The sequence below is a fragment of the Arthrobacter sp. B0490 genome, assembly GCF_002929355.1.
Classification (GTDB): domain Bacteria; phylum Actinomycetota; class Actinomycetes; order Actinomycetales; family Micrococcaceae; genus Arthrobacter_D.
Genome location: NZ_PJIR01000001.1, coordinates 225,409 through 283,079 on the forward strand (window position 1 = coordinate 225,409; position 57,671 = coordinate 283,079).

Below are 57,671 nucleotides of genomic sequence, written 5' to 3' on the forward strand. Positions count from 1 at the left end.
GATGCACGGGGTGATCCCGTCCATCGGGCACACGGACAGCTCCACCGAGGAGACCGGTGCGGCGCTGGACCTCATCAACGAGGAGCTCGCCTCCACGGGCTTCGAGGGCTTCAGCGGCAGGCCCATGGCCACGCACCTGTTCAACGCGATGCCCGCCATCCACCACCGGTCCCCCGGCCCCGTGCCGCTGCTCCTGCAGCGCGCCCGTGCGGGTGAGATCGCCGTCGAGCTCCTGGCGGACAACGTGCACCTCCACCCGGAGACGGTCCGCATGGCCTTCACCATCGCCGGCGCCGAGAACGTCTGCCTCGTCAGCGACTCGACGGCCGCGGCGGGCTGCGCCTCCGGGACGTACCGGCTCGGCCGCAGCGAGATCGCCATCGTGGACGACGCGGCGATCCTCATCGCGACGGGGGCGCTGGCGGGCGGCGCCGGGAGCCTCCTCGACGTCGTGCGCTGCACCGTGGGCGCGGGGGTGGGCCTCGTGGACGCCGTCGGTTCGGCCACCTCGGTCCCGGCGGCGGTGCTGGGACTGGCCGACGAGGTGGGCAGCCTCCGCAGCGGGCTCCGCGCCGATGCGCTGGTCCTCTCCCCCGACCTCGAGCTGAAGGGCGTGCTCCGCGCGGGGGCCTGGGTCAGGCCGCTCGAGGTCGGCTAGGCCGGATCGCCCGGCGAGACGCCCGTATCAGCGCCAGGTGCCGATGCCGATGACCGGCCCGGCCTCGATCCAGGAGGAGAGGCCGGCGTAGACGTCGTACTTCATCGCGAGGTCGAAGGCCTCGCCCTCGTAGGTCAGGTGGACGATGATCGCGCCGGGCTGGATGCTGACGCGCTCCACCTCGGTGGCGGCCCGCCAGCCCGTCACCTCGAGGGAGCTGCGGAGGAAACGGAAGCGCGGGATGGGGCTGAGCGAGAGGAGGCTGAGCCACTCGAGGTGTTTGTCCGTGTAACGACAAACCCCCACCCGCCATCCCCGGGGAGGGAGGCGGATGGAGGCGTCGAAGGTGCCGAGCGCTCGGCCCAGCTGGTAGCGGCGGAGGAGGAAGGCGGCGATCACGAGCACGAGCAGGCCGAAGACGACCGCAAGGCAGATGAACGTCACACCGAGTGCCTCCACGCCGGGAATCCTAGACGGATTCCGGAGTTCCCGAACCGCCGACCTTGGCGTTGTCCGCCACGATCACGACGCGGTTCGAGTCGACCGAGAAGAAACCACCGTCCACACCCACGACCAGGCGTTCACCGTTGACCGGTTCCACCGAGAGCTCCCCCGCTTCGAGGATGGCCAGGATGGGGGCGTGCCCGGGAAGGATCCCGATCTGCCCGTTGCTGGTGCGTGCGTTGACCTGGCGTGCCGCGCCCGACCACACGAAGTGGTCGGCCGCGACGATTTCGACTTCGAGTTCGCCGTTCGATGCCATCTGCGCTACTTACCGGTCTGCTCTTGGATCTTGGCCCACTGGCGCTCGACGTCGTCGAGTCCGCCGATGTTGAAGAACGCCTGCTCCGCGATGTGGTCGAGATCGCCGTTGCAGATCGCCGAGAAGCCCTCGATGGTGTCCTTGATGGACACCGTCGAACCCTCGACACCGGTGAACTGCTTGGCGGTGTAGGTGTTCTGCGAGAGGAACTGCTGGATACGGCGTGCGCGGGCGACGACGACCTTGTCCTCTTCGCTGAGCTCGTCGATACCGAGGATCGCGATGATGTCCTGCAGTTCCTTGTTCTTCTGCAGGATCTGCTTGACGCGCACGGCCGTGTTGTAGTGGTCGTGGCCGATGTACTGGGGGTCCAGGATGCGCGAGGTCGACGCGAGCGGGTCGACGGCCGGGTAGAGGCCGCGCGACGCGATCTCGCGGGAGAGCTCGGTGGTCGCATCCAGGTGCGCGAAGGTGGTCGCCGGGGCCGGGTCGGTGTAGTCGTCCGCGGGGACGTAGATCGCCTGCATCGACGTGATCGAGTGGCCCTTGGTGGAGGTGATGCGCTCCTGCAGGAGGCCCATCTCGTCCGCCAGGTTCGGCTGGTAACCCACGGCGGACGGCATGCGACCGAGGAGGGTCGACACCTCCGAGCCGGCCTGGGTGAACCGGAAGATGTTGTCGATGAAGAGCAGCACGTCCTGGTTCTGCACATCGCGGAAGTACTCCGCCATGGTCAGGGCCGAGAGGGCCACGCGCAGGCGCGTTCCCGGCGGCTCGTCCATCTGGCCGAACACGAGGGCGGTGTCCTTCAGGACGCCCGCCTCCTCCATCTCGACCCAGAGGTCGTTGCCCTCACGGGTGCGCTCACCGACACCGGCGAACACCGAGGTGCCGCCGAAGTTGCGGGCGACACGCGTGATCATCTCCTGGATGAGGACGGTCTTGCCGACACCGGCGCCGCCGAACAGGCCGATCTTCCCACCCTTGATGTACGGGGTCAGCAGGTCGATGACCTTGATGCCGGTCTCGAGCATCTCCGTGGAGCCCTCGAGCGAGGCGAAGCTGGGAGCCGCACGGTGGATCGGCCAGCGCTCGGTGATCTCGAGTGCGGACTCCTCGACGTCGAGGGGCTTGCCGAGGACGTTGAAGATGTGGCCCTTCACGCCGTCGCCGACGGGAACGGTGATCGGGGATCCGGTGTCCTGCACGACGGTGCCGCGGACGAGTCCGTCGGTCGCCTGCAGCGAGATCGCCCGGACGAGGTTGTCGCCCAGGTGCTGCGAGGTCTCGAAGGTGATAAGGCGCGTCACACCGTTGAGGGTGATCTCGGTGGTCAGCGCGCTGTACATGGCGGGGATTGCGTCGGCCGGGAACTCGACGTCGACAACCGGGCCGATGACACGTGCAATACGGCCGGTGGCGCCGGGGGCAACTGAGTCCGTACCGTGCTCAACAGTCTGGGCAGTCATCTCTCTCACTTCATTTACGTAGATGGCGTGGAACTAAGTCTAAGCTGCCCGGAATCCGCGAGGACCCGGGCGGGCGGGGCGTCAGGAGGCGTTCAGCGCGTCCGCGCCGGCCACGATCTCCGAGAGCTCCTGGGTGATCTCCGCCTGGCGGGCGGTGTTGCGGAGACGCGTGTACTTCTTGATGAGCTCCGTCGCATTGTCACCGGCGGACTTCATGGCCCGCTGACGCGCGGCGAGCTCGCTGGCAGATGCCTGCAGCATCGCCGCGAAGATGCGCGACTCGATGTACCTGGGGAGCAGTGCGTCGAGGACCTGTTCGGGCTCCGGCTCGTACTCGTACAGGGGCAGCAGTTCGCCGTCCTGGGGTACCTGCTCGTCGACGACTTCCAGCGGCAGCAGTCGGAGGACGGCCGGCTCCTGGACCACCATGGAGCGGAACTTCGTGTAGACGATGTGGATCTCGTCCACGCCGCCGTCCTCGTGGTCCTTGAGGAAGGTCTCGAGGAGGGCCTCGCCGACCTCGCGCGCGGTCTCGAACTCGGGAGCGTCGGTGTTGCCCGTCCAGACCCTCTCGTAGTCGCGCTGGCGGAAGTCGAAGTACGACTGCCCCTTGCGGCCGACCAGGTACGCCTGGATCTCCTTGCCCTCGGAGCGGAGCGCCTCGAAGAGACCCTCGGCCTTCTTGAGTGCGCTGGCCGAGTACGAGCCTGCGAGGCCGCGATCGGAGGTCATCACCAGCACGGCGGCACGCCGCACCTCACCGTGTTCGGTGGTGAGCGGGTGGTCGATCTCCGACTGCGACGACACGGCCGAGACGGCCCGGGTGATCGCGTTGGCGTACGGCTGGGCCGCAGCGACACGCGTGCGTGCCTTGCCGATGCGCGACGTCGCGATCAGCTCCATCGCCTTGAAGATCTTCCGCGTCGACGTGGTCGAGGCGATCTTCTGGCGGTAGACCCGGATCTGGGCTCCCATTCTTGTCCTTTCCTCCGCCCCCGCGTCGGGGAGCGATCAGGCCAGGGCCCTGCGAGCCGGGAGGGGCGGGGCCCCTCCCGGCAACAGGTCCTCTAGCGCTTCTGTCGAACGATCTTTTCGTGCTCGACCGACTCGGCGTCGATGGCCTGGTACTCCTCGTGGCCCGCGCCGAAACCGTCGGCACCGACCCCGAAGAAGCCCTGCTTGAAGTCCGTGATCTGGGTCTTCAGTTCCTCGGCCGTCGAGTCCTCGAGCTTGCCCGTCTGGGCGAGGGTGTTGAGGATCTGCGACTTGTGGCCGAGGTGCTCCAGGAACTCGGACTCGAAGCGGCGGATGTCCTCCACCGGCACGTCGTCCAGGTAGCCGTTCGTCCCTGCCCAGATGGACACGACCTGCTGCTCCACCGGCATCGGGGAGTACTGGCCCTGCTTGAGCAGTTCCATCAGGCGAGCACCACGGGTCAGCTGCTGGCGTGATGCCGCATCCAGGTCGGAGGCGAACATCGCGAAGGCCTGCATGTCGCGGTACTGGGCGAGGTCGAGCTTCAAGGTGCCCGAGACCTTCTTCATCGACTTCACCTGGGCAGCGCCACCCACGCGGGAGACGGACACGCCGACGTCCACTGCGGGACGCTGGTTGGCGTTGAAGAGGTCCGACTGCAGGAAGATCTGGCCGTCGGTGATGGAGATGACGTTCGTCGGGATGTACGCCGAGACGTCGTTCGCCTTGGTCTCGATGAGGGGCAGACCCGTCATCGAGCCGGCACCGAGCTCGTCGGAGAGCTTCGCGCAACGCTCCAGCAGGCGGGAGTGCAGGTAGAACACGTCACCGGGGTAGGCTTCGCGTCCCGGCGGGCGGCGGAGCAGCAGCGACACCGCACGGTAGGCCTCGGCCTGCTTCGACAGGTCGTCGAACACGATGAGGACGTGCTTGCCGCCGTACATCCAGTGCTGGCCGATGGCCGAACCGGCGTAGGGGGCGAGGTACTTGAAGCCGGCGGGGTCGGAGGCGGGAGACGCGACGATGGTCGTGTACTCCAGCGCACCCTTGTCCTCGAGGGTCTGGCGCACGGCGGCGATCGTCGACGCCTTCTGGCCGATCGCGACGTAGATGCAGCGGACCTGCTTGGTCACGTCACCCGACGCCCAGTTGTCCCGCTGGTTGATGATGGTGTCCACGGCGATGGCGGTCTTGCCCGTCTGCCGGTCACCGATGATCAGCTGGCGCTGGCCGCGGCCGATGGGGATCATCGCGTCGATCGCCTTGAGGCCGGTCTGCATCGGCTCGTGCACCGACTTGCGCTGCGTGACGCCGGGGGCCTGGGTCTCGAGCGCACGGCGGCCTTCGGCGACGATCTCGCCGAGGTCGTCGATGGGCTGGCCCAGGGGGTCGACCACGCGGCCGAGGAAGGCGTCGCCCACTGGGACCGAGAGGATCTCGCCCGTGCGGTGCACTTCCTGGCCTTCTTCGATGCCGGTGTAGTCACCGAGGACGACGACACCGATCTCACGCGTGTCGAGGTTCTGGGCGAGTCCGAGCGTGCCGTCCTCGAACCGCAGCAGCTCGTTGGCCATGACGGAGGGGAGACCCTCCACACGGGCAATGCCGTCGCTCGCGGTGGAGACGCGGCCTACTTCGACGCGCTCCGCATTTCCGGGCTCGTAGGACGCCGCAAAGTCGTTCAACGCACTGCGTACGTCTTCGGCGTTGATGGTCAATTCGGCCATCTCAGTCCCTGCTCTCCTGTGTTGTTGGTCCCCATAAGGTGCGTGGCGACCGGTGTGTGATTCAGTGGGTGGAACTCCGGCGGAACTCGGGTGGGGCAGGCGCGGACGCCTATCCCACCAGGGTCCGGCGGAGTTCGGACAGACGCGTGATGACGGTCGAGTCGACCATCTCGTCCCCGACGCTGACGCGGACGCCACCGAGGAGTGAGGGGTCGACCTTCACGTTGACCTTGAGCTCGCGCCCGTACATCGCGTTCAGGCCCGACTCCAGGCGAGCGAGCTGGCTTGCCGTCAGCGGACGGGTGACGCTGACATTGGCGATCCAGCGCTGCTGGCGCACAGCGACGAGTTCGAGGAACCGCTGGACGAGGGCGGCGGGTTTCAGCCCGCGCGGCGCCCGCACGGCCTGCGAGATGAGGAGCCTGCCTGCTGCACCCGCGCGGGGTACGAGCTTCAGGGCGAGGGTGACCTTCGACTCCGGCGTGGCCTGGGCTTCCGACAGCGCCCTCTGCAGGGCGTGGCTCGAAGCGACCACCTGGGTGAAGGAGAACAGCTCGTTCTCGAGCTGGTCCAGGCCCTCCGCGCCGCTGCCCTGCTCGGCCACGGCGATGACGACGGTTGCGGCGAGGGTCTCCAGGGCGTCACCGATGTCGCGGGCGTTGGCCCAGCGCTCGCTGACGAGGTCCCTGACCACTCCGGCCGCTTCCGGCGACACCCGACCGGCGATGAGCTGGTCCACGAGCACGGCCTTGTCCCTGCCGGTGCGTGACGGGTCCGTCAGCGCACGCCGGAGACCGGCGTTGCTGTCCAGGATCGCCAGCACGCCGAACAGGTCCTCGGCCAGCGCAAGGGTCGCGCCCTGCAGCCGGGGCTCCAGTCCTTCACGGACTGTCGCCAGGGAGACGCTCGATACACCTGCCATTACTTCGCCGCACCTGCCCTATGGGAGACTGCACCGTTCGACGAGGTCTCGAGGTCCGCGAGGAACCGGTCGACGACGCGTGACGAGCGGGCGTCGTCGGCGAGGGATTCCCCGACGATGCGGCTGGCGAGATCCGTGGCGAGGGTCCCGACCTCGGCGCGGAGCGAGACCACTGCGGCCTGGCGCTCGGCCTCGATCTGGACGTGGGCCTGCTCGGAGATGCGTGCCGACTCGGCGGCCGCCCTCTCCTTGAGCTCCGCGAGGATCTGGGCGCCTTCGGCGCGTGCTTCCTCGCGGATGCGGTTCGCCTCGGTGCGGGCGTCGACAAGCTGCTGCTTGTACTCGGCCAGCGCCGCGTTGGCTTCCGCCTGCGCGGCCTCCGCCTTAGCGATGCCGCCTTCGATCGCGGCGGTGCGCTCTGCGAAGGTCCGCTCGAATGCCGGCATGACGAACTTGATGACGATGAACATCAGCACGGCGAAGCCGACCAGCGTTACGAGGAACTCCCACCAGTTCGGTGCGAGCGGGCTAGAGCCCTCCTCCGCCGCCATGATTGCTGCGTTAAGCATTTTTCACCCGTCTTTCTTCAACTTGTCTTCGGTCGATCAGGACGGCGGTGTCAGGCGCCGATGACGAAGGCGAAGACGAGGCCCAGGATCGCGAGGGCCTCGGTCAGTGCCAGACCGAGGAAGGCGATGGGCTGGAGGACACGCTGTGCCTCAGGCTGGCGAGCGACGCCGTTGATGTAGGCCGCGAAGACGAGACCCACACCGATACCACCGCCGATTGCGGAGAGACCGTATCCAACGAGGTTGAGGCTACCCTGTACTTCCATTGTGTTCCTTTCAAGATGCCGCTCGAGGGCGACAGGTTGTTTGGGATCATCCCCGACGGGGAAGACGTGTGTGAATCAGTGGGCGTCGGCGTGCAGTGCGCCTTCGATGTAGATCGCGGCGAGCAGCGTGAAGACGTAGGCCTGGAGGACCATGATCAGCGCCTCGAGCATGTACATCGCGACGGCGCCGACGAGGACCAGGACGCTGGTGCCCTGGAGCAGGATGTTGCCCGTCATGACCATGTACTCGATGGCGGAGCCGGCGAGGGTCACGATGAGGTGGCCGGCCAGCATGGTCGCGAAGAGTCGCAGCGAGTGGGTCACCGGGCGGACGATGAAGTTCGAGATGATCTCGATCGGCACGACGATCGGCAGGATGTACCAGGGGACGCCCGACGGGACGACGGCCAGCTTGAAGTAGCGCAGGCCGTGCTTCTTGATGCCGATGCCGACCCAGAGGAGGTAGAAGATCGCCGCGATGGCGTAGGCACTGCCCGGGTGCGAGAAGCTCGGCAGCTGCAGGAACGGGATCGCCCCGAAGATGTTGTTCACCAGCACGAAGAAGAAGGCGGTGAAGAGCCAGGGCACGTACTTCAGGAAGTCGTTGCCGCCGATGATGTCCTTGCCGATGGAGTTGCGGACGAATCCGTACGCCGACTCACCGAGGAACTGCATCTTGCCGGGGACGAGCTGACGGCGCCGGGAGGCGACGAGGAAGAAGGTGGCGATGAGGACCACGGACAGGATGACCATGAGCATCTGCTTGCCGAAGCCGGGGTCGAACCAGACTCCGTAGGCGTCACCCCAGGGAAGGATGTCCCGGTAGTGGGTGTCCTCGATAGTCGGGGCTACGAATCCCTCTTCGGTAGTTGCGGCCGGGAGCGCAAGCGCGATCAACGCGTTTCCTCTCTGCAGTGTCCATCGTTGGGCAAGATCTGTTCGGCCGCAGCGTGACTGGTCCGACTCGTTAAGTTATGGGGATTCACTCGGGTCCGTCCTCGGCACCGGGCGTCGCCCGGGATCCGCTGTGCGGACTCGGGGTGTGGTTCCGGGTGAGGTTGTGCGTGTGGGAGAGATAGAAACCCCCTGCTGCACCTAAGAACGCTCCCGCCAGCACCAACCAGCGCGTGTCGAGGAGATTATCCAGCCCCCAGCCTATCAAACTCCACACTGCGATCCCGCCAATGATGTAGCTGAAGACGGCGATGCCGGCGTTGTAGCCGCCGTTCGCGAGGCGGGCTTCCTCGTTGCGCGCCGCCGCTCCGCCGGCCTCGTCCGGCCCGCCCGGAGGAGTCGCCACGTCAGGGACCTTCCGGGGGGCGGGTCGACGGCGGGACCCCGTCCGCCGGCGCCGCATCCCCGTACAGGGGCGTGCGCAGGCGCGAGAAGGCGAACACCTCGGCGATCTGCCAGGCGAGGACGGTCGCCAGCGCTCCCGCGAAGAACCACGTGCGGTCCAGCCAGTCGGGCGTGCCGAGGAGGAACAGGACGGCGGCGAAGCCGACGACCTTGATGGCGTACGTGACGATGAACAGCCCGAGGGCGCCCGAGGGGTTGGTTCTCCCCGTGAAGTGGCCGATCAGGAGGCTGATCCCGAAGAACGCCATCACGAGGACGGCGGCGAGGAGAACGCTCAGGCCGGCTGCGGGCGAGGTGGCGATGGCTGCCGCCGCGGCGAGCACGAGCGCCAGGCCGCCGGCCGCGGCGGCACTCCTGGCCAGGATGCCCAGCCAGGGCGACTCCGTCGCGCCGGACTCCCGCACGAGGGTGGGGGAATCGGGTCCGTTCGCCGGATGCTCCGGTCGTGGCACGCGCTGTCCGCTCTGTCGGCTGCGCCCGATGGCGCCCTGCTGGTCCTCCGGCGACGGCGTCGCGGGCCTGGTGCCGGGTCGGCGCGACTCTGTGTCGTCGCGCCCGGCGCCTGAAATCCTACCGCATGGCGGCGGCGGACACGGGCTCGCTCACGCGTCCGCCGGCGTCCGGCGACGGGCCAGGGCACGGAAGATCCGCGGCGAGTAGAGGTACAGCGCGACGACGGCGGCGGCGAACACCGACGCGGACACGGCCAGGGGCGCGGGCGTCGTGGCGAGCACGAATCCGGCGGCACCGGTGAGTGCCGACAGGACGGTGACGAGGAGCGAGACCTGGACGTGGCTGAGGCCCGTGTCGGTGAGCCGCTGGTACACGTGCTGCCGGTGCGCGGTGTAGAGGGGCTCACCCCGCCGGGCGCGCCGGACGAAGGTGGTGAACGTGTCCGCGAGGTAGATCAGGACCGGGGAGAGCAGGTATTCGAGGTAGACCCCCGCGAGCAGGCCCGTGACCGCGATGGCGGCGATCGATGCGCCGAGCAGGTAGCTGCCCACGTCCCCGAGGAACACGAACCCGCGGCCGAGGTTCCAGGGCAGGAATCCCGCGAAGGCCGCCGCGAGCACCAGGCCCGCGACCGTCAGCCAGAACTGATCGCTGAGGACGCCGGCGGCCGAGTAGAAGAGGCCCACGACCACCCCGTGCATCCCGGAGATGCCGTTGATCCCGTCCATGAAGTTGGCGGCGTTGATGTACGTGGCGACCGCGACGGCGCCGAGGGGCACCCACCAGTAGCTGCTGTCGTCGATGGTCGTCGCGAGGGCGACGGTCCCGACGGCGCCGACGAGGAGCTGCGCGGAGGCGCGGACCCGGATGGAGAGGCCGCGGAAGTCCTCGATCCAGCCGAGGACCGAGGCGGCGGCGACCATGCAGAGGATGATCCCGATGAGCGACCGGTCGACCGAGACGAGGCCCGTGGCGAGGGAGAGGACCAGGGCGGCGAGGATCGCCACGGCGACGGCCACCCCCATTCCGCGGATGACGACGGTGGAGTGGGAGGACCGGTCGTTGGGGATGTCGACGACGCCGAGCCGCTTCAGCAGGGGCTTGACGACGACGGGCAGGGCGAGCGACAGCGCGAGGGCGGCGAGCCCGACGACGGCGAGGAGCGGGCTCATGACGACCGTCCGCCCACGCCCGACGGCGGGACGCTGGCCGCGGACCGTCGACCCGGATGTCCGTCGGGGGCCGGTCCCGACCCGATCCCGCGCGGGCCCCGGCCGAAGCCGCCCTCGGCCTGCCACTGCTGGAGGCTCAGCTGCTGCGGATCGAGCGGCGCGACCGACGTGTGCGAGATCTTGGGGTGCAGGGGGCGGGAGTCGTCCTCCCCCACGCCCATGAGGTCCTCGTGCATCTTCTCGCCCGGCCGCAGGCCGGTGAAGACGATGTCGATGTCCTTGCCGGACATCGCGATCATGCGCTGTGCCACGTCCAGGATGCGCACGGGCTCACCCATGTCGAGGATCAGCACCTCCCCTCCCCTGCCGATCGCACCCGCCTGCACGACGAGCTGGCAGGCCTCGGGGATGGTCATGAAGAAGCGCGTGACCTCGGGGTCCGTGACGGTGATGGGGCCGCCGTTGCGGATCTGCTCGGTGAAGAGGGGCAGCATGGAGCCGCGGCTCCCGATCACGTTGCCGAACCGCACCGACACGTACTTCTGCCCGGTGCGCTCCGCGTGCCAGGACGTCAGTTTCTCCGCCACGCGCTTGGAGTGGCCGAGGACGCTCGTGGGGTCCGCCGCCTTGTCCGTCGAGATGTTCACGAAGTTCGTGACGCCGACGGCGCCGGAAGCCCGCAGGACGTTGAGGGAGCCCTGCACGTTCGTCTTCCAGGCCTCCTCCGGGTACTGCTCGAGCAGCGAGACGTGCTTGAGCGCCGCCGCATGGAAGACGACCTGCGGTCTGCGGTCCTCGAAGATGTCGAGCAGCGCGTCGGCGTCCCGGATGTCGGCGAGGACCGTGTCGCGGCCGGTCAGCAGGCCGCGACCGGTGAGGGAGATCTGGGTGGACTGGAGGCCGGTCTCGTCGCGGTCCAGCATGATGAGCTCGGCCGGGGCGAAGGTGGCGAGCTGGCGGCAGAGCTCCGAGCCGATGGATCCCCCGGCCCCGGTCACGAGCACCCGCTTGCCGGTCACGTAGCCGGCCACCTCGTCGGGGTGGATGTCCACGGGGCGCCGGCCGATCAGGTCCTCCACCGCGACCTCGCGGAAGTCGGCGATCGCGGCCCCTGCCGCGCCGAGCATGTCGCGCAGCGGCGGCAGGACCAGCACCTTGATGCCGAGGCCCGCCACGAGGTCCGAGACACGGCGGACCTGCGAGGCCTCGATCTCCGCGAACGCGATGACGAGGATCTGGGCCTGCGTCCGGACGGCGATGTCCCGGAGGTCGTCGATGCGTCCGAGGACGGGCACGGCGGACAGCCGGAGGTGCTTCTTGGCGGGGTCGTCGTCGATCAGGCCCACGGGGAAGTAGGGGGACCCGGGGTCCTGCATCATGCGGCCCACGAGCGAGTTGCCGAGGAAGCCGGCGCCGTAGATGAGGGTCCGCTGCGCGTCCTCCCCCGGCTTGGCCTTGCTCTCCACGTACATGCGCTTGAGGTAGCGCGTCGCGGCGAGGAACATGCACGCGAAGGGGAACGCGATGATCCCGATGCTGCGGGGCACCTCGATGACCCTGAAGAAGGCGACGCTCGCGAGGACGAGGATCACCGCGACGAGCACCGCGACGATGACCAGCAGCTTGGCCTCGTGGAAGCTCCCGAAACTGTACCGCCCGCGGTACAGCGCGAAGCTCAGTCCCACCACGAGCTGGGCGAGGACGGCCAGCGCGCAGAACGCGGCGATGCCCGGGACGTTGATCTCCTTCACGAGGAGCTCGTAGCGCAGGATCAGCGCGAGGAGGATGGCCACGATCCAGGCGACGGCGTCGAGCAGGTACTGCGACCAGAGCCAGATGGCAGGCTTGTCGCCGGACGGTGCTGCGGCGGTCGAGTCTGGTGTCCGGGCGGTGGAGCCCGGTGTCCGGCCTTCGTAGAGTCCCATGATTCCTAACGGTGTCAGGCAGCCACCGCGTTCAGCACCGGGCGTGCTGCTGCCGGGCCGCACCGGCAGGGCCGGGACGGTCCGGCGGGGGCTGGAACACGGTGTAATAGACTGCTGTTACCCGAGAATACTAGCCGTCCCGCCCGTGCCAGGCCCGTTGCGCACCGCGCTGGCGCGGCCCGGAAGGACCACGTTGCACGTCCCCGACGCCCACAGTCCGCGCGTGTTCATCGTCATCACCACCTTCAACCGGGCGGCCCATCTGCAGGACCTCCTCGACTCCATCGACACCCTCGATCCGGCGCCGTCGGGCGTGGTCGTCGTCGACAATGCCAGCACCGACGGCACGGCGGACGTCCTGGCTGCACGGGAGACGCGCGTGCCCGTCCTCGTGCACCGCCTCCCCGTGAACGCCGGCGGCTCCGGCGGCTTCGCGGCCGGTGTGTCCCGTGCGCTCGGGGAGGGTGCCGAGTGGCTGTGGCTCATGGACGACGACGTCGTCGTGCTGCCCGACGCCCTCGCGTCCTTCGGGCCCTGGATGGCCCGCTACTCCTGCATCCACGGGCGCCGGTACGACCACGCGGGCGAGCCGTTCTTCTGGCAGCACCTCCTCGACGAGTTCCTCGGCGTCCATCTGCCGGTGCGCGGGGACGTCTTCGCCCGGTCCCCGGTGTTCCACACCAACGTGGGCTGCTTCGAGGGCATGCTGGTGGCCGCGGAGGTGGTCCGGGAGATCGGGCTGCCCGACGCGCGCTTCTTCCTGAACGGCGACGACCTCACCTACGGGTGGCTCATCTCGCGGCGGTACCCGGTGGCGTACGTCGACGCGTTCGTGCTGCGCAAGACCCGCGCCCAGCGGCAGGTCGACCTCGGTGTCCGCCACCTCAACGACTCCAGCGACCTCTCCCGGTTCTGCGGCATGCGCAACCGCGGGTACCTCGCCCGGTATCTGCGCCTGCACGGCCGGTTCCACCCCGTGGGATTCGGCCTCGGGACGGCACTGTCCGCCGGGAAGGAACTGGTACGCCTCGTGGCCGTCGAACGGTCCCTCTCCGGCGTGCCGTCCCTCTGGCGGGGCTGGCGGGCCGCCCGCGTGATCCTCCGCGACGCCGGCTGGCAGCCCGAACCGCCCCTGACCGCAGCGGCGGGGACCGCCCGGCCCACCGGTGGTACGCGATGACCTGGCTGGTGCTCGGCGGGTCCGGGTTCGTCGGCTCGTCGGTCCTGCGCGCGCTGCACGCCGCGGGGATCGACGCCCGCCCGCTGTCCGCGCCGCGCCTGACAACCTCCGCCCGGACGCCGGACGCCCTCCTGGAGGAGGCCGGGCACACCGACGTCTCCGGCCTCGTGGCCGCGATCGGGAGGCAGGACGTCGTCGTGAACGCCGCGGGACTCGCCACTCCCTCCGCTCCCGAGGACGGGGACCTGTCCGGGGCGAACGCCCTGCTTCCGGCCGTCCTCGCACGCGCCGCCGCGGCTGCCGGGGCTGCCCGCCTGATCCACCTGAGCAGCGCTGCCGTGCAGGGCAGGACGGATTGGCTCGACGAGACGGACACGGTGCGCCCGTTCTCCGCGTACTCGCGGAGCAAGGCACTCGGCGAGCAGGCACTTGCGCTCGCGGCGGCGCGGGAACCCGCGCTGTCCGTGGTGACCGTCCGTGCGACCTCGGTGCAGGGCCCCGGACGCCCGACGACGGCGGCCCTCGTGCGGCTCGCACGGTCCCCGCTCGCCTCGGTGGCGTCTCCCGGTACCGCGCCGTCGCCGATCACCTCGGTGGACGCCCTCGCGGAGCTCGTCCTCGCCGTCGGACGCCGCGAGGGCGACGTCCCGCCGATCGTCCTGCAGCCGTGGGAGGGCCTCAGCGTCCGCACGGTCCTCGAGGCGGCGGGCGGACGTCCGCGGCTGCTGCCCGCGGCGGCCTGCCGCTTGGCCGTGGCGGGCGGCTACGCGCTGTCGGCGCTCCTGCGGGGGCGCCTCGACGGACAGGTGCGCCGGGTGGAGCTCCTGTGGTTCGGGCAGGACCAGGTGCCCGGGTGGGCCGTGGAGCAGGACCTCGCACCGGTGCACGGGGTGCGCGGCGTGCTGGCGCGACAGGGGCGAGCGAGCGGGCGCGCCCCCGCCTGACGGCCGTCAGGCGGAGGCGGCTCCGGCGTCGTGGTCCGCCCGGGTGTCGCCGTCCGCCGGGGCTTCGTCGAGGCCGAGGATGCCCGGCACCACCTCGCGCAGGCGCTCGAGGGGGATGGTGCCCTGGCGGACGACGGTGAGCGTCGCGCCCGTGGCGTCGATGATGGTCGACCCTGTCCCGTCGGCCGCGGTCCGCGGTCCTGCGTCGAGGTAGACGGCCACCGATTCGGCGAGCTGCCGGGCGGCGTCGGCCGCGGTGGTCGCCGCCGGCTGGCCCGTCCTGTTCGCCGAGGACACCGCGAGCGGCCCGGTCACCCTGAGCAGCTCGAGCGCGACCTCGTCGTCGGGCATACGGAGGGCCACGGTGCCGAGGGTGTCGCCGAGGTCCCACGTCAGGGAGGGCTGCGCGTGGCAGATCAGGGTGAGCCCGCCGGGCCAGAACGCCTCGGCGAGGGCCCTGGCGTCCGGGTGCACGTCGGTCGCGAGCCCGTCGAGCGTCTGGATCCGCGGGATGAGGACGGGCGGCGGCATGTTCCGGCCGCGGCCCTTGGAGGCGAGCAGGGTCGCGACGGCCTGGGGCGAGAAGGCGTCCGCGCCGATGCCGTAGACGGTGTCGGTCGGCAGGACGACGCACTGCTTGAGCGAGACGGCGCGCTGCGCGGCGGTGAGGCCCTCGCGTCGCTGGGCGGGGTCGGAGCAGTCGTAGCTGGTGGTCACCGGTTCATCCTTCCACTGCGACCCGGGCCTCCGCACATCGGCGGGATCCCCGGCACGGTCAGGACGACGGCGGCGGACCGAAGCCCGTGCCGCGCAGCCCCGCGGAGTACGCCGCGAACCACGCGCGCAGACCCCGGAGGTCGCGCTGCGTGAGGAAGTAGTACGGGAAGCCGATGACGTCCGCACCGAACCAGCGCAGGTTGCGGTACTTCCGAGCGTTGTACGCACGGTTGCGGAAGTAGGAGAACCGCTTGAAGTCCCCCTCCGGGATGACCGGGGTGATGAACCCGCCGAAGATCGGCTTCATCTCCGACCACGTGGCCGGGTGCCGGACGGCCACGGTCGCGAGGGTGCCGTACTTCAGGCCCGCCTTCTGTACCCGCGCGAGGAAGTCCACCTCATCGCCGCGGATGAAGTACTTCATGTCCGGCAGCCCGATCTTCGAGAAGACGTCAGAGCGGATGAGGGCGCCGTTGAAGAAGTGCACCATGCCGGGCAGGTAGCCGAGGGGTTCGAGGGTCGCGCGGTCGTTCGTGAGCAGTCCGTTGATGCGGAAGTTGAAGGACAGCCGCGTGGGGTCGTCCGTCGCCGCGACGAGCGGACTCACGATGTCGAGGTCGTGCTCGTGCGCCGCACGGAGCAGTTCGGCGAGGCAGCGTTCGTCCTCGGGGTGCCCGTCGTCGTCCATGAGCCAGATCCAGCGGGCGCCGCTCGCGAGGGCCGCGAGGATGGCGAAGGCGAACCCGCCGGCCCCGCCGAGGTTCGCTTCGGAACGGAGGTAGTGGATGGTGCCGCCCGCGGCGGTGGCCGCGTCGACGACGGCGGTGGCGGGCCTCGTCCCCGAGTCCACGAGCGCCACACGGGCGATGGGCGCGCTCTGGACCGCGAGCGACCTCAGCAGCTGGGCGAGCTCCTCGTGCCGGTCGTAGGTCACGGCCGCGACGGCGACGGTGTCCGTCTCGGCACCCGCGTCCGTGTGCGTGTGCGTGTCCGTGTCCGTGTCCGTGTCCGTGTCCGTGTCCGCGTCCGTGTCCGTGTCCGTCTGCATGCTGTGCTCCGTCATCGTGGTGCCTCTCCCGTCGTCGTCGGCTCCCCGCCTGCGAGGACCGCGCTCGTCGAGCGATCGCGGCCGCTGAGGTCCTGATGGGTCGTCACCGTGGTCCACCGACCCATCTGCTCGAGGAACCCGGCGATCCAGGGCGCCTGCACCTCCGCGTGCTCCATCACGAAGTAGCCGCCGGGCGCGAGCAGGCGCGCCGCGGTGAGGGCCGCGGCGCGTGGCAGCTCCATGCCGTCCGCTCCCCCGCCGTACAGCGCCATCCGCGGGTCGTGTTCCGCCACCTCGGGTTCGAGGGGCACGGCGTCGGCGGGGATGTAGGGCGGGTTGGACACGACGACGTCGAACGAGCCGTCGTGCTCGGGCAGGGCCGTCGCGAGATCGCCCTGCACGATGTGGACCCCGAAGGGCGCGAGGTTGGGCCCGGCCCACGCGAGGGCGAGGTCGCTGAGTTCGACGGCGTACACCTCCGCGCCGGGCACCTCGTCGGCCACGGCCGCGGCGATCGCGCCGCTGCCGGTGCCGAGGTCCACGATCTTCGGGGTGTCCAGGCCCGCGGCGCGGTCGATCACGAGCTGGGCCACGGTCTCGGTCTCGGGACGCGGCACGAAGACGCCGGGCCCGACGGACAGTACGACGCGGCGGAAGGACGCCGTGCCGGTGAGGTGCTGCAGGGGGACGCGGCGGGCACGCTCGTCGACGAGCGCCGCGTACCCGTCGGGGGCAGCCGCGCCGGTCAGGGCCAGGGCGCGCAGCCGTCCTCGGGACACGCCCAGCAGGTGCGCGGCCAGGAGTTCGGCGTCGACGCGGGGGCTGGGCACGCCGGCGTCCCGGAGCTGCCGTTCGGCCGCCCGCAGGGCTTCCTCCACGCCTACTCGTCCGCGCCGATGGCGTCGAGGCGGGCCTGCTCGTCCATCTCGATGGCGGACTGCACCACGGGTTCGAGATCGCCGTTCATGACGGCGTCCAGGTTGTACGCCTTGTAGCCCGTGCGGTGGTCCGCGATCCGGTTCTCCGGGTAGTTGTAGGTGCGGATGCGTTCGGAACGGTCCATGGTACGGATCTGCGACTTCCGGATGTCGGAGTTCGCGGCGTCGATCTTCTCCTGCTCGTGGGCGAGGATGCGGGAGCGCAGCACGCGCATCGCGGCCTCGCGGTTCTGCAGCTGCGACTTCTCGTTCTGCATGGCGACCACGATGCCGGTGGGGAGGTGCGTGATGCGGACGGCGGAGTCGGTGGTGTTGACGGACTGCCCGCCGGGGCCGGAGGACCGGTACACGTCGATCTTCAGGTCGTTCTGGCTGATCTCGACCTCCTCGGGCTCGTCGACCTCGGGCAGCACGAGGACGCCGGCGGCGGAAGTGTGGATACGGCCCTGTGACTCGGTGACGGGCACGCGCTGCACGCGGTGCACGCCGCCCTCGAACTTGAGCCGGGCGTAGACGCCCTCGGCGGGATCGTTCGAGGATCCCTTGATGGCCATCTGCACGTCCTTGTACCCGCCGAGGTCGGACTCGTTGGCCGAGAGGAGTTCGGTCTTCCAGCCGCGGGACTCGGCATACCGGGCGTACATCCGGAGCAGGTCGCCGGCGAACAGTGCTGCCTCGTCGCCGCCCTCGCCGCCCTTGACCTCGATGATGACGTTGCGGCTGTCGTTGGGGTCCCGGGGGATCAGCAGCCGGCGCAGGCGCTCCTGCGCCGTGGCGAGCTGCTCCTCGAGGACGGGCACCTCGGCGGCGAACTCGGGGTCCTCGGACGCCATCTCGCGTGCCGCCTGCAGGTCGTCGTCGAGTGCACTCCAGCGGTTGTGGGCATCGACGATGCGCCCGAGCTCCGCGTACCGGCGGCCGAGCCTCCGCGCCAGCGCCTGGTCGGCGTGGACGGCGGGGTCGGCGAGCTGGTCCTGCAGCTCGGAGTGTTCGTCGAGCAGTCCCTGGATGGACTCAAACATCGGTGTACCTCTTTCGGCTTTGTGCAGCCAGTCTACGAAGATCGGGAGGGCGGGAAGAACCGCGTCGCCGGGCGACGCCCGGTTCTCCCCGCCGCCCGGCACCGGGTGCCGGTTAACGGACGAAGCCGCCCGGGACGACCGGGCCACGAAGTGGCCGGCCCGTCCCGGACGGCTGCCCGGTGCTAGTCGGAGTCCTTGGAGCCCAGCGTGGTCTTCTGGACCTGCATGAGGAACTCGACGTTGGACTGCGTCTCCCGGATCTTGTTGGTGAGCAGCTCGAGTGCCTGCTGGGTCTCCAGACCCGACAGCACGCGGCGCAGCTTCCACATGATCTTGACCTCGTCGGGCGAGAGCAGGTTCTCCTCGCGCCGGGTACCGGACGCGTTGACGTCCACGGCGGGGAAGATGCGCTTGTCGGCGAGGTTGCGCGAGAGGCGGAGCTCCATGTTGCCGGTGCCCTTGAACTCCTCGAAGATGACCTCGTCCATCTTGGACCCGGTCTCGACGAGCGCGGTGGCGAGGATCGTGAGCGAGCCGCCGTTCTCGATGTTGCGGGCCGCACCGAAGAAGCGCTTCGGCGGGTACAGCGCCGCCGAGTCGACGCCACCGGAGAGGATCCGCCCGGACGCCGGGGCGGCCAGGTTGTAGGCGCGTCCGAGACGGGTCATCGAGTCGAGGAGTACGACGACGTCCATGCCCATCTCGACGAGGCGCTTGGCACGCTCGATCGAGAGTTCGGCGACCGTGGTGTGGTCGTCGGCGGGACGGTCGAAGGTCGAGGCGATGACCTCGCCCTTGACGGTCCGCTGCATGTCGGTGACTTCTTCGGGACGCTCGTCGACCAGGACCATCATGAGGTGGACCTCAGGATTGTTGATCGTGATGGCGTTCGCGATCGCCTGGAGGATGAGTGTCTTGCCGGCCTTCGGCGGCGAGACGATCAGGCCACGCTGGCCCTTGCCGATCGGGGCCACGAGGTCGATGACGCGGGGGCCGATCTTCTTCGGGTCCGTCTCGAGGCGCAGGCGGTCCGAGGGGTAGAGCGGGACGAGCTTCGCGAACTCGACGCGGTCCTTCAGGTCCTCGGCAGGCTTGCCGTTCACCGAGGTGACGCGCACCAGGGCGTTGAACTTCTGGCGTGCCGCGGCCTGGGTCTCACCCTCGCGGGGTGCGCGGATGGCGCCCACCACGGCGTCGCCCTTGCGCAGGTTGTGCTTCTTGACCTGGGCGAGCGAGACGTAGACGTCGTTCGGGCCCGGCAGGTAGCCGGAGGTGCGGACGAATGCGTAGTTCTCGAGGACGTCGAGGATGCCGGCGACCGGCAGCAGGACGTCGTCGTCGGTGACCTCGACGTCGTCGACGTCGGGCTGGTTGCGTCCGCGGCGGCGCTCGTTGCGGTCGTTGCGGTCGTTGCGGTCGCGGAACCGGCTGTTGCGGTCCTCGGGCCCGTTGCTCCCCGTGCCGCCGTTGCGGTTCGCGCGGTTGCGGCGGTTGCGTCCGCGGCCGTCGTCGTCGTTCGCGCCGTTCGCACCGTTGCCGCGGTTGTCGCTGCGCTCGCTGCCGTTGCGGCCGCTGTCGAACTGGGTGTCGCCCGGGCCGTTGCCGGAACCGTTCGACGTGTTGCCGGACCCGTTCGAGCCGTTGCCCGAGCCGTTGCCGGAACCGTTCGAGGTGCCGTTGGAGTTGTTCGAGCTGTCGTCACGGCCGTTGCGTGACCGGGTGCGGCGCTCGTTGCGGCCCTCACCCTGCTGTCCGGGCTGCGTGTCGGCCGCGGAGTCGCCCTGGCCGGCGGTCTGCGCATCGCCCTGCGAGCCGTTCTGCGCCTCGGCCTGGCCCGACTGCACCTCGGAGCGGTCCTCGCCGCGGCGGTTGCGGCGGTTGCGCTGGCTGCGTCCCCCGTTGTCACGGTCGCCGCGGTCCTGCTGCTCGTCCGTGGAGGTGTCCGCGTCGCGGGACGGGGCTTCGGCCTGCTCGGCGGGAACGACGGCGTCCGGGGCGGGCGTGGAGACGACACCGTCGCTGCCTGCGCGGCGGTTGCGGTTGCGGGTGCGCGGCTGGCGCTCGGCCGGGGCGGACTGCTCGTCCTGCACCCGGGTCTCGGCCGCGGCGGGGGCACCGGCGACGGCAGGACGCTCTGCGTCGGCGCTGTGCTCGCTGCGGACGGCGGGGGTCTTCCGGTCGGCGACGGCGGAGCCGCGCTGGTGGTCGGAGATCGCGGACACGAGGTCGCTCTTGCGCATCCTCGATCCGCCGGTGATCCCCAGCTGGCCGGCGAGCGCCTGCAGCTGGGCGAGCTTCAGGCCTGCGAGGCCGCTGCTCTTGGAAGTTGTTGCGCCGGTTGCTTCAGCGTCTTGGGTGGCCACACCTGGTAACAGGTCAGTGGTTTCAGTCACGAAGGATCCTTCCCCCTCGTCGGGCGGCCACCTGATCGATGGTCCGCGGTGGTTTGCCCCGTGCCGCATGGGAAGCGGGCGGGTTTCAGTCGGGCCGGAAACGATCCGGCCCGGGCTGGGTGTGCTGAAAGCCTGAGGATGTCGTTGTGCGGGAGGTGGGACCGCACGCACAAAGATAAGGTCGGAGGCTACACCGGAGGATGTGCTACTGCTGGTCGTATCTGCAGCTTCGCGGCGGTCTGGAGAAGAGGACGGCCCGTTCAACAGCACGCGGTGCCTGGTATGGGACACGGTGTCTGCTGGACGACACGGTCATTGCTTGAAGACACGCTGGTCCCGATGGGCGCATGATGCGCCCGGCGGTTCCTACCCTTGGTGCACTCCCACTTTAGCACCTTCGCGCTGCACCGCGAGCCTGAGGACCCGCCAGTTCCCCGGCGTGTCGCCCTGCCCGAGCAGGTCGTGCAGCGCCTCCTCGGCAGCACGCGCACCGGCCTCCCCGACGGCGAGGGTCAGGACACTGGGACCGGCGCCGGAGATGGTGCTCGCGAAACCGGCCGCGCGGAGGCTCCGCAGCAGCGTGGCGCTCGGCAGCATGGCCTGCGCACGGTAGTCCTGGTGCAGCGCGTCCTGCGTGGCGGCGAAGAGCAGGGACGGATCGGCTCCGAGCGCGTGGACGAGGAGCGCGGCGCGCCCCGCGTTCGCGGCGGCGCTCCGATGGGACACGGACGCCGGCAGGAGCGCGCGGGCGCTGTCCGTGGACAGTGCGAGATCGGGGACGGCCAGGACGGGGACCACATCCGGCCGTACCTCCACGCGCGTGCTGTGGAAGGCATGTCCGCTCTCCCAGGAGATGGCGAGCGATCCCCCGAGCGCCGGCGCCACGTTGTCCGGGTGGCCCTCGATGGAGGCCGCCCACTGCAGCAGGTGCGCGGCGTCGAACTGCTCGCCGACGGGCAGCAGGGCGTTCGCGGCGAGGACCCCGGCGACGATCGCGGCCGCGGAGGAGCCCATGCCCCGGCCGTGCGGGATCACGTTCGTCGTGTCGAGCTCGAGGCCGGGCGCCCGGTGTCCGGCGTGGTGCAGGGTGCTGATCAGCGACTTCGCCACGAGGTGGCTCTCGTCGGTCGGCAGCCCGTCCACGCCCTCCCCCGATGCCCGCACGACGGTGGTGCCCGACGTCGTGGTGCGCACGCGCACGGTGTCCTGCAGCGTCAGCGCGAGGCCGAGGGAGTCGAAGCCGGGCCCGAGGTTCGCGCTCGTGGCGGGGACGGTGACCCGGACGTCCTGCCCGGCGTCGACGGTCGGCAGGTCGAGCACCTCCGAGGACGCCGGCGCGGCATGCAGCCCGGCCATGTCAGTCCTCGAGTCCGAGCGCGGCGGCCACGCTGACGACGTCGAACTCCACCTTGGTGGGCTCCACGTCCGAGCCGTCCGCCAGGCGCAACGCCCACTGCGGGTCCTTCAGGCCGTGCCCGGTGACGGTGATGACGATCGTCTTGCCCGTGGGCACGAGCCCCTCCGCGTGCTTCTTGATGAGGCCCGCGACGCCGGCCGCGGAAGCGGGCTCCACGAAGACGCCCTCGCGGGAGGACAGCCAGCGGTGCGCGTCGAGGATCTCCTCGTCCGTCACGGCCTCGATGATCCCGCCGGACTCGTCCCGTGCGGCGACGGCGAAGTCCCAGGACGCGGGGTTGCCGATGCGGATGGCGGTCGCGATGGTGTCCGGCTCGGTGATCGGGTGGCCCTTGACCAGCGGGGAGGCGCCCTCGGCCTGGAAACCCCACATGATCGGCGTGCGCGTGGCGACGGCGGGCAGCTCGCCGGAGTGCATCGAGGCGTAGGGCGCCGCGTACTCCTTGTAGCCCTTCCAGTACGCGCTGATGTTCCCGGCGTTGCCCACCGGCATGAGGTGGTAGTCGGGGGCGTCGCCCAGGGTGTCGACGACCTCGAAGGCCGCCGTCTTCTGCCCCTCGAGGCGCGCCGGGTTCACCGAGTTCACGAGGAACACGGGGTAGGCCTCGGAGAGTTTCCGGGCGACGTCGAGGCAGTTGTCGAAGTTCCCGTTCACCTGCAGGAGCTGCGCCCCGTGGGCGATGGCCTGGCTCAGCTTGCCCATGGAGATCTTGCCGTCCGGCACGAGGACGGCGCACGTGATGCCGGCCTGGGTGGCGTAGGCCGCGGCCGACGCGGAGGTGTTGCCCGTCGACGCGCAGACCACGGCCTTGGCCCCGGCCGCCACGGCCGCGGTCATCGCCATGGTCATGCCCCGGTCCTTGAAGGACCCCGTGGGATTCATGCCCTCGACCTTGAGATACACGGCGGACCCGGTCAGCTCGGACAGGTGCCGGGCATGGACCAGGGGCGTGCCCCCCTCACCGAGGGTGATGACCTCGGTGGCGTCGGTGACAGGCAGGCGGTCGGCGTATTCGCGGATGACTCCGCGCCACTGGTGGGCCACTTAGATTCCCTCTACTCGGAGCACGGACGAGACGGCGGTGATGACGTCGAGCGCGGCGACCTGCTCGACGGTGGCGGCGAGCGATGCCTCCGGCGCGCGGTGGGTGACGATCCGCAGCTCGGCGGTGGTGCCGCCGTCGGGCCCGCCCTGGTGGATGCGCTGGCGCATGGTCTCGATGGAGACGCCGTTCTCGGCGAAGATCTGCGCGATGCGGGCGAGGACGCCGGGCTGGTCGGCGACCTCGAGGCCGATGCAGTAGCTGGTGCGGACGACGTCGATGCTCAGCGGCGGCACGTGGCCGGTGGTGGTCTCCGTCCGGCCGGGGCCGCCGAGCACCATCCGCCGGGCGGCGCTGACGACATCGCCCAGGACGGCCGACGCGGTCGGGGTGCCGCCCGCGCCCTGCCCGTAGAACATGAGCTCGCCGGCGTTCTCCGCCTCGATGAAGACGGCGTTGAACGCGCCCCGGACCGCCGCCAGCGGGTGGGAGCGCGGCAGCAGCGTCGGGTGCACACGCACGCCCACGCCCGCGGCGCCCGACTCGTCGGTCAGCATCTCCGCGATGGCCAGCAGCTTGATGACGTAGCCGTCCTCGGCGGCGGCCGCGATGTCGTCGGCCGTGACCGACGTGATGCCCTCGCAGTGGACGTCCTCCAGCGCGAACCGGGTGTGGAAGGACAGGGAGGCGAGGATGGCGGCCTTCGCGGCGGCGTCGTGGCCCTCGACGTCCGCCGTGGGGTCCGCCTCCGCGTAGCCGAGGTCCTGGGCAGCCTTCAGCGCGTCGGCGAAGGAGGCGCCCGTGGAGTCCATCTGGTCGAGGATGTAGTTGGTGGTGCCGTTCACGATGCCGAGCACGCGCGTGATGCGGTCGCCGGAGAGGCTGTCCCGGATGGGGCGGAGGATCGGGATCGCGCCCGCCACCGCGGCCTCGTAGGACAGCTGCACGCCCGCGGCGTCCGCCTGCTCGTAGAGTTCCGGGCCGTCCTGCGCGAAGAGCGCCTTGTTGCCGCTGACGACCGTGGCGCCGTGCCCGATGGCCCGCAGGATGAGCGACTTGGCCGGCTCGATCCCGCCCATCAACTCGATCACGATGTCGGCGTCCTCGACGAGCGCCTCGGCGTCGGTCGTGAGGAGCCCGGCCGGCAGGTCCACGTCGCGTCGGGCGTCGAGGCTGCGGACGGCGATGCCCGTCAGTTCGAGGGGGGCGCCGGCGCGGCGGCCCAGGTTCTCCGCGTCCTCGAGGAGGATGCGGGCTACCTGCGAGCCGACGTTGCCGCAGCCGAGCAGGGCTACGCGCAGGGCTCGCGCGGGGGGTGTGGCTGGTGAGTTCATGCTGTCCGTGATGCTCCTGAATCCGTGGGGTGCACTGCTTTCCCTGGCGAGGCGGGCTCGCGCTGGACGTCCCTGCGGAACAGGTCCTCCTCGGTCTCGCCGCGCACGATCAGCCGCGCGACGCCGTCGACGACCGCCACGACCGGCGGACGCGTCAGGTAGTTGTAGTTGCTCGAGAGCACCCAGCAGTAGGCTCCGGTGCCCGGAACGGCGAGGAGGTCACCGGCTCCGGTGTCCTCGGGGAGGTAGACGTCCCGCACCACGATGTCACCGCTCTCGCAGTGTTTGCCAACCACACGGGAGAGCACCGGGGGCGCCCCGGGTGTCCTGGACGCCAGGACGGCCGAGTAATCCGCGCCGTAGAGCACCGGACGGGGGTTGTCGCTCATGCCGCCGTCCACCGACACATAGCGCCGCGGGTGCGTAACGGAGGTGTCCTGGGCCGCCTCGGCTCCGGCGTCCGCGGCGTCCACGCGCACGGTCTTCGTCGTCCCGGCGGTGTAGAGGGTGAACGTGCTGGGGCCCACGATGGCCCGGCCGGGCTCGATCGAGATGCGGGGCACGGTCAGCCCGAGCTCCCGGCAGGTCGACCCGACGACGGCGGCCATGGCCCCTGCGATCTCCCGCGCGGGGCGTGGTTCGTCGGCCTCCGTGTAGGCGATGCCGTAGCCGCCGCCCAGGTCGAGTTCGGGCAGTTCGACGCCGTGCCGGTCGCGGACGTCCGCGAGGAAGCGGAGCAGACGCTGCGCGGCGAGCTCGAAACCCTCGGGCTCGAAGATCTGCGACCCGATGTGGCAGTGCACGCCGAGGAGGTTGATGCCGGGGTGGGCCAGGGCGTCCGCGACGGCGCGGGCCGCCGGGGAGGCGCCGCCCCCCTCTCCTTCGTCCTGACCCTCGTCCTGGCCCGGACCCTGGTCGGTGGTCAGGGAGAGACCGAACTTCTGGTCCTCGTGGGCCGTGGCGATGAACTCGTGCGTGTGCGCGTGGACCCCGGGCGTGAGGCGGAGCATGACGTTGGCGGTGCGGCCGCGCTGCACCGCCAGGTCGCCGACGAGGGCGACCTCCTGGATGCTGTCGACGACGATCCGGCCGAGGTCCGCGTCGATGGCCCGGGTGATCTCGGCCGCCGACTTGTTGTTGCCGTGCAGTCCCAGCCGGGAGCCGGGAAGGCCGGCGCGCAGCGCGACGGCGAGTTCCCCGCCCGAGCAGGTGTCGAGCCCGAGGCCCTCCTCCCGGACCCAGTGGGCCACCTCGGTGCAGAGGAAGGATTTCCCGGCGTAGAACACGTCCACTCCCCCGCAGAGGTCGGCGAACGCCTCGTCGAAGGCATCCCTGAACGTCGCCGCGCGGGTGCGGAAATCCTGCTCGGACACCACGAACAGCGGGGTCCCGTACTGCTCGGCGAGGTCGGCGACGGACACGCCGTCGACCCGCAGGACGCCGTCGGCTCCGCGGTCGACGTCCTCGGCCCACAGCTTCGCGTCGAGCCGGGCCGGATCGGCGGGAAGGGACAGCCACTCAGGGGCGAGCGGTGATGCCTGGATGGACCCCACGACTACATCCTCTCCGGCGCGGAGACGCCGAGGAGGTCGAGTCCGTTCGCCAGGACCTGCTGCGTGGCGTTGTTCAGCCAGAGGCGCGAACGGTGGACGTCCTCGACCGGCGCATCGCCGAGCGGCGCGACCCGGCAGGCGTCGTACCACCGGTGGTAGGTACCGGCGATGACCTCGAGATGCCGGGCCACGCGGTGCGGCTCGCGGAAGGTCGCGGACTGCGCGACGACGCCGGGGAACTGGCCGAGGGCCGCCAGCAGCTCCCCCTCGGTGGGATGACCCAGTGAGGCGGCGTCGAAGGCGCCCGTGTCGACACCGGCGGAGACGGCGTTGCGCCCCACGGCATGAGTCCTCGCGTGCGCGTACTGGACGTAGAACACGGGGTTCTCGTTCGTGTTCTTCCGCAGCAGCTCGGGGTCGATGGACATGGCCGAATCGGCCGGCGAGCGTCCCAGCGAGTATCGCAGCGCATCCTTGCCGAGCCAGTCGAGCAGGTCCCGCAGCTCGATGATGTTGCCGGCCCGCTTGGAGAGCCGCGCGCCGTTCACGGACACCATCTGTCCGATGAGGACCTGGATGTTCTGCTCCATGTCGTCCCCGGCACACGCCGCGATGGCCTTGAGGCGACCGATGTAGCCGTGGTGGTCGGCGCCGAGGAGGTAGATCTTCTCGGGGAAGCCGCGGTCCTTCTTCGAGAGGTAGTAGGCGGCATCGGAGGCGAAGTACGTGGGCTCACCGTTGGCCCGGATGAGGACGCGGTCCTTGTCGTCGCCGAAGTCGGTCGTGCGGAGCCAGACGGCACCGCCCTCGTCGAAGACGTGGCCCTGCTCCCGCAGGCGGTCCACGGCCTGCTCGACGGCGCCGCCGTCGTGCAGCGCCGACTCGGAGAAGAACACGTCGAAGTGCACCCCGAAGTCGGCCAGGGTCTCCTCGATGTCGGCCATCTGCGCCTCGTAGGCGAGGGCCCGCACGATCGGCAGCGCCGCGTCGTCGTCGAGGTCCGCGACGTCGGGGCGGGCGGCGAGCACCGTGCGGCCGAGGTCGGCGATGTACTCCCCGGGGTACCCGCCCTCCGGCGTCGGGCGGCCCGTGATGGTCGCGTGGACGGAGGCCGCGAAGTTGTTCATCTGCGTGCCGGCGTCGTTGATGTAGTACTCGGTCGTCACCTGTGCGCCGCTCGCCCGGAGGACGCGGGCGATGGAATCGCCGAGCGCCGCCCAGCGCGTGTGCGCCAGGTGCAGCGGACCCGTGGGGTTGGCCGAGACGAATTCCATGTTGATGGTGTGGCCGGCGAGCGCCTCGTTGGTGCCGTAGGCCGGGCCGGCCTCGACGATGGTGCGGGCCAGCTCTCCGGCCGCTCCCGCGTCGAGCGTGATGTTGAGGAAGCCGGGACCGGCGATGTCGACACTCTTGACGCCGTCGATGCCCGCGAGCCGGTCGCTGAGCAGCTGGGCGAACTCGCGCGGGTTCATCCCGGCCTTCTTGCCGAGCTGGAGGGCGATGTTCGTGGCCCAGTCCCCGTGGTCCCGGTTCTTCGGTCGCTCGACGCGCACCTCCGAGGGGAGGTCGATGGCGAGGTCGCCGGCCTCGACGGCGGCCTTCAGGCAGGCGGAAATAGCGGCGGAGAGTTCTTCGGGAGTCACCCGTCCAGCATAGCGGCGCGGACCTCGGCACCCGATTCGGGGGACGGGGCCGAGGCCCGACGCGATCCGGGCCGGGAACCCCGCACCTCCGCGGTTCCGGCCGGGGAGGTCTCCTAGACTCCGTGCAACAGTCCGGAGGACCGGAGGAAACGAATGCAGTGGTAGAACGTTGGACGGAGCAGGCACGTTAGTTCGATCTTCAACCTTCACTTCGGGGCCGGGCCATCCCGCCCGGCCCGACCCGGCGACCACAGGAGCACCCAGTGACCGAACGCCCGACCCGCACCCTTCCCGACACCCTCCCCGCTGCGCGGACCGACGTACGGACCGGGCAGGCAGGCGTCCGGCTCTCCCGGCGCGTCCTGACGGCGCTGGCCGCGGTCTCGATCCTCGGTGCTGCGGGTTGCGCCGGCGCCGAGGCCGAACCTCCCGCCCCCGAGGCCCCGACAGGAGAGGGCGCGTCGCAGGAGGCGGCACCGGCGGAGTCGACGACGGAAGCGGGCAGCGCCCCGGACACCGGAGCGGCCGCCGGGCAGGCGTACGAGGACGGCACCTACACCGAGACCGGCTCCTACCAGTCCCCGGCCGGACCGGAGGAGGTGGGCGTGACGATCACCCTCGAGGCCGACGTCGTCACCGCCGTCGAGGTGGAGCCCATGCCCGACAACCCCACCACCACGATGTACCAGGAGCGGTTCGCGGGCGGGATCTCGGACGCGATCGTGGGCAAGAAGCTCGACGAGCTCGCCGTCGACAAGGTCGCCGGCTCCTCGCTCACCAGCGGCGGGTTCAACGAGGCGACCGGCAAGATCAAGAGCGAAGCACAGCTCTAGGGCACCGGCGTGACGGACTCCTTCAGCTTCGAGGCGATCGGCACCCGCTGGCGCGTCGACACCGGCGCGCCGCTGGTGGCGGAGCAGCGGGCGGACGTCCTGCGCCTCGCCGAGGAGTACGACGCCCTCTACTCCCGCTTCCGCGAGGACTCCGGCGTCTCGGCCCTCGCCGCCTCCGGAGGTTTCCTGCCGCTGCCCGCCCACGGCGCGGACCTCGGCCGGCTCCTGCGCACCCTGCACGACGTGACCGGCGGCGGGGTCTCGCCGCTGGTCGGCGAGCGCCTCGCCGCCCTCGGGTACGACGCCGCGTACTCGTTCGTGCCCACGGCGGGGCCCGAACCCTCCCGCACCTGGGACGGCCTCCTGACGTGGACGGACGACGGCGTCGCCCTGGGCGCGCCCGCCCTCCTCGACGTCGGGGCCGCCGGGAAGGGCCAGCTCGTGGACCTGATGCTGGAGTACCTGGTGGCCGCCGGCCACTCCGACGTGATCGTCGATGCCAGCGGGGACATGAGACGGGCCGCCACAGGAACGATCACGATCGGCCTGGAGCACCCGTACGACGCGTCCTCGGCCATCGGCACGGTGGACCTCGGTTCCGCGGCGCTGTGCGCGTCCGCGTCCAATCGCCGGGTCTGGGGCGACGGGCTCCACCACGTCCTGGACGCGCGGACGGGCCGCTGCGTCGACACGGTCGTCGCCACATGGGTCCTCGCCGACGACGCCATGACCGCCGACGGCCTGTGCACGGCCCTCTTCGTCGCCGACCCCGCAGACCTCGCCCGAGTCTTCGACTTCGACTACGTCCTCGTGTACTCGGACGGTCGCGCCCGCACGTCCGCCGCCCTCCAAGGAGCCCTGTTCACATGACCGCAGTACTCGACGGCCTGCTGGGCCGCATCACCCTGTACCGGCTCACCCTGACCCTGCTCCTGGTCCTGGCCGCCGAGGCCCTCGTGCTGTCGGTGGCCGGGCTTCTCGCCTATACGCCGGCCGAGCTCGGCGGCACGCTCGTCGCCGCCGTCGGAGGGACCATCATCGGCACCCGCCTGATGGCCCTGATCCTGCGGCTGCGGCCGCACGGCGAGTCCTCGCTCATCACGGGGCTGATCGTCTTCCTCATCATGTTCCCGTCGAGCACCGCTGCGGGACTCGGCGGGATCCTCGTGGCCGGTCTCGCCGCGGGCGCGTCGAAGTTCCTCCTGGCCTTCCGCGGGCGCCACATCTTCAACCCGGCCGCGGCCGGCGCGGTGGTCGCCACGCTGCTCGGGGTCGGGGCGGCGGCCTGGTGGGTCGCGAACGCCTACATGCTGCCCGTCGTCGTCGTGGGCGCCGCCCTGCTGCTGTACCGGACGCGGAAGCTCTCCATGGGAGCGGTGTTCCTCGGGGTGGCGCTGGGCATCCTGCTGGTCGGACTCGTGCAGGGCGGCATGGCCCCCGGGGCAGGACTCCAGCTGGTCCTGACCTCCTACCCCGTGCTGTTCCTGCTCGGCTTCATGATGACCGAGCCCCTCACCCTCCCGCCGCTGCGCTGGCAGCAGTGGGTCTTCGCGGCCGTCGTCGCCGTGGTCTTCGCGCTGCAACTGTCGGTCGGGCCGGTGTTCCTCGGCCCGGAGTTCGCGCTCGTCATCGGGAACGCCGTGGCGTTCCTCATGGGACAGCGCCGTGGCGTACGGCTGTCCTTCACGGGGTCGCGCCGGCTCACGCCGACCAGCACCGAGCTCGCCTTCGCGCCGGCGAAACCCGTGCGGTTCCGGGCCGGCCAGTACATGGAACTGAGCATGCCGCACCGGAGGGCGGACAGCCGCGGCAGCAGGAGGGTCTTCAGCATCACCTCCGCGCCCCAGCAGAGCGACACCGTCACCTTCGGGCTGCGCACCACCGAATCCGGCAGTTCGTTCAAGAAGGCCCTGCTCGACCTGCCGAAAGATGCTCGCGTGACCGGCACGCTCGTCGGCGGGGACTTCCGCCTGCCGCGCGACCCATCGGTACCGCTGCTGCTCGCCGCCGGCGGCATCGGCATCACCCCGTTCCTCAGCCAGCTCCGGGACCTCGCCGCCCGGGGTGAGACGCGCGACGTCGTCCTCGTCTACGTGGTGCGGGGCGAGCAGGAGATCGCGTTCCGCGACGAGCTGGCCGACCTCGGGGCCCGGGTGGTGCTCTTCCTGCCGTCGGGGGGCGACGTCCCGCCGCTGCCCGGCGCGTGGACCCACGCCGGGGCGGACCCGACGGCCGGCAACCTGCTGGCTGCGGTGCCGGACCTCCGCAGGCGCACGGTCCTCGTCTCGGGCTCGCCGCGGTTCATCGAAGAGTTCCGTTCGGCGGTGCGCGAGGCGGGCGTTCCACGCGTGAAGACGGACGCCTTTCTGGGCTACTGACGGCCCGGAGAGCGTCCGGCGTTTCCCCGACCCGACCCGCACCTGCTAAGCTCTACGAGTCCCTAACGGGCACGGAAACACCCGTGTCTGCCTTCGTAGCTCAGGGGATAGAGCGTCTGCCTCCGGAGCAGAAGGTCGTAGGTTCGAATCCTATCGAGGGCACCCAGACTCACGCAGAGTCCACCGCCGTCGGCCACCAGGCCGGCGGCGGTTCTGCTTTTGGTAGGCTCTCCAGCACGCGGCCCCGGGGACCGCATCGGCACCTATCGGCGGGGGAAACGTGGGGACGAAGGGCAGCCCGCGGCGCGCGGCACCGGCCGCTCCCATCGTCCTGACCGTGATCATGCTCGTGCTCGCCGTGCTTGCGGCCGGCTTCATGGGTGATTTCTCGGCGGACCCCGTCGTGGAGCCCCCGTCCGCCGTCCGGGCACCGGAGGGCGCGCCCACGCCGTCCGCCACGGGCACCCCCGAACCGTCGCCCGACGGGGAGCGCCTCGAGATCAGTGGCGACTGGGCCGTGGGGGCCCTGCTGATCCTGGGCATGGCGGTGCTCGCCCTCCTGGTGAGGTTCCTGCTGCGGTTCCGCGTGCAGCAGGCGGCCGAGGACGGCCTGCTGGAGCAGGCCGACCTGCAGCCGCAGGACCTGCCCGCGCTCGCCGCCGACGCCCTTCCCGCCTGGGCGGACGCCTCCGACGCCCTCCTGACGGAGGAGGCGGACACCTCCGACGCCGTGATCCGGTGCTGGCTCGACTTCGAGCGACTGTGCGCAGCGGACGGTGTGGGGCGGACACCGGCCCAGACGACGTCGGACTTCGCCTCCGCCGCGGCCGCCACCCTCGAACTGCCCCTCCCTCCCCTGGCGACCCTCACCCGCCTCTACCAGCGGGCCCGCTTCGGCCGGACCGGTACCGGCTGCGCGGTACCCCTGGGTCAGGACGAGCGGGAGCTCGCGATCACCTCCGTGAGGGAGCTCGCGGCGGCCCTTCCCTCACGCCGGACGGGGGCGGGCGCGCGGTGAAACGCTCGGCGTGGATCATCACCGCCGTCCTGGCCGGGCTCGCCCTCACGGCAGGGTGGTTCTTCGGACTCGACACCCGCCACGCCGTCGCGCTCGTCGGCGTGGCCATCGCGGCGGGCGTCGCGAACGGACTCCTCGAGGCCGTGGACGTCCCGCGCGCCGTCCTGCCCCCGCTGCCCGAACCCGCCCTCGGCCTCGCCGATATCCACTCGCTCGAGTTCTCGCTGGCCTCGGCGGAGCCCGGAATGCGCGCGGTCCTCGAGGTGCACGCCCTCGCGGTCACGGTGGCCGCGGCCCGGCCGGATGCGCCGCGCAGCGATGCGCTCCGCGCGTTCACCGCGCAGACCCGGCCCGTCGTGCCGGCCCCCCGCGCGCTGGGCACCATCATCGACGAACTCGAACGGCTCGTCGTCGCCCCGCCGGCAGGCGTCCCGGGACCACCGCCCGTACCCCATCAGGAGACCGCATGAGCACCGCCGATCCCGACGCGCTCGCCACCCGGGACACCGCCCCGGACACCGCTACGGACACCGCCCGGGACCTCGGACCCGAGGATGCCGCCCGCGTGGGCCGGGAGGTCCTCGACCGCACGGGCACCGTCGTGGTCGGTGCCGAGGGCCCGCTCCGGCTGGCGCTCGCGGCGGTGCTCGCCGGCGGGCACGTGCTCTTCGAGGACCTGCCCGGACTCGGCAAGACGCTCGCTGCCAAGACCCTCGCCCAGGCGCTCGGCCTCGACTTCCGGCGGCTGCAGTTCACCCCGGATCTGCTGCCGTCCGATGTCACCGGGTCCTCGATCTTCAATCCGGCGACACGCGAGTTCGAGTTCAAGCCCGGCCCGGTCTTCGCCGGGCTGTTCCTCGCCGACGAGATCAACAGGACCTCCCCCAAGACGCAGTCCGCGCTGCTGGAGGCCATGGCTGAGGCGCAGGTGTCGGTGGAGGGCACCACCCTGCCGCTGCAGCGGCCGTTCCACGTCTTTGCAACCTCGAACCCGATCGAGTTCGAGGGTACGTACCCGCTGCCCGAGGCGCAGCTGGACCGCTTCCTGGTCCGCCTCCGGTTCGGGTATCCCGGCCCCGGCGGCGAGCAGGACATCATCGCGCGGCGTATCGCGCGGCGGCGGGACGAGACCCGTGTCGCGGCGGTGACGACGGCGGACGGACTGCTGCACCTGCAGACAGCGGTGGAGGCCGTGAACGTGGACGGCGACGTCATCGACTACGCCGTGCGCCTCACAGCCGCGACACGCCGTCATCCGGACGTCGAGGTGGGCGCCTCGCCGCGCGGCTCGCAGGCACTGGTCCTCCTCGGCCGTGCCCTTGCGGTCCTGGACGGCCGCACCTTCGTCCTCCCCGAGGACGTGAAGGAGGGCGCCGTGGCGGTCCTCGCCCACCGGCTCACCCTGACGCCGTCCTCCTGGGCGCAGGGAGTGGCTGCGGAGCGGGTGGTGGGGGACGTGCTGGCCGAGGTACCCACGCCGTCGACCGCACCCCGTGGTCAGGGGTAGGGCCCAGGGCGGGACGACCGCCCCGGGTGCCGCCGTCGCCCTGGCCGCCATCCTCGCGCTGGTGTGCATCGTCGCCGGTCTCGTCTCCGGCCGCCCCGACGCCGTCGCGCTCGCGGCACCGTTCGCCCTCCTCGCCGTGGCTGCGCGCACCGTACCGCACGTCCCGGGGGGACCACCCGTGCACATCTCCGCCGACCGGCGGACGGAGGCGCGGGGCCCGCGCCTGCGCCTGCTGATCGCCCCGTCGGAGGCACCCGGCACGGCCTCCCGAGGTCTCGTCGCCACGATCCTCGCCGCGCCCGGACGCATGCCGGACGCCGTCGTCCTGAGGTCCGACGAGGAGTGCCCGCTACTGGTGGGCGGGCCGCTGTCCGGGGAGCACGACGTCCTCGCGTACGGTGCGACCCGTTTCACGGCCGATCTCACCGAGTCCTCGGCCTTCGTGGCCTGTCCGCCGGTCCGGATCGGCGTCCTCCCGCCGGTCGGCGTGCCGCTGGCGCGCCCCGTGTCACGCCGGCTCGTGGGCCTTGCCGGCACGCACGTGTCGAGGCGTCCGGGCGAGGGCGCGGAGCTGCGGTCGGTCGCACCGCTGCACCCAGGTGATGCGCTGCGGCGGATCGACTGGCGTGCCACGGCTCGCCGCTCCACCGACCAGGACAGGCTCATGGTGCGGCGCTCCTATGCCGATGCGGAGGCCTCCGTCCTCCTCGTGGTCGATCAGGCACAGGACCTGCCGGCCACGACCGCCGACTGGTTCGCCGCAGGACGTCCGCGCCTCACGGTCGGCTCCCTCCATGTCGCGCGTGCCGCCGCGACGACGGTGGCGGCGTCCTTCCTCGCCGGGGGCGACAGGGTGGGACTCGACGACCTGGGCGGCACCCGGCGTGCCCTGCGCTCCGCGGGCGGAGCCCGGCACCTCGAGCAGATCCGTGCCCGGCTCGCGGGGACGTCCGTGGTCCCGCGGCGACGCCGCCGTCGGGATCCCGTGCCACCGCCGGGTGCGGTCGTCGTCGTGTTCTCCGCCTTCCTCGATGCCGAACCGGCGCGTCTGCTGCGCCTGTGGCATGCGCAGGGCCACCTCGTGGCCGGCGTGGACTGTGTGCCGCCGCTGCAGTCGGGCGGGACGACGACGGCCCAGGCGCAGGCCGTGCGGCTGACGCTCCTCCGTCGCCGTCTGCTGCTCGAGGACCTGCGGAAAGACGGCATCCCGGTCTTCGTCGGCGCGTCGGCGGATGCCCGGCTCAAGGCACTCACGGCGGACCCGCCGAAGGCGACGGGCGGAGCACCCGCCCCCGCACCGCACGGCGCGGACCTCCTCGCCGCGAGCGGCCCGGGCCTCGACGCCGGTTTCCGGCTGCTGGCCCGCCGGGCCGGAAGGCGCGGGGCCTCTGTCGGCCGTCCTGCCGGCGCTGCACAGGCCGCCTCACGTGGCGCTGCTGAGATCACCGACCGCGCCCGCGGCGGGAGGACCTCGTGAGGCTGTCCCGTCCGGTGCACACCCCCGGCCGTGGTGCTACCGACCGCGCGGTTCCCGACCGGGGCGAGCTCGTCCCGCTGGCCGCCGTGCGGTGTGCGACGGCGCTGGTGGCCGTCCTGCTCGGTACCGTGGTCTGGAGTGGATCCTTCTGGGTCGTCCTGCCGGTCGTGGTCGCGGCGGGCGCCGCCGTGCTCCCGTCGATCGGGCTGGTGACCCTGTCCCTCCTGCTCCTCGCGGTGGCCTACGCCGTGAATGTCCCTGCCGGATCACCATGGCTCCTGGTCTTCGTGGCAGGGCTCCACGCCGTGTTCGTCCTCTACCTCCTGCTCCTGCGGCTCCCACTGCGCGGGTGGATCAGTGGAGCCGCACTGCGGGAGCTCGCGTGGTCGTTCCTCCGCATCCAGGCGGTCGCCCAGCCTGTGGCCCTGCTCGCGTTACTGCTGGGCGGCGCCGGGTCGAGTCCTGGGGTCGTCGCCGTCGGCGTGGCGGCGTTCTCCGCGTGGGCGCTCTGGCTGGTGGGACAGCACCGCGCGTAGGGCCAGTTCCGTCGTCCTGCGTGCCGGGTCAGGCGAAGAGGAGTTCAGCCCGTCGTGAGCGTCGGGTGCGAGGGTGCGCCGGACCACTTCGGTCGTCGTGCGCACGACCCGGCGTCGGTGGGCGGTCCGGCGGCATCAGCGCGTGGTCCGCCGGTATCGGCGATCGGGCGGGCCTGTCGGTTCGCCGCTCGTCGTCGCTGCTGCCCGGGAGAGGCGGGGCCGTGGAGCGGTAGGTGTGGCCGGTCGGGGTGCGGAGCTCGAGGGTGTGCGGAGTGCCGGGGTCAGGGTGGGCTCTTGCTTCCCAGCCGTCGAGTTCCTTGGTGTGGTTGCAGGCCTCGCAGAGCCCGGCGCCGTTGGCCAGGCTCGTCGGCCCGTCGTCGCGCCAGGGCACGATGTGGTCGAAGTGGCGGATCGGTGCATCACAGTACGGGGTCCGGCACAGGTCATCGCGCGCCTGGAGGAACCGGCGCTGGCCGGGGGTGAAGAGCCGGGCCCGGGAATCGGCCGCGATCAGGTCCCCGCTGCCCGGGGCGGTGTACAGGCGCCTGAGCCGGACCTGATGGTCCCGACCGGGCTGAGCTGCGTCGGCAGGGGTGAGGAGGCCCCTCGCCCAGCCGGCGGGAACGACGCCGTACCCGGGCAGCCGGGCCGGCTCACTGTCGCCCTGGAACAGGGTCCGGTCCGTCATCACCAGCTGCACCTCCACCCGCGAGAACCCTCCCGGAGTCCCGGTGGTCCGCTCGACCAGGGCGTCCGCCATCAACTGCCCCCGACTGCGCGTATCCCCCTCTGCCCGGCGGGTGTCGGCGTGCCGGGTGAGCGCCGCCAGCACTGCGACTCCCTGCGCGACCGGCAGCAGAGCGGTCAGGTACGCCATCGTGTCCGGCGCCGGCCGCAGACTCACACACCGCTCCCTGACGGCATGGCTCGCCCGGTCGGTCACCGACCTCGGGTCCCGGCGATACGCCGCCGCCCTCGCCGCCGCAATGATCTGCCGGTCCCCGGCACCGTCGAACGTGCCTGTGTCGGGGCTGAGGTCCTCATCGACCGCGCACCGGTCCGCGGCGGACAGGCACGCGGTCTCCCGCACCAGCAGCATCGCCCGCCACTCATTCACCTGCCCGGCCTCCAACGCGCCCAACGTGTGCGGCATCTCCGTCACCAGGGCCCGCGCCACCCCCAGCAAGCGGCCGCCCCGGGTCGGCGCCTCCCGGCGGGCCAGAGCCACCTGCGCGGCCACACCCCGACCCCGCTCGGAGGCAGGCACACCCGCCCGCGCCTCGGACTGACGCTCACCGACATCGAAGGAGACAGCCACCCGGGCCTGCCGAGCGGCGATCGCGGACTTCAAATTCTCCAGGACACCTAACTCATCGATCAGCTCCGGACCACCCCCACTCGTGGGAAGCGAGGCCAGCTCACTCATCAATGCGCGCAACCGCGCAGCCGGGTCGACAGCCGACGGGACATCCGCGGCCGGGAAAGCAGCCCATGAGCCGGGTGCCGATGAATTGCCGGCGGATGCGACCGGGGCCGGCGGGATGCCGACAGACCGACTGCAAGCACATGGGGCAGCGACCGGAGGAACAGCGGCAGGAGGGTCGCCAACCAGCCGGGAGAACCCACCGACGAAGGTGGCTTCGAGGGGAGCATCCGGGCTGCTGTCCATCCTGAATCATCCCGTCCGCCACCGACACTATGAGGCCGTCCACAGCCGTCGTCGGAGGGAGGGATTCCTGATAGGCGGAAGGGCTGGGTGGAGCCCTGTGCGATCGCCCGCGCGTTGTTCGATCCGGGCGGCATCGGGCCCGCTTCGACTGCCGCGCATCGCTCGCCACGAAGTCCTGAGCCGAGACCTTCCGATGGGCTGGATCGGCGTTGTAGCGTGATGGCGTGATCGTCCCCGATATCTCCCAGAACGCCGCGGCGGTCGCGGATCACTACGACGACCTCGATCCGATCTATCGTCGGGTGTGGGGTGAGCACGTCCATCACGGGCTATGGGTGACGGGGCGCGAAACGCCCACCGAGGCCGTCGAGGCACTCGTCGACACCGTCGGTGATCGGCTGCGACTCCGGCCCGGCGAGGCGTGCGTCGACATCGGCTGCGGCTATGGCTCCACCGCGCGGCTGCTCGCGGTGACGCGCGGGGTCCGCGTCACGGGCTTCACGCTGTCCGCCGAGCAGGCCCGCTACGCCGCCGAGCATCCCGTCCCCGACGTGGACATCCGTGTCCGCGACTGGCTCGCCAATGGGATGACCGATGCCTCGACCGATGCCGCATGGGCGATCGAGTCGAGCGAGCACATGGTCGACAAGCCCGGGTTCTTCGCCGAGGCGCACCGCGTGCTGGCGCCCGGCGGCCGCCTCGTCATCTGCGCATGGCTCGCCGAGACCGATGCCGGCGGTTGGAAGGTCCGCCATCTGCTCGAGCCGATCTGCAGGGAAGGGCGCCTGCCCTCGATGGGCACACGTGAGGAGTACGAGGCGATGGCCGTGGCGGCGGGCTTCACGGTCGCCGGCTATGAGGATGTCAGCCGCCGCGTCGCGCGCACCTGGACGATCAGCGCCCGTCGACTGGTGAAGGCGATCCTCGTCGATCGCGAGATCCGCCGCCTCGCACGCGGCGGCATCTCCGTCCTGATCCTCCCCCGCCTGATCCTGGCCTACCGTACCGGTGCGATGCGCTACGGGATCTTCACGCTGTCGAAGGGGCCGGAGAGCGGGACGCCCCAGGAATCCGCCACATCGAGGCAGCAGGAACCCGCCTGATCGCCTGCACGACCGTCGAACGCTTCGACCTGCTGAGCGTTGCACCCGAGCGTCCACCGCGAGCCGGCACTCGGTGTCCGCGTCATCCCGATCCCGGGGACCACGCGCGTGAGCCATGTCCGCGCCGCAGTGGCCGCAGCCGGGCTGCGCCTGTCGGCGGCCGAGCTCCGGCAACTCGGCACGGCGCACCGCTCGTCGACCTGATCCGATTGCGGACACGTCCTGTCCGCGTCCCGGCGTACCGTGGGGCCATGATCGAGACGTCGGCACGCCTGCTGCAGCTCCTCTCACTCCTCCAGCTGCGGCGCGAGTGGACCGGACCGGCCCTCGCGCAGCGCATGGACGTCACGGAGCGCACCGTCCGGCGGGACATCGGGAAACTGCGCACCCTGGGATACCCCATCAATGCCTCGCCCGGCGTGGCCGGCGGCTACCAGCTCGGCGCCGGCGCACAGCTCCCGCCACTCCTGCTCGACGACGACGAGGCACTCGCCGTCGCGATCGGCCTCACGGCCGTTACGGCGAGCCCCGTCTCCGGTGTCGGGGAGGCATCGGTGCGGGCCCTCACGAAGCTGGAGCAGGTGCTGCCGCCGCGCCTCCGCCCCCGCTTCTCGGGTCTGCGGTCGGCAGTGACCCGCATGGCGGCAGCGAGCACACCCGTGAACCCCGAGGTGCTGACGGCGTTCTCGGCAGCCATCACCGAGCGCCGCTGCGTGGCCTTCCGCTACGAACGGCACGACGGCGAGTCCTCCCGGCGTATCGTCGAGCCGTACCGCCTCGTGGACACGGGACGCCGCTGGTACCTGGTGGCGTTCGACCGCTCGCGGGAGGACTGGCGGACCTTCCGCGTGGACCGCTGCCAGAGCGTGCCGATGGCGCGTGACCGGTTCGTGCCCCGCCCCCTGCCGGCCGCGGACCTCGCCGCCTACGTCCAGGAGTCGATCACGCGCTCGCCCTACTCCTACGACGCCGTGATCAGGTTCGCCGCCCCGCTGGAGGAGCTGGAGCAGCGCGTGCCCTCGAGCACGGGGACACTCGAGGCGGACGGCGCCGACCATACGCTTCTCCGCGCCGGCTTCGACTCGCTCGACTTCCCGCTCGCCTACCTGGCCAGCTGGGACATCGACTTCGAGGTCCTCGAGCCGGCCGAGATGCGCGAGCGCGCCGTCGTCGTCGCCGACCGCCTGCGCCGGTCGGCCGGGACGCCCACCCCCGCATCCGCGGGACACGCCGTCGTGCAGGGGCCCAGCCCTCAGTGAACGCCCGCCTACGGCCTGGTGCGAGCAACTAGACTGGCAGGCAACCATGACACTGACAATCTCCTACCCCGCGGACCTCCCCGTCTCGGAACGCCGGGCAGACATCATGGCCGCTATCGCGGCCAACCAGGTCACCATCATCGCCGGCGAGACCGGGTCCGGGAAGACGACGCAGATCCCCAAGATGTGCCTCGAACTCGGCCTGGCGGAGCGCGGCCTGATCGGTCACACCCAGCCGCGCCGCCTCGCTGCGCGGACCGTCGCCGAGCGTATCGCCGAGGAGCTGCAGGTGCCGCTCGGCGAGGAGGTGGGCTACCAGGTCCGCTTCACCGGCTCCGTGGGCCGCAAGACGAAGATCAAACTGATGACGGACGGCATCCTGCTGGCCGAGATCCAGCACGACAGGATGCTGCGCAAGTACAGCACCATCATCATCGACGAGGCCCACGAGCGCAGCCTCAACATCGACTTCATCCTCGGCTACCTCCGGAGGATCCTGCCCGAGCGGCCGGATCTGAAGGTCATCATCACCTCGGCCACCATCGATCCCCAGCGTTTCGCCGCCCACTTCGCCGCCGACGCCGCCATCGAGGACACCTCCCCCGCGCCGATCATCGAGGTCTCCGGCCGCACCTACCCGGTGGAGATCCGGTACCGGTCGCTCGACCAGCCGCCGGGCGGGCTCGACGACGGCGAGGGCGGGGCGGACAGCGAACTCGAGGAGGAACGCGATCCCCTCGACGCGGTCTGCGACGCCGTCGACGAACTCTCGCTGGAGGCACCGGGCGACATCCTCGTCTTCTTCTCCGGCGAGCGCGAGATCCGCGACGCCGCGGACGCGCTGCGGGCCAGGATCCAGTCCACGACGCGCCTGCGCGGCACGGAGGTCCTCCCCCTGTTCGCGCGCCTGTCCCTCGAGGAGCAGCACCGCGTGTTCCGCCCCACGGGCAGCCACCGGCGGATCGTGCTCGCGACGAACGTCGCCGAGACCTCCCTCACGGTGCCCGGCATCAAGTACGTGATCGACACGGGCACCGCGCGCATCTCCCGTTACTCCCATCGCACCAAGGTGCAGCGCCTGCCGATCGAGCGCGTCTCGCAGGCCTCAGCGAACCAGAGGTCGGGCCGCAGCGGCCGTGTCTCCGACGGCATCGCCATCCGCCTCTACTCGGAGGAGGACTTCGAATCGCGGCGGCCGTTCACCGAGCCGGAGATCCTCCGGACGAGCCTCGCCGCCGTCATCCTGCAGATGGCCGCCATGGGCGTGACGCGCAGCCCGAAGGACATCGCGGAGTTCCCGTTCGTCGAGCCGCCCGAGACCAAGGCGATCAACGACGGCGTGGCCCTGCTGCGTGAGCTCGGCGCGCTGAAGGACGACGGCGGCCTGTCCGCCGTCGGACGCAAGCTCGCGCAGCTCCCCGTCGACCCCCGGCTCGGACGCATGATCGTCGAGGCAGGAGCCCGCGGCGCCGTGAAGGAGGTCATGGTCCTGGCGGCCGCGCTGACCATCCAGGACCCGCGGGAACGGCCCTCCGCCGACCAGCCTGCCAAGCAGCAGCAGGCGGCCGAGAAGCACAAGCGCTTCGTCGACGAGAACTCGGACTTCACGGCCTATCTCAACCTGTGGCGCTACCTGCAGGAGCGGCAGGACGAGCTCTCCTCGACGCAGTTCCGGAAACTGTGCCGCACCGAGTTCATCAACTACCTGCGCGTCCGGGAATGGCAGGACCTCTTCCAGCAGCTGCGCCAGCTCGCGAAGCCGCTCGGCATCACGCTGCCCGCGGGTCCCGTGGACCCCGTGGGCCTGCACGAGCAGATCCACGTCAGCCTGCTCTCCGGCCTGCTCGGCAACATCGGGCTCTACGACCAGCGCAAGCGCGAGTACTCGGGCGCCCGCGGGACCCGCTTCGCCGTGTTCCCCGGGTCGGCGCTGTTCAAGAAGTCGCCCGACTGGGTCATGGCCGCCGAGCTCGTCGAGACCTCTCGGCTGTGGGCGCGCGTCGTCGCCCGTATCGACCCCCTGTGGGCCGAGCAGGTGGCCCCGCACCTGGTGAAGCGCACCTACAGCGAACCGCACTGGTCCCGGAAGATGGGGTCGGTCATGGCCTACGAGAAGGTCACGCTGTACGGCGTGCCGATCGTGCCCCAGCGCCGCATCAACTACGGCCGCGTCGACCGCGAGGTGGCGCGCGAGCTCTTCATCCGCCATGCCCTCGTGGAGGGTGACTGGAAGACGCACCACACGTTCTTCAGCAGGAACCAGGCCCGGCTCGCCGAGGTGGACGAGCTCGAGAACCGGCTGCGACGGCGGGACCTGCGGGTCGACGACGAGACGCTCTTCGAGTTCTACGACCAGCGCATCGGTGCCGAGGTCGTCTCGGAGCGGCACTTCGACTCCTGGTGGAAGCAGGCCCGGCAGGAGCACTCGGACCTGCTCGACTTCGATCCGGAACAGCTCCTCAGCGAGGACGCGGCGGAGCTCGACGAGGCGGCGTTCCCGAGCACCTGGCACCAGGCGGGCTTCGACCTGCCGCTGACCTACGAGTTCTCGCCGCTGACACCGGAGGCGCACGACGGCGTCACCGTCACGATCCCGGTCCTGTTCCTCAACCAGCTCGACCCGAAGCCGTTCCGCTGGCAGATCCCGGGCCAGCGCGTGGAGCTCGTCACCGCCCTCATCAAGTCGCTGCCCAAGCAGGTGCGGAAGAACTTCGTGCCCGCGCCCGATGTCGCGCGCACCGCCGTCGCGGCCCTCGCGTCGGACTTCGACCCCGCCGAGGACGATCTCGAGGCGGCCCTCGAACTCGCGCTCCGGCGTCTGCGCGGACACGTCATCCCGTCGGGGTCGTGGAACTGGTCCGCGGTCCCCCAGCACCTGCTGATGATGTTCCGCATCGTGGACGCGGACGGTCGCGTGCTCGACGAGTCCCGCGACCTCGAGGCACTCAAGGAAGCGCTGGCGCCGGCGGTCAGCCGGGCCATCGCGCAGTCCCTCGGCGCCACCCCCGGCAGTACGCGGCCCTCGGGAGGGCCCGGGCGGGGAGGACGCGGCGGAGGCACGGGCCCTGCCGGGCGGGACGACGGACGCCCCGCCTCCGTGCGGGGAGGACGCGGCGCACCGGCAGCGGATGCACCGCGTGCGGGCGGGCACACCGGCGGGCATGCTGCCGTCGCCCCTGCCTCCCGCGGCGGACTCGCCGTCGCCGAGGCGCCCGCTGTCGCCGAGCGGACGGGCGAGAAGGCATGGGTCTTCGGCGCCATCGAGCGCGAGGTCTCCCGCACCGTCGCCGGGCACCGGATCACGGGCTTCCCGGCCGTCGTCGACGAAGGCTCCTCGGTGGGCCTGAAGGTGTTCCCCGACGCGGGCCAGCAGGCGACGGTCATGCGGGCCGGGATCATCCGGCTGCTGTCGCTGCGTATCCCGAGCCCCGCGAAGTACGTCCTGGAGCACCTGAGCAATACCGAGAAGCTCACGTTCAGCCAGAATCCGCACGGCAGCGTCGCGGAGCTGATCCGCGACTGCTCGCTGGCCGCCATCGACAAGCTCGTCCCCGAGGAGCTGCCCTGGACCGAGGAGGCCTTCGACCGGCTCTACGAGGACGTCCGGGCGGAGCTGATCGACACGGTCTTCACGGTAACGGCGACGGTCGAGAGGGTGCTGTCGAGTACCCGGCGGATCCAGAAGCAGCTGAAGGGCACCACCAGCCTCGCCCTGATCACGGCCCTCAACGACGTCCGGAGCCAGCTCGAGCACCTCGTCTACCCCGGGTTCGTCGCGGCGACGGGCTACGCCCAGCTGGCGCACCTGCCGCGGTACCTGAACGCGATCGAGATCCGGCTGGAGAAGCTGCCGACGAACGTGCAGCGTGACGGCCTCGGCACCGCGGTGATCCAGCGCCTGGAGGACGAGTACGACGACGCCGTCGCATCCCTTGCGGCCGGGCGTCACCGCCCGGCGGCCCTGAGGCGCGTGCGCTGGATGGTCGAGGAGCTGCGCGTCAGTCTGTTCGCCCAGGACCTCGGGACGGCGTACTCGGTGTCCGAGAAGCGCGTGCGGACTGCCCTGAACGAGGCGCTCGCGGCGACGCGGTAGCCCTGCCGGTCGGTGGCCTGATCGCCCCCCGGCCTGCCGGGCCGCCTACTGCGGGACGGAGGCGCCGTGTCCGGCCTCGCGCAGGGCGGTGCGCAGCGCGTCGGCTGCACCGTCCATCGCGGCGGGGTCGGGTGCGTGGTCGACGCGCTTGACGTCGAAGTCCTGCGGCGACTGCGTGGGCCAGACGTGGACGTGCAGATGGGGCACCTCGTAGCCCTCGAGGAGCACCCCCACGCGCTTCGCGCCGAACGCCGCCTCCTGGGCCCGTCCGATCGTCTGCGCGACCGCCATCACCCGGGTCAGGGTCTCCGGATCGGCCTCGAGCCAGTGCTCGATCTCCCGGCGCGGCACCACGAGCGTATGCCCGGGCGTGATGGGGGCGATGGTCAGGAACGCGACGACGTCGTCGTCCTTCCAGACGAACCGGCCCGGCACCTCTCCATCGATGATCTTCGTGAACAGGGTGGGCATGGTTCCTCCTGGGGTGGCGTCGGTCGGCGGCGTGCCGCCCGGACCGGTGGGCAGTGTTGCTCCGCCGCGCACCGAGGCGTCCGTCGGCGGCGTGCCGCCCGGACCGGTGGGCAGTGTTGCTCCGCCGCGCACCGAGGCGTCGGTCGGCGGCGTGCCGCCCGGACCGGTGGGCAGTGTTGCTCCGCCGCGCACCGAGGCGTCGGTCGGCGGCGTGCCGCCCGGACCGGTGGGCAGTGTTGCTCCGTCGCGTACCGAGGCGTCGGTCGGCGGCGTGCCGCCCGGACCGGTGGGCAGTGTTGCTCCGCCGCGCAGGGGCGGCGGCACGGGGCGTCCTGGGGTCATGCCCCGACGCTACCGCGCCGCCCGGGAACGGGCCAGCGCGCATGCCCGCGCCGGCCCGTCCTCGAGCGACCGGAGTCAGGCCCCCGTCGCGACGGGGAGGCCCTCCGTCGTGGACCACTGCGACCACGAGCCCGGGAACAGCGAGGCGTCGATCCCTGCGATGTGCAGGGCCGCGATCTCGTGGGCGGCCGTGATGCCCGAGCCGCAGTAGACCGCGACGCGGCCGCGGTCGGCACCGAGGGCGCCGAAGCGTCGCCGGAGCTCGTCGGCGGGCCGGAAGCGCCGGTCCTCCCCGAGGTTGTCCGCCGTGGGCGCGCTGATCGCGCCGGGGATGTGGCCGGCCCTGGGGTCCACGGGCTCCTGCTCGCCCCGGAACCGTTCGCCTGCGCGCGCGTCGAGCAGGACGTCGGCCACCGACCCGTCGAGGAGGTCCGGGGCCGAGACGACGGGCATGTGCCCTGGGGCGAGGCGGACGGAGCCGACGCAGTGGCGCTCCTCCCCCCGCTCGACGTCGAAGCCCGCGGCGCGCCAGGCCGTCAGTCCGCCGTCGAGCAGGCTGACGGACGCGAAGCCCGCATCCCGCAGGAGCCACCAGAGGCGGGCTGCGGCGAGGTTGCCGGAGTCGTCGTAGGCGACCACGGTGTCGCCGTCGTTGAGTCCCCATTGCCGGGCCGCTTCCTGCAGGGTGTCTGCCGACGGCAGCGGGTGGCGGCCCCGACCCGGTCCGCCGGGCGAGCACAGCTGGGTCTCCATGTCCACGTACACGGCGCCGGGTATGTGGGCTGCGCGGTAGTGCTCGTGGCCGTGGGGGTCGCCCAGGGACCAGCGCACATCGAGCAGGATCGTCTGCGCGCCGGAGGTCATCCGGTCCTGCAGTTCCTGCACATCCATCAGAGTCTTCATCGAGATCTCCTGTCGGAACGGGCGGCCGGACAGCGGCGGTGACCGCGGCCGGCCCTGATGCAGGCCAGTCCACCACACGGTGGACCGCGCACCAACCCGTCAGAGCTCGATGCTCGCCCGGACGTCCAGGTGGCGGAAAGTGGTCCCGTAGCGCCCTCCGAGCCGCGTGACGTGACCCTCGACCATGCGGAGCCCCGTCTCGTTCAGCAGGGCGTCATGGATCTGGAACGCGCGGGGTGCGCGCACCGACGCCACGAAGTCGACGACCTCCGCGAGTTTCGACCAGGGCGCGTGCACGGGTACGAGCAGCGTCCCGACGTCGATGCCGTCCGGCACGATGAACGAGTCGCCGGGGTGGTAGACGGCTCCCCCGACGAGGAACCCCACGTTCGCGACCAGCGGGATGAGCGGGTGGATCAGGGCGTGCTGACCGCCGAACGTCCGGACGTCGAAGCCCGCTGCGGAGAATTCCTCGCCGCCGGCCACCGCGTGGATGCGGTCACCCGCGGCGTCCCCGAGGGCGCGGGTCACGGCGTCCGCGACGCCCTGCGGAGCCCAGAGCCCGGCCGCCCCGTCCGCGGCGAGCACGGCGACCACCCGGTCGACGTCGATGTGGTCGGCGTGCTCGTGCGTGACGAGGACTGCCGCAGCGCCCGCGAGGGCCTCCTCGACCTCCGAGAAGGAGCCCGGGTCGATGACGAGGACGGAGCCGTCCTGCTCGAGACGCACGCACGAGTGCGTGAACTTGGTCAGCAGCATGCGCCCAGACTACCCGCGGCTCCACTGATAATCTTGACTCTGGTTCAGGGCATCTCTCGTGCCCGCGGGAAGGTAGGACATGACGCCCGAGGCGACATCCGAAGCAGCGCCGTCGGCAGGAGCGGGCGGGGCGCAGCGTGTCACGCGCCAGCGCCGGGCCGTCAGTGCCGCCCTCGACGACCTCGTCGATTTCGTCAGCACGCAGGAACTCCATCGGCTGCTCCAGGATCGCGGCGAGTCGGTCTCCCTCGCCACGACGTACCGGATCCTGCAGTCCATGGCCGACGACGGACTCGTCGACGTGCTGCGCAGCGGCGACAACGAGGCCGTCTACCGTCGCTGTGCCGTCGAGCACCACCACCATCACCTGCTGTGCAGGAATTGCGGCAGGGCCGTCGAGATCGAGGCTCCCGCCGTCGAGCAGTGGGCAGCACGCATAGCCGCGGACCACGGCTTCACCGACACGGCCCACACCGTCGAGATCCACGGGCTGTGCCCTGAGTGCTCGGCACTCCGCGCACGCCCCTGAGAAGCCGCGCGGCGCACCATACCCCATGCGGAACCCTCCCGGACACCGCTCCGCCCCCCGGGGACCACCGATCTCCTCGGGCTACGCTGGGACCATGCCTTCCGACCGCTCCGTCCCTGCTGCGTCGGTCCCGACCGCGGCCGGTTCCGACGCGGGAATCCCGGATCGGGGTAGCCCTGACATGGTCGGCCCCGGTGACGAACACCTCGAGGCCCTGACCGACGCGTTGCGACGCTACCGGAATGCGGAGATCGCCATGCGCGGCCGCAGCAGGGATTCGATGCACCTCGGGCGCTCGGACATGACAGCCCTGCGCCTCCTGCTCCAGGCGGGACAGACGGGACGGCCCCTCAGCCCGGCCGTGCTCGCCCGGGAACTCGGTATCTCGACGGCGGCCACGACGGTGCTGGTGGATCGCCTGACGAAGAGCGGACACGCGGAGCGCCGACCGAGCCCCACCGACAGGCGGGGCGTCGAGATCTGGCCCACGGCCACGACCGACGACGAGGTCCGAGCGACCATGGGGGCGATGCATGAGCGCATGATGTCCGTCGTCTCGGTGCTCTCGCCCGAGGAGAGCGGCACGATCCACCGGTTCCTGGGCTCCCTGGGGCTCGCGGTGTCCGGACTCGACTTCCCGGCTCCCGCTCCCCCCGACGGCGCCTGACCGGTTCTCCCGGCGCGGGAGACGGCGGGTACGGGCGAATAGCTAGGAGCATTGGCTACTAGATGCTCTAGGGTGTAGTCATGACCTCCTCGGACGCGCAGCAGGGTGCCGGCTACTGGTACCCGCCGGCGGCCCAGGACGCGTCCGGCCGCACGGCCACCGGCGTGGACGTCCTCAATGCGCTCAGGGCGTACCGCACCCTGGAGAGCAGCCTGCGCCGGACCCTCAGCCGGCGGCTCGGCATCAACGAGACGGACCTGGGCGCCCTGCGCCACCTGCTCGCCGTCTGGCACGGGGACGAGGGCGCGAGCCCCAAGGAGCTCGCGCTGGCCCTCGGCATCTCGAGCGCCTCGACGACCCTCGTGATCGACAGGCTCGAGAAGGCCGGCTTCGTCCGTCGCCGCCGCCACCCCGTGGACCGCCGTGCCGTCATCCTCGAACCCGGTGACCGCGCCACGGACGAGTTCCGCACCGCCTTCGACGTCGAGAAGCGCGGCGTCCTGGCCGCGGCGGAAGGACTGACGATCGCGGAGACCGAGACGGTCACGCGCTTCCTGCACACCATGGAGCAGGCCATCGCCGACGCCGTCGACGCGTCGGACGGCTCCCCCGAGCCCTAGCCCCGCGCGCCTGCCACGAGCCCCGTCGGGCCCGCGGTGCCGACTTCCCGCGATCTGCCCGCCGTACGACGGGAGCCGACCAGGCGGCATGCCAGGTAGATCACGAAGGAGATCGTCGTGACGTACGGGCTGATCGGGATGCGGCCGCCCAAAGCGAGGAGGATGCCGCCCACCACCGACGTGCACGCGAACACGACGCTGAGGAGGACCACGAGCCCGGGTGCCGAGGTCACCTTCAGGGCCGCCGCCGCCGGGGTGATGAGCAGGGCGAGCACGAGGAGGGCGCCGACGACCTGGATGGACAGCGCCACCGAGATCCCCAGCAGGACCATGAACAGGATCGAGAGCCCGCGGACCGGGACGCCGCGCGCCGCGGCGAGGTCGGGATCGGCACTCGCGAAGGTGAGCGGACGCCAGATCGCCACCAGCGCGACGATGACCACCGCTGCACACCCCACCAGCAGGTTCAGCTGCACGTCGTCGACCGAGACGATCTGCCCGGTGAGGAGACCGAACTTGTTGGCCGCGCGCCCCTCGTAGAGCGCGAGGAAGAGGATCCCGAGGCCGAGGCCGAAGGGCATGACCACGCCGATGATCGAGTTGTGGTCGCGGGCACGGATCCCCATGACCCCCAGGACGAGCGCCGCGAGCACGGAACCCACGAGCGAGCCCGCGACCACGTTGGCCCCGACGAGCAGTGCGAACGCGGCCCCGGCGAAGGAGAGCTCGGCGATACCGTGCACCGCGAAGGCGAGGTCGCGCATCATGACGAAGGTACCGATGAGTCCGCCCAGCAGGCCGAGCACCGCCCCGGCGATCAGCGAGTTCCGGACGAGGGGCAGCAGCTGGGCGTAGTTGTCGAAGGTGAAGATGGCACCCAGGACCTCGGAGAAGTCCATGGTCAGGCGCTCTCGTGGTGGTGGGTCGTCGCATCGGGCAGGCCGACGACGACGATCCGTCCGTTGCTGGAGAAGACCTCGACGGGACTGTCGTAGAGATCGGAGAGCACCTCGCTCGTCATGACGTCGGCGGGTGTCCCGACGCGGAACCTGCCGTCGGCGAGGTAGAGGACCCGGTCCACGTACTCGATGACGGGGTTGATCTCGTGGGTCACGAAGACCACCGCGCTGTTCCGATCGTGGCACTGCCGGTTGATGAGCGAGCTCACCGCCTGCTGGTGGTTCAGGTCGAGCGACAGCAGCGGTTCGTCGCAGAGGAGGACGGACGGGTCGGTGGCCAGCGCCTGCGCGGCGCGCAGGCGCTGCTGCTCGCCGCCCGAGAGGAGACCCACGGGGGCATCCGCGTACGACTCGGCGCCGACGTCGCGCAGGAGCCCGTCCACCCGCTCGCGGTAGGAACCGCTGCGCAGCCTCAGGCCCCAGCGGTGGCCGTCCACGCCGAGCCCCACCAGGTCGCGGGCGCGGAGCGGCGTCTCGGGCGGGAACGACTTCTGCTGCGGGATGTAGCCGAGGCTCCGGCTGCCGCGCGTGATGGGGTGGCCGCCGATCGTCGCCGTGCCGGCGTCGAGCGGCAGCAGGCCGAGCAGGACCTTGAGGAAGCTCGTCTTGCCCGATCCGTTCGGACCGAGCACGGCGAAGAACTCACCGGGCATGATGTCGAGGTCCAGCCCCTCCCACAGGGTGCGCGGGCCGAAGGACAGCGCTGCGCCCCGCAGGCTGATCGCCGGAACCGCCGCCCCGTCCGGGGAGAGGGTGGAGCGGGACGTCGTCGAGGTCATGCGGTGCGGCTTCCAGTCGGTCGTGGGGGTCGTGCCGGGCCGGATTCCGGGGCCGGACGCCGACGTCGCGCCGGACCTCAGGATCCCAGCGCGGCCTCGATGCTATCCGTGTTGGCCGCCATCCAGGAAACGTAGTCCTCCCCCTCGGGCAGGGTCTCGGTGAAATCGAGGACGGGGAGGTCGGCCTCCTCGGCGGCCGACCGCACGGCCTCGGTCTGCGATCCTTCGGTCTGGCCGTTGTAGGCCAGGAAGTCGAGGGTCCCGCCCGAGACGAGCACCTTCATCTCCTCGAGGACCGCGACGGGGACCTCGGACTCCTCCTCGATGGCCTCGGTGAACTCCTCGGGGGTCGCGTTGTGGAGGCCTGCGGCTTCGAGCAGGTAGACGGGGACGGGCTCCGTCACGGCCACGTCGCCGCCCTGCCCGCCGGAGGCCAGCGCCCCCAGGCGGTCCTGCAGGGCCTGCAGTTCCGCGGTGAAGGCGTCGGCCCGCTCCTGGTACCCCTCGGCGTTCGCCTCGTCCAGCCGGCCGAGCTCCCCCGCGATGGCGTCCGCGAGGGTCATCATGGCCGGCAGGTCGTACCAGACATGCTCGTTGAAGGAGCCGTGGGCGTGGCCCTCCTCGTCGGCATGCCCACCTGCGGGGTCCTCGGCCTCCTCGGACGCGTCGGCCTCCTGGAGGCCGGAGAGCTCGACGGCGCTGAGCACCGTCCCGACCCCGGTCTCCTCGGCGAGGCGACGGAGGAAGGGGTCGTAGCCTCCCCCGTTCTCGATGACGAGGTCCGCCTCGGAGACGGACAGCTTGTCCTGCACCGTGGCCTCGTACGAGTGGGGGTCCTGGCTGAGGCTGTCGACGATCGGCGTCACCTCGACGTCATCGCCGCCCACGACGGAGGCGATGTCCCCGTACACGTTGGTCGCGGTGACGACCGTCAGGCCACCCTCGGCAGCCGCGCCCTCCGAGCCCGCTGCGGACCCGTCGCCGCACGCGGCGAGGCCGACGGCGGACGCCGCCAGGAGCGCGGGTACGGCGAGACGGTGGGACAGGCGCATGGGGACCTCGATCAGGCTAATGAGAACTGTTTACGTTAGGGGATCGAGCATAGCCCAAACGCGAATGGTTCGCATTCCTACCGGCGCGAGGTCGCCCGTCAACGTACCGGGGCCTCGCCGCCGACACCCCCGCCGGTCCGCCGCACGCCCTGGTTCTGCGTGGCGTCACGGATCTCGCCGATGAGCTGTTCGATCACGTCCTCGAGGAACAGCACACCCCGGGTGGAACCGTCGGGCCCGAGGACGCGCGCCAGATGCGACCCCGTCCGCTGCATCACGGCGAGGGCATCCTCGATCTCGTCCCCGAGCGACAGGTTCACGAGCGTGCGCACCTTGTTCTCCGTGATGGGCCTCCGGTACATGGCCTGCGGCATGGACATGACGTCCTTCAGGTGCATGTACCCGGTCAGGTTCCCCGAATCGTCGACCATCACGAACCGGGAGAACCCGGTGCGGCCGACGGCCCGTTCGAAGTCCTCCGGCGTCGCATCGGTCCGGACGGTGACGAGCTCGCCGAGGGGGATCATCGTCGTCTCGGCCGTCTGGCCGGAGAACTCGAGGGCGCTCGTGATCAGGCCCGACTCGTCGTCCACCAGCCCACTCCTCGTCGACTCCTCGACGATGGACTGCACCTCCTCGAGCGTGTAGGTCGAGGACACCTCGTCCTTCGGCTCCACCTTCAGGGCGCGGAGGATGTGGTTGGCGGCCCAGTTCAGCGTGGAGATGACCGGGTTGACGACCCGCGCGACCATCACGAGCGGCGGGGCCAGGAGGAGCGCCGCCTTGTCGGCCACGGAGACCGAGATGTTCTTGGGCACCATCTCCCCGAAGGTCACGTGCAGGAAGGTCACCAGGACCAGGGCCAGGGCGAACGCGACACCGTCCGCGAGCCCCTCGGGGATGCCGACGGCCTCGAACGGCACGACGAACAGGTGGTGGATCGCGGGCTCGGCCACCTGCAGGATCAGCAGGGAGCAGACCGTGATGCCGAGCTGCGAGCAGGCGAGCATCAGGGACACGTGCTCCATGGCCCAGATGGTGGTCCGCGCCCGTTTCGACCCGGCCTCCGCCAGGGGCTCGATCTGGCTGCGGCGCGCCGACATGATCGCGAACTCCGAGCCGACGAAGAAGGCGTTGCCCATCAGGAGGACGACGAGCCAGGCGATTCCTGCCCAGTCGTTCATCGGTTGTCCTTCCGTACTGCGGTGCTGCCGGCGAGGACCGGACGGGCGGTCGGCCGGGGAACGGTGTGGTGCTGGCCGGTGCCCTGGGGCACCGACTGGTGCTCGGGTACGACCATGTCGTCGTGCCCTTCCTCGCCGGCGGGAATCGGTGCCGGCCGGAAGTGGACGCGGTCGATACGCCGTCCGTCCATGCGTTCCACGGTGAGGGTCCCCGCGGGGACCTCGACCTGGTCGCCCGGCGCCGCGACTCGGCCGAGCTCGGCCATGATGAATCCGGCCACGGTCTCGTACCCGGACTCGTCGGGGACGACGAGGCCGGGGATCTGCATCGTGACCTCGTCGGGCCGCAGGAGGCCGGGGAAGAACCAGTCCCCTGCCGCGCTCTGCAGCACGCCGGGCTTCAGCTTGTCGTGCTCGTCCTTGACCTCGCCGACGATCTCCTCCACGAGGTCCTCGAGCGTGGCGACGCCGGCCGTGCCCCCGTACTCGTCCAGGACGACGGCGAGCTGGAGGTTCGCCTCCCGGAGCTCACTGAGGAGCGAGTCGAGGTGCACGGTCTCGGGCACGCGCAGGACCTCGGTCATGATGGTCCCGGCGGGGAGTTCGGCGCGCTTGTGCCGCGGGACCGCCACGGCCTTCTTGACGTGCACGACGCCGCGTATGTCGTCGGCGGAGTCGCCGATCAGCGGGAACCGGGAGTAGCCCGTGCGGCGCGCCGCCTCGACGACGTCCGCCACGGTCTGGTCGGAGTCGATGACCTCCATGCGGATCCGCGGTGTCATGACGTCGGCAGCCGTGCGATCGGAGAAGCTGAAGGTGCGGGCCAGGAAGTTGGCCGTGCCCTGATCGAGGGTGCCCATCTCGGCGGAGCGGCGTACGAGCGACGAGAGCTCCGACGGTGTCCTCGCGCCCGAGATCTCCTCCTTCGCCTCGAGGCCGAAGATGTTGAGGATCCGGTTCGAGAAGCCGTTCAGCACGATGATGGCCGGCTTGAAGACGGCGGTGAAGACGAGCTGCGGGCGGGCGAGCGTCCGGCCCACCCGGAAGGGCAGTGCGATGGAGAGGTTCTTCGGGACGAGTTCGCCGATGAGCATCGAGAGCAGGGTCGCCAGGACCATCGCGAGGATGATCGACGTGGAGGCGGCCAGCGCCTCCGACAGGCCGAGGCCCGCGAGGGGCGCCTCGAGCAGCCGCCCGACGGAAGGCTCCATGACGTAACCGGTGAGCAGGGTCGTCAGGGTGATACCGAGCTGGCAGCTCGACAGCTGGGTGGAGAGCGACTTCAGGCAGCGCAGCAGCGGCTCGGCCCTCGTGTCGCCCTCGTCCACGGCGCGCTGCACGTAGGTCTGGTCGAGCGCGACGAGCGCGAACTCGACGGCCACGAAGAACCCCGTGCCGAGGACGAGGAGCAGGCCGACGGCCAGGAGGATCCACTCCACCGCTACCTCCCCTCCCCGATCGACGCGGGTCGGGAATGCAGCGGTCCGCGTCTGAGGGGGTCCGCCGCGTCGGCCGGGAGGGGGGCTGCGTCCTGGTCGGACCCGGCATCGGCCGGGCGCTCCGCATCGGTTCCGGGCAGCAGATGGGCAAGAGGAGAGGGGATGCCGGCATCGAGCCGGCCCCTAGAAGGACTGTCCATAAGGATCCCCAGTTTACCGGCTCGGACACACCTGTGCCCGAGGACTTTCTCCGCGGGCGGAACCGCGCCCGAGCGGGAGCGCCTACCAGCTCTGCTGGAGCGGCCGCCCCTCCTCGTACCCGGCCGCCGACTGCACGCCGACGACGGCCCGCTCGCGGAACTCGGCCAGCGAGGCCGCGCCCGCGTAGGTCATGGAGCTGCGGACGCCGGCGGTGATCAGGTCGACGAGGTCCTCCACGCCCGGGCGGGCCGGGTCGAGATACATCTTCGACGTGGAGATGCCCTCCTCGAAGAGGCCCTTGCGTGCACGGGCGAAGACGTCGTCGCGCCGCGTGCGGTTCTGCACGGCGCGCGCCGACGCCATGCCGAAGCTCTCCTTGTAGCGGCGTCCGTCGCTGTCGGCCTGCAGGTCGCCCGGGCTCTCGTAGGTCCCGGCGAACCAGGACCCGATCATGACCTGGCTCGCGCCCGCGGCGAGCGCGAGGGCCACATCGCGCGGGTACCGGACGCCGCCGTCGGCCCACACATGGGCGCCGAGCTCGGCCGCTGCCTGCGCGCACTCGTGCACGGCGGAGAACTGCGGGCGACCCACGGCGGTCATCATGCGCGTGGTGCACATGGCGCCGGGTCCCACGCCGACCTTGACGATGGAGGCGCCGGCCGCGACGAGGTCGCGGACGCCGTCGGCGCTGACGACGTTGCCGGCGACGATCGGGACCCGGGGGTCGAGGCCCCGGACGACGGCCAGCGCGTCCAGCATCTTCCGCTGGTGGCCGTGGGCGGTGTCGACGACGAGGACGTCGACACCGGCGTCGAGCAGGGCGCCGGCCTTCGCCTCGACGTCCCCGTTGATGCCGACCGCCGCGGCGACGCGGAGCCTGCCCGCGGCGTCGACCGCCGGCTCGTAGATCGTGGAGCGGAGCGCGCCCGTCCGGGTGATGACCCCCTGCAGCACGCCGTCCCGCACCACGGGCGCGAGGGCGATGCGGGCCCCGTCGAGGTCCTCGAAGGCCTTCTGCAGTGCGGCGGCCGGGTCGGCGTCGAAGAGCTCCGCCTCGAACGGCGCGGGCGCGGCTCGCATGACGGACTCGAGCGAGGCGAAGCGGTCAACCTCCTCGCAGTCGGCCGCGTTCACCACGCCCACGCAGGCGCCGCCGTCGTCGACGACGAGGATCGCGCCGTGCGCGCGCTTGTGCATCAGGTGGAGGGCGTCGATCACCGTATTGCCCGGGTGGAGCTTGAGCGGCGTCTCGAAGACGGGGTGGCGGTCCTTCACCCACGAGGTGACCTCGGCGATCACCTCGACCGGCACGTCCTGCGGCAGGACGCCGATGCCCCCGCGCCGCGCCATGGTCTCCACCATGCGCCGGCCGGTGACCGCCGTCATGTTCGCGACGACCAGCGGGATGGTGGTGCCCGTCCCGTCGTCGGACGACAGGTCCACGTCGAAGCGGGAGATGACCTCGGAGGCGCTCGGGACGAGGAAGACGTCCGAGTAGGTGAGGTCGGTGGTAGGCGGAGTGATGAAGCGCACGGTTCTCCCTGCGTCGACGGCCGGACGGGCAGCCGGATGGACAGCCGCGAAGAGTCTAGTGCGTCGCCTGCCGAGGGGCACACCGCCCGGCCGCGCGGAGTATCGCACGGCGGCGCCCCGCACGGCACGCCTGATTGGCCGTTGCCTACTCCTGTCACTACACTTGGACAGGGTTCAGACGCGGCTTCCGGCCCGTCGTGCCGCCCGCACCGCGCTCAGGGCAACTTACGGAAGAGGCGTATACCAAGTGCCAGAACAAACCAGCCATCGCCTGCCTGAAGAATTCGGCGGGAACGAGTGGCTTGTTGATGAACTCTACGAGCAGTTCCAGCGGGACCGACACTCGGTCGACAAAAAGTGGTGGGAGCTGTTCGAATCGTTCGACGCGGAGAAGCCGCCGGCCGAGAACGGACGCGGCGCAGCCGGGACGACGGACCGGCCCACCGGTGCTGTCGCGACTCCCGCCGCCCCGCCCGCGGCTCCCGGCAGCAACGGCACGTCCGTGGCGTCGCCGACTCCCCCGACGAAGGAACTGCCGGTCGTGAAGGCCGAGGCCGCCGCGCCGAAGGCATCGGGTGAGAGCCCGGCCAGCACCCAGCAGAACGGCAAGCCCCCCGTGGCGAAGGAGCCGGCGAAGAAGCCGGAGGACAAGCCCGCCGCCAAGCCCATCCCGGCACAGCTGCCCGCCTCGGACCGCAACGCCGAGATGGAGGAGAACAGGGTCAGCGTGCTGCGCGGCCCGGCCAAGGCCATCTCCACCAACATGGAAGCCAGCCTGAGCGTCCCGACCGCGACCAGCGTCCGCGCCATCCCGGCCAAGCTGCTCATCGACAACCGCGTGGTCATCAACAGCAACCTGGCACGCGCCCGCGGCGGCAAGGTCTCCTTCACGCACCTCATCGGCTACGCGATCATCCGGGCCCTCGCCCAGTTCCCGTCGCAGAACGTCTACTACGACGTCGTCGACGGCAAGCCCTCCGCGATCCAGCCGGCCCACGTCAACTTCGGCCTCGCGATCGACATGCCGAAGCCCGACGGCACGCGGTCCCTCGTGGTGCCGAACATCAAGAAGGCCGAGACGATGAACTTCTCGGAGTTCTGGCACGCCTACGAGGACCTCGTGAAGAAGGCCCGCGCCGGCAAGCTCGGCGCGGACGACTACGCCGGCACCACGGTCTCCCTCACGAACCCGGGCGGCATCGGCACGGTCCACTCCGTGCCCCGCCTCTCCAAGGGCCAGGCATGCATCATCGGCGCCGGCGCCCTCGAGTACCCCGCGGAGTTCCAGGGCTCGAGCGAGAAGACCCTCGCCAAGCATGCGATCAGCAAGACCATCACCTTGACCTCCACCTACGACCACCGCGTCATCCAGGGTGCCGGCAGCGGCGAGTTCCTGCGGATCATCCACCAGCTGCTGCTGGGCGAGCAGGGCTTCTACGACGAGATCTTCGAATCGCTGAGGATCCCCTACGAGCCCGTGCGCTGGAGCGCCGACATCCAGGTCGATCCGGTGGACCAGATCAACAAGGTCGCCAGGATCCAGCAGCTCATCCATGCCTACCGCGTCCGCGGTCACCTCATGGCGGACACCAACCCGCTGGAGTACGTCCAGCGCAAGCATGCCGACCTCGACATCCGCACGCACGGGCTCACCCTCTGGGACCTCGACCGCGAATGGCCCACCGGCGGCTTCGGCGGCCAGCCGATGCTCAAGTTCCGCGACATGCTCGGCGTCCTCCGCGACGCCTACTGCCGCACCACCGGCATTGAGTACATGCACCTCCAGGACCCCGTGGAACGCCAGTGGTTCCAGGACGAGCTGGAGCACCCCTACTCCAAGCCGAGCCGCGAGGAGCAGCTGCGCATCCTGCACAAGCTGAATTCCGCCGAGGCCTTCGAGACCTTCCTGCAGACGAAGTTCGTGGGCCAGAAGCGCTTCTCCCTCGAGGGCGGCGAGTCCCTGATCCCGCTGCTCGACGCCGTGATCTCGGGTGCCGCCGACGACGGCCTCGACGAGGTCGCGATCGGCATGGCCCACCGTGGCCGGTTGAACGTGCTCACCAACATCGCCGGCAAGACCTACGCCCAGGTGTTCCGCGAGTTCGAGGGAACGCAGGATCCCCGCTCCGTGCAGGGCTCCGGCGACGTCAAGTACCACCTCGGCACCGAGGGCACCTTCACGTCCGATGCCGGCAACGACACGAAGGTCTACCTCGCGGCCAACCCGTCCCACCTCGAAGCCGTCGATCCCGTGCTCGAGGGCATCGTCCGCGCCAAGCAGGACCTCCTGGACCAGCGCGACACCTTCCCCGTGCTGCCGATCCTCATCCACGGCGATGCCGCCTTCGCCGGCCAGGGCGTCGTGGCGGAGACCATGAACCTCTCCCAGCTGCGGGGATACCGTACCGGCGGCACCATCCACGTCATCGTGAACAACCAGGTGGGCTTCACCACCAGCCCCACGTCGTCGCGCTCCTCGGTGTACTCCACCGACGTCGCGAAGATGGTCCAGGCACCGGTGTTCCACGTCAACGGCGACGACCCGGAGGCCGTCGTCCGCGTGGCCCAGATGGCGTACCAGTTCCGCCAGCGGTTCAACAAGGACGTCGTCATCGACATGGTCTGCTACCGCCGACGCGGCCACAACGAGGGCGACGACCCCTCGATGACGCAGCCCATGATGTACAACCTCATCGAGGCGAAGCGCTCGGTCAGGAAGCTCTACACCGAGGCCCTGATCGGCCGCGGCGACATTACGCAGGAGGAGGCCGAGCAGGCCCTGCGCGACTACCAGGAGCGCCTGGAGCGCGTCTTCGCCGAGACGCACGCGGCGCAGACCTCGCCGATCCCCGTCGTCACGAAGGACCCGCA

General features: G+C 70.9%; 52 protein-coding genes and 1 tRNA gene (2 of these 53 only partly in view). 20 read left to right on the plus strand and 33 right to left on the minus strand.

Annotated features, from left to right (window positions below; all coding sequences use genetic code 11):
- Positions 1-658: the 3' portion of an N-acetylglucosamine-6-phosphate deacetylase gene (locus CXQ97_RS01070; RefSeq protein WP_104178996.1), read on the plus strand. 554 nt of this gene lie to the left of the window's left edge; 658 of the gene's 1,212 nt are visible here — the last part of the coding sequence; the start codon falls outside the window, past its left edge; it ends in the stop codon at positions 656-658.
- 27 nt (positions 659-685) lie between these two features.
- Here CXQ97_RS01070 and CXQ97_RS01075 read toward each other — a convergent pair whose 3' ends face one another.
- The 13 genes from CXQ97_RS01075 to CXQ97_RS01135 all read right to left on the minus strand — a co-directional run bounded on the left by CXQ97_RS01075 (position 686) and on the right by CXQ97_RS01135 (position 12,258).
- Entirely contained in the window at positions 686-1,117 is a 432-nt protein-coding gene (locus tag CXQ97_RS01075) for a DUF2550 domain-containing protein (RefSeq protein ID WP_104178997.1), read from the minus strand.
- A gap of 10 nt (positions 1,118-1,127) precedes the next feature.
- Positions 1,128-1,421 (minus strand): F0F1 ATP synthase subunit epsilon, encoded by a 294-nt coding sequence (locus CXQ97_RS01080; RefSeq protein WP_104178998.1) that lies wholly within the window; start codon positions 1,419-1,421, stop codon positions 1,128-1,130.
- A gap of 5 nt (positions 1,422-1,426) precedes the next feature.
- A complete protein-coding gene (gene atpD / locus CXQ97_RS01085) occupies positions 1,427-2,890 on the minus strand; it encodes a F0F1 ATP synthase subunit beta (RefSeq protein ID WP_104178999.1) in 1,464 nt (487 codons plus the stop codon).
- Between the two features lie 81 nt (positions 2,891-2,971).
- Entirely contained in the window at positions 2,972-3,865 is an 894-nt protein-coding gene (locus CXQ97_RS01090) for a F0F1 ATP synthase subunit gamma (RefSeq protein ID WP_104179000.1), read from the minus strand.
- Between the two features lie 92 nt (positions 3,866-3,957).
- Positions 3,958-5,592, minus strand: a complete 1,635-nt coding sequence (gene atpA, locus CXQ97_RS01095) for a F0F1 ATP synthase subunit alpha (protein ID WP_104179001.1) — start codon at positions 5,590-5,592, stop codon at positions 3,958-3,960.
- Positions 5,593-5,701: 109 nt separating this feature from the next.
- A complete protein-coding gene (locus tag CXQ97_RS01100) occupies positions 5,702-6,514 on the minus strand; it encodes a F0F1 ATP synthase subunit delta (RefSeq protein WP_104179002.1) in 813 nt (270 codons plus the stop codon).
- Positions 6,514-7,083, minus strand: a complete 570-nt coding sequence (locus tag CXQ97_RS01105) for a F0F1 ATP synthase subunit B (RefSeq protein WP_104179003.1) — start codon at positions 7,081-7,083, stop codon at positions 6,514-6,516. The genes CXQ97_RS01100 and CXQ97_RS01105 overlap by 1 nt, the downstream gene beginning before the upstream one ends.
- A 50-nt stretch (positions 7,084-7,133) precedes the next feature.
- Positions 7,134-7,349: an ATP synthase F0 subunit C gene (locus tag CXQ97_RS01110; protein ID WP_019481292.1), complete on the minus strand. Its 216-nt coding sequence runs from the start codon at positions 7,347-7,349 to the stop codon at positions 7,134-7,136.
- A gap of 75 nt (positions 7,350-7,424) precedes the next feature.
- Positions 7,425-8,246 carry a F0F1 ATP synthase subunit A gene (atpB, locus tag CXQ97_RS01115; protein ID WP_104179004.1) on the minus strand — a complete coding sequence of 274 codons (822 nt, stop codon included), beginning with the start codon at positions 8,244-8,246 and terminating at the stop codon, positions 7,425-7,427.
- Positions 8,247-8,331: 85 nt separating this feature from the next.
- Positions 8,332-8,649, minus strand: coding sequence for a hypothetical protein (locus tag CXQ97_RS01120; RefSeq protein ID WP_104179005.1), 318 nt, complete (start codon positions 8,647-8,649; stop codon positions 8,332-8,334).
- Position 8,650: 1 nt separating this feature from the next.
- Positions 8,651-9,160: a hypothetical protein gene (locus tag CXQ97_RS01125; protein WP_258062115.1), complete on the minus strand. Its 510-nt coding sequence runs from the start codon at positions 9,158-9,160 to the stop codon at positions 8,651-8,653.
- A 150-nt stretch (positions 9,161-9,310) separates the two neighbouring features.
- Positions 9,311-10,333 carry a glycosyltransferase family 4 protein gene (locus CXQ97_RS01130; RefSeq protein ID WP_104179006.1) on the minus strand — a complete coding sequence of 341 codons (1,023 nt, stop codon included), beginning with the start codon at positions 10,331-10,333 and terminating at the stop codon, positions 9,311-9,313.
- Complete coding sequence (locus CXQ97_RS01135) at positions 10,330-12,258, minus strand: nucleoside-diphosphate sugar epimerase/dehydratase (protein WP_104179007.1); 1,929 nt, start codon at positions 12,256-12,258, stop codon at positions 10,330-10,332. Before CXQ97_RS01135 ends, CXQ97_RS01130 begins: the two co-directional genes overlap by 4 nt.
- A gap of 223 nt (positions 12,259-12,481) precedes the next feature.
- On the opposite strand from CXQ97_RS01135, the gene CXQ97_RS01140 reads away from it, so the two are divergent.
- Both CXQ97_RS01140 and CXQ97_RS01145 read left to right on the plus strand, forming a co-directional pair.
- Complete coding sequence (locus CXQ97_RS01140; protein ID WP_258062116.1) at positions 12,482-13,438, plus strand: glycosyltransferase; 957 nt, start codon at positions 12,482-12,484, stop codon at positions 13,436-13,438.
- A complete protein-coding gene (locus CXQ97_RS01145; RefSeq protein WP_104179009.1) occupies positions 13,435-14,382 on the plus strand; it encodes an NAD(P)-dependent oxidoreductase in 948 nt (315 codons plus the stop codon). Before CXQ97_RS01140 ends, CXQ97_RS01145 begins: the two co-directional genes overlap by 4 nt.
- 6 nt (positions 14,383-14,388) lie before the next feature.
- Here CXQ97_RS01145 and CXQ97_RS01150 read toward each other — a convergent pair whose 3' ends face one another.
- The 10 genes from CXQ97_RS01150 to argS form a co-directional block, all read right to left on the minus strand.
- On the minus strand, positions 14,389-15,099 hold the full coding sequence (locus CXQ97_RS01150; protein ID WP_104179010.1) for an L-threonylcarbamoyladenylate synthase: 711 nt from the start codon (positions 15,097-15,099) through the stop codon (positions 14,389-14,391).
- A gap of 58 nt (positions 15,100-15,157) precedes the next feature.
- Complete coding sequence (locus CXQ97_RS01155) at positions 15,158-16,147, minus strand: glycosyltransferase (protein ID WP_104179345.1); 990 nt, start codon at positions 16,145-16,147, stop codon at positions 15,158-15,160.
- Between the two features lie 11 nt (positions 16,148-16,158).
- Positions 16,159-17,025, minus strand: coding sequence for a peptide chain release factor N(5)-glutamine methyltransferase (gene prmC / locus CXQ97_RS01160; RefSeq protein ID WP_104179011.1), 867 nt, complete (start codon positions 17,023-17,025; stop codon positions 16,159-16,161).
- Between the two features lie 2 nt (positions 17,026-17,027).
- Complete coding sequence (gene prfA / locus CXQ97_RS01165) at positions 17,028-18,107, minus strand: peptide chain release factor 1 (RefSeq protein ID WP_104179012.1); 1,080 nt, start codon at positions 18,105-18,107, stop codon at positions 17,028-17,030.
- Positions 18,108-18,289: 182 nt separating this feature from the next.
- A complete protein-coding gene (gene rho / locus CXQ97_RS01170) occupies positions 18,290-20,500 on the minus strand; it encodes a transcription termination factor Rho (protein ID WP_104179013.1) in 2,211 nt (736 codons plus the stop codon).
- A 366-nt stretch (positions 20,501-20,866) separates the two neighbouring features.
- Positions 20,867-21,856, minus strand: coding sequence for a homoserine kinase (thrB, locus tag CXQ97_RS01175; protein ID WP_104179014.1), 990 nt, complete (start codon positions 21,854-21,856; stop codon positions 20,867-20,869).
- Position 21,857: 1 nt separating this feature from the next.
- A complete protein-coding gene (gene thrC / locus CXQ97_RS01180) occupies positions 21,858-22,961 on the minus strand; it encodes a threonine synthase (RefSeq protein WP_104179015.1) in 1,104 nt (367 codons plus the stop codon).
- The gene (locus CXQ97_RS01185) at positions 22,962-24,293 is read right to left on the minus strand and encodes a homoserine dehydrogenase (RefSeq protein ID WP_104179016.1); all 1,332 of its coding nucleotides are present in this window, start codon (positions 24,291-24,293) and stop codon (positions 22,962-22,964) included.
- Positions 24,290-25,846 (minus strand): diaminopimelate decarboxylase, encoded by a 1,557-nt coding sequence (gene lysA, locus CXQ97_RS01190; protein WP_104179017.1) that lies wholly within the window; start codon positions 25,844-25,846, stop codon positions 24,290-24,292. Before lysA ends, CXQ97_RS01185 begins: the two co-directional genes overlap by 4 nt.
- A 2-nt stretch (positions 25,847-25,848) precedes the next feature.
- The gene (argS, locus tag CXQ97_RS01195) at positions 25,849-27,489 is read right to left on the minus strand and encodes an arginine--tRNA ligase (RefSeq protein WP_104179018.1); all 1,641 of its coding nucleotides are present in this window, start codon (positions 27,487-27,489) and stop codon (positions 25,849-25,851) included.
- Positions 27,490-27,752: 263 nt separating this feature from the next.
- Here argS and CXQ97_RS01200 point away from each other — a divergent pair, with 263 nt between their 5' ends.
- From CXQ97_RS01200 to CXQ97_RS01240, 9 genes are all read left to right on the plus strand, one after another.
- The gene (locus CXQ97_RS01200; RefSeq protein ID WP_306739451.1) at positions 27,753-28,322 is read left to right on the plus strand and encodes a hypothetical protein; all 570 of its coding nucleotides are present in this window, start codon (positions 27,753-27,755) and stop codon (positions 28,320-28,322) included.
- Positions 28,323-28,331: 9 nt separating this feature from the next.
- Complete coding sequence (locus CXQ97_RS01205; RefSeq protein WP_104179019.1) at positions 28,332-29,192, plus strand: FAD:protein FMN transferase; 861 nt, start codon at positions 28,332-28,334, stop codon at positions 29,190-29,192.
- The gene (locus CXQ97_RS01210) at positions 29,189-30,700 is read left to right on the plus strand and encodes an FAD-dependent oxidoreductase (protein WP_104179020.1); all 1,512 of its coding nucleotides are present in this window, start codon (positions 29,189-29,191) and stop codon (positions 30,698-30,700) included. Before CXQ97_RS01205 ends, CXQ97_RS01210 begins: the two co-directional genes overlap by 4 nt.
- A gap of 89 nt (positions 30,701-30,789) precedes the next feature.
- Positions 30,790-30,862 (plus strand) — tRNA-Arg (locus CXQ97_RS01215).
- Between the two features lie 118 nt (positions 30,863-30,980).
- On the plus strand, positions 30,981-31,718 hold the full coding sequence (locus CXQ97_RS01220; protein WP_104179021.1) for a DUF4129 domain-containing protein: 738 nt from the start codon (positions 30,981-30,983) through the stop codon (positions 31,716-31,718).
- Positions 31,715-32,188: a hypothetical protein gene (locus CXQ97_RS01225; RefSeq protein ID WP_104179022.1), complete on the plus strand. Its 474-nt coding sequence runs from the start codon at positions 31,715-31,717 to the stop codon at positions 32,186-32,188. Before CXQ97_RS01220 ends, CXQ97_RS01225 begins: the two co-directional genes overlap by 4 nt.
- A complete protein-coding gene (locus CXQ97_RS01230) occupies positions 32,185-33,225 on the plus strand; it encodes a MoxR family ATPase (protein ID WP_104179023.1) in 1,041 nt (346 codons plus the stop codon). The genes CXQ97_RS01225 and CXQ97_RS01230 overlap by 4 nt, the downstream gene beginning before the upstream one ends.
- Positions 33,212-34,702 carry a DUF58 domain-containing protein gene (locus CXQ97_RS01235; protein ID WP_104179024.1) on the plus strand — a complete coding sequence of 497 codons (1,491 nt, stop codon included), beginning with the start codon at positions 33,212-33,214 and terminating at the stop codon, positions 34,700-34,702. Before CXQ97_RS01230 ends, CXQ97_RS01235 begins: the two co-directional genes overlap by 14 nt.
- Entirely contained in the window at positions 34,699-35,238 is a 540-nt protein-coding gene (locus CXQ97_RS01240) for a hypothetical protein (protein WP_104179025.1), read from the plus strand. The genes CXQ97_RS01235 and CXQ97_RS01240 overlap by 4 nt, the downstream gene beginning before the upstream one ends.
- Before the next feature lie 28 nt (positions 35,239-35,266).
- Here CXQ97_RS01240 and CXQ97_RS01245 read toward each other — a convergent pair whose 3' ends face one another.
- Positions 35,267-36,664, minus strand: coding sequence for an HNH endonuclease signature motif containing protein (locus CXQ97_RS01245; protein ID WP_104179026.1), 1,398 nt, complete (start codon positions 36,662-36,664; stop codon positions 35,267-35,269).
- 467 nt (positions 36,665-37,131) lie between these two features.
- Between CXQ97_RS01245 and CXQ97_RS01250 the strand changes: the two genes are divergently transcribed.
- The 4 genes from CXQ97_RS01250 to hrpA are packed head-to-tail and all read left to right on the plus strand — an operon-like array spanning position 37,132 to position 43,362.
- The gene (locus CXQ97_RS01250; RefSeq protein WP_104179027.1) at positions 37,132-38,010 is read left to right on the plus strand and encodes a class I SAM-dependent methyltransferase; all 879 of its coding nucleotides are present in this window, start codon (positions 37,132-37,134) and stop codon (positions 38,008-38,010) included.
- A 39-nt stretch (positions 38,011-38,049) separates the two neighbouring features.
- Complete coding sequence (locus CXQ97_RS20040) at positions 38,050-38,214, plus strand: hypothetical protein (protein ID WP_219815372.1); 165 nt, start codon at positions 38,050-38,052, stop codon at positions 38,212-38,214.
- A 47-nt stretch (positions 38,215-38,261) separates the two neighbouring features.
- Positions 38,262-39,269 carry a YafY family protein gene (locus CXQ97_RS01255; RefSeq protein ID WP_104179028.1) on the plus strand — a complete coding sequence of 336 codons (1,008 nt, stop codon included), beginning with the start codon at positions 38,262-38,264 and terminating at the stop codon, positions 39,267-39,269.
- A gap of 46 nt (positions 39,270-39,315) precedes the next feature.
- Positions 39,316-43,362, plus strand: a complete 4,047-nt coding sequence (gene hrpA, locus CXQ97_RS01260) for an ATP-dependent RNA helicase HrpA (protein ID WP_104179029.1) — start codon at positions 39,316-39,318, stop codon at positions 43,360-43,362.
- A gap of 45 nt (positions 43,363-43,407) precedes the next feature.
- Here hrpA and CXQ97_RS01265 read toward each other — a convergent pair whose 3' ends face one another.
- The 3 genes from CXQ97_RS01265 to CXQ97_RS01280 form a co-directional block, all read right to left on the minus strand.
- The gene (locus tag CXQ97_RS01265; RefSeq protein ID WP_104179030.1) at positions 43,408-43,833 is read right to left on the minus strand and encodes an HIT family protein; all 426 of its coding nucleotides are present in this window, start codon (positions 43,831-43,833) and stop codon (positions 43,408-43,410) included.
- Positions 43,834-44,250: 417 nt separating this feature from the next.
- Positions 44,251-45,078 (minus strand): sulfurtransferase, encoded by an 828-nt coding sequence (locus tag CXQ97_RS01275; RefSeq protein ID WP_104179031.1) that lies wholly within the window; start codon positions 45,076-45,078, stop codon positions 44,251-44,253.
- A gap of 99 nt (positions 45,079-45,177) precedes the next feature.
- On the minus strand, positions 45,178-45,837 hold the full coding sequence (locus CXQ97_RS01280; RefSeq protein WP_104179032.1) for an MBL fold metallo-hydrolase: 660 nt from the start codon (positions 45,835-45,837) through the stop codon (positions 45,178-45,180).
- 79 nt (positions 45,838-45,916) lie between these two features.
- Here CXQ97_RS01280 and CXQ97_RS01285 point away from each other — a divergent pair, with 79 nt between their 5' ends.
- The 3 genes from CXQ97_RS01285 to CXQ97_RS01295 all read left to right on the plus strand — a co-directional run bounded on the left by CXQ97_RS01285 (position 45,917) and on the right by CXQ97_RS01295 (position 47,653).
- Entirely contained in the window at positions 45,917-46,366 is a 450-nt protein-coding gene (locus tag CXQ97_RS01285; protein WP_104179033.1) for a Fur family transcriptional regulator, read from the plus strand.
- Between the two features lie 94 nt (positions 46,367-46,460).
- Positions 46,461-47,033, plus strand: a complete 573-nt coding sequence (locus tag CXQ97_RS01290) for a MarR family winged helix-turn-helix transcriptional regulator (RefSeq protein WP_181034934.1) — start codon at positions 46,461-46,463, stop codon at positions 47,031-47,033.
- 80 nt (positions 47,034-47,113) lie between these two features.
- On the plus strand, positions 47,114-47,653 hold the full coding sequence (locus CXQ97_RS01295) for a MarR family winged helix-turn-helix transcriptional regulator (RefSeq protein ID WP_104179035.1): 540 nt from the start codon (positions 47,114-47,116) through the stop codon (positions 47,651-47,653).
- On the opposite strand, the gene CXQ97_RS01300 is transcribed toward CXQ97_RS01295, so the two are convergent.
- The 6 genes from CXQ97_RS01300 to CXQ97_RS01325 all read right to left on the minus strand — a co-directional run bounded on the left by CXQ97_RS01300 (position 47,650) and on the right by CXQ97_RS01325 (position 54,800).
- Positions 47,650-48,552, minus strand: a complete 903-nt coding sequence (locus CXQ97_RS01300; RefSeq protein ID WP_104179036.1) for a metal ABC transporter permease — start codon at positions 48,550-48,552, stop codon at positions 47,650-47,652. The two genes, CXQ97_RS01295 and CXQ97_RS01300, sit on opposite strands and share 4 nt — an antisense overlap.
- Before the next feature lie 2 nt (positions 48,553-48,554).
- Positions 48,555-49,391, minus strand: coding sequence for a metal ABC transporter ATP-binding protein (locus CXQ97_RS01305; RefSeq protein ID WP_181034935.1), 837 nt, complete (start codon positions 49,389-49,391; stop codon positions 48,555-48,557).
- Between the two features lie 77 nt (positions 49,392-49,468).
- Positions 49,469-50,443: a metal ABC transporter solute-binding protein, Zn/Mn family gene (locus CXQ97_RS01310; RefSeq protein WP_104179037.1), complete on the minus strand. Its 975-nt coding sequence runs from the start codon at positions 50,441-50,443 to the stop codon at positions 49,469-49,471.
- Positions 50,444-50,541: 98 nt separating this feature from the next.
- A complete protein-coding gene (locus tag CXQ97_RS01315) occupies positions 50,542-51,627 on the minus strand; it encodes a hemolysin family protein (protein ID WP_104179038.1) in 1,086 nt (361 codons plus the stop codon).
- On the minus strand, positions 51,624-53,066 hold the full coding sequence (locus CXQ97_RS01320) for a hemolysin family protein (RefSeq protein WP_104179039.1): 1,443 nt from the start codon (positions 53,064-53,066) through the stop codon (positions 51,624-51,626). Before CXQ97_RS01320 ends, CXQ97_RS01315 begins: the two co-directional genes overlap by 4 nt.
- Before the next feature lie 282 nt (positions 53,067-53,348).
- Positions 53,349-54,800 carry a GuaB1 family IMP dehydrogenase-related protein gene (locus tag CXQ97_RS01325; RefSeq protein WP_104179040.1) on the minus strand — a complete coding sequence of 484 codons (1,452 nt, stop codon included), beginning with the start codon at positions 54,798-54,800 and terminating at the stop codon, positions 53,349-53,351.
- 247 nt (positions 54,801-55,047) lie between these two features.
- Here CXQ97_RS01325 and CXQ97_RS01330 point away from each other — a divergent pair, with 247 nt between their 5' ends.
- Positions 55,048-57,671: the 5' portion of a multifunctional oxoglutarate decarboxylase/oxoglutarate dehydrogenase thiamine pyrophosphate-binding subunit/dihydrolipoyllysine-residue succinyltransferase subunit gene (locus CXQ97_RS01330; RefSeq protein ID WP_104179041.1), read on the plus strand. It continues 1,219 nt past the right edge of the window; only the first 2,624 of its 3,843 coding nucleotides appear in the window; the start codon lies at positions 55,048-55,050; its stop codon lies beyond the right edge, outside the window.

Coding starts and splice junctions, on each gene's coding strand:
- CXQ97_RS01080 (WP_104178998.1), bottom strand. CDS start 1,421: ATGGCATCGAACGGCGAACTCGAAGTCGAAATCGTCGCGGCCGACCAC.
- atpD (WP_104178999.1), bottom strand. CDS start 2,890: ATGACTGCCCAGACTGTTGAGCACGGTACGGACTCAGTTGCCCCCGGC.
- CXQ97_RS01090 (WP_104179000.1), bottom strand. CDS start 3,865: ATGGGAGCCCAGATCCGGGTCTACCGCCAGAAGATCGCCTCGACCACG.
- atpA (WP_104179001.1), bottom strand. CDS start 5,592: ATGGCCGAATTGACCATCAACGCCGAAGACGTACGCAGTGCGTTGAAC.
- CXQ97_RS01100 (WP_104179002.1), bottom strand. CDS start 6,514: ATGGCAGGTGTATCGAGCGTCTCCCTGGCGACAGTCCGTGAAGGACTG.
- CXQ97_RS01105 (WP_104179003.1), bottom strand. CDS start 7,083: ATGCTTAACGCAGCAATCATGGCGGCGGAGGAGGGCTCTAGCCCGCTC.
- CXQ97_RS01110 (WP_019481292.1), bottom strand. CDS start 7,349: ATGGAAGTACAGGGTAGCCTCAACCTCGTTGGATACGGTCTCTCCGCA.
- CXQ97_RS01130 (WP_104179006.1), bottom strand. CDS start 10,333: ATGAGCCCGCTCCTCGCCGTCGTCGGGCTCGCCGCCCTCGCGCTGTCG.
- CXQ97_RS01135 (WP_104179007.1), bottom strand. CDS start 12,258: ATGGGACTCTACGAAGGCCGGACACCGGGCTCCACCGCCCGGACACCA.
- CXQ97_RS01145 (WP_104179009.1), top strand. CDS start 13,435: ATGACCTGGCTGGTGCTCGGCGGGTCCGGGTTCGTCGGCTCGTCGGTC.
- CXQ97_RS01155 (WP_104179345.1), bottom strand. CDS start 16,147: ATGCAGACGGACACGGACACGGACGCGGACACGGACACGGACACGGAC.
- prfA (WP_104179012.1), bottom strand. CDS start 18,107: ATGTTTGAGTCCATCCAGGGACTGCTCGACGAACACTCCGAGCTGCAG.
- thrB (WP_104179014.1), bottom strand. CDS start 21,856: ATGGCCGGGCTGCATGCCGCGCCGGCGTCCTCGGAGGTGCTCGACCTG.
- CXQ97_RS01185 (WP_104179016.1), bottom strand. CDS start 24,293: ATGAACTCACCAGCCACACCCCCCGCGCGAGCCCTGCGCGTAGCCCTG.
- CXQ97_RS01210 (WP_104179020.1), top strand. CDS start 29,189: ATGACCGCAGTACTCGACGGCCTGCTGGGCCGCATCACCCTGTACCGG.
- CXQ97_RS01230 (WP_104179023.1), top strand. CDS start 32,185: ATGAGCACCGCCGATCCCGACGCGCTCGCCACCCGGGACACCGCCCCG.
- CXQ97_RS01245 (WP_104179026.1), bottom strand. CDS start 36,664: ATGAGTGAGCTGGCCTCGCTTCCCACGAGTGGGGGTGGTCCGGAGCTG.
- CXQ97_RS01255 (WP_104179028.1), top strand. CDS start 38,262: ATGATCGAGACGTCGGCACGCCTGCTGCAGCTCCTCTCACTCCTCCAG.
- hrpA (WP_104179029.1), top strand. CDS start 39,316: ATGACACTGACAATCTCCTACCCCGCGGACCTCCCCGTCTCGGAACGC.
- CXQ97_RS01265 (WP_104179030.1), bottom strand. CDS start 43,833: ATGCCCACCCTGTTCACGAAGATCATCGATGGAGAGGTGCCGGGCCGG.
- CXQ97_RS01275 (WP_104179031.1), bottom strand. CDS start 45,078: ATGAAGACTCTGATGGATGTGCAGGAACTGCAGGACCGGATGACCTCC.
- CXQ97_RS01280 (WP_104179032.1), bottom strand. CDS start 45,837: ATGCTGCTGACCAAGTTCACGCACTCGTGCGTGCGTCTCGAGCAGGAC.
- CXQ97_RS01285 (WP_104179033.1), top strand. CDS start 45,917: ATGACGCCCGAGGCGACATCCGAAGCAGCGCCGTCGGCAGGAGCGGGC.
- CXQ97_RS01290 (WP_181034934.1), top strand. CDS start 46,461: ATGCCTTCCGACCGCTCCGTCCCTGCTGCGTCGGTCCCGACCGCGGCC.
- CXQ97_RS01295 (WP_104179035.1), top strand. CDS start 47,114: ATGACCTCCTCGGACGCGCAGCAGGGTGCCGGCTACTGGTACCCGCCG.
- CXQ97_RS01300 (WP_104179036.1), bottom strand. CDS start 48,552: ATGGACTTCTCCGAGGTCCTGGGTGCCATCTTCACCTTCGACAACTAC.
- CXQ97_RS01305 (WP_181034935.1), bottom strand. CDS start 49,391: ATGACCTCGACGACGTCCCGCTCCACCCTCTCCCCGGACGGGGCGGCG.
- CXQ97_RS01310 (WP_104179037.1), bottom strand. CDS start 50,443: ATGCGCCTGTCCCACCGTCTCGCCGTACCCGCGCTCCTGGCGGCGTCC.
- CXQ97_RS01315 (WP_104179038.1), bottom strand. CDS start 51,627: ATGAACGACTGGGCAGGAATCGCCTGGCTCGTCGTCCTCCTGATGGGC.